This is a genomic window from Streptomyces sp. NPDC007157, assembly GCF_040634235.1.
Classification (GTDB): domain Bacteria; phylum Actinomycetota; class Actinomycetes; order Streptomycetales; family Streptomycetaceae; genus Streptomyces.
This window is the reverse complement of record NZ_JBEYFE010000032.1, coordinates 54,604-112,274: the sequence shown is the minus strand read 5'-3', so window position 1 is coordinate 112,274 and position 57,671 is coordinate 54,604. Positions and strand designations below refer to the sequence as shown.

Here is a 57,671-nt window from a genome sequence, read left to right as displayed (position 1 = left end):
CCCGCCCCATCCCCGACCACTGCGACCCCTGCCCCGAGAACAAGAACCCAGTAAGCCCACCCCGGTCGGCCACCGCACTGACCGCACCCGGCCCACCGTCCGCCAACTCCGCGAGCCCGGCCAGCAGTTCGTCACGGTCCGCGGCCACCACCGCACCGCGATACTCCAGAGCGGCCCGGGTGGTGGCGGTGGCGAACGCCAGGCGGGCGACGGTCAGTTCGGGGTCGGCCGCGACGAACTCGCGCAGTCGTGCGGCCTGGTCGGCCAGACCGGTCGCGTCACGGCCGGAGAGCACCACCGGCACCGGGAGGGAGAGCACCGGCTGCGGGGCCGCCGCAGGCTCCGCGTCCTCCGGCTCGGGGGCTTCTTCCAGGATGACGTGGGCGTTGGTGCCGCTGATGCCGAACGAGGACACCGCGGCGCGGCGCGGTCGTTCCCAGCGTGGCCAGGGCACCGCCTCGGTGGCCAGCGAGAGGAGGCCTGAGGACCAGTCGATGTGCCGGGACGGGGTGTCCGCGTGCAGGGTCCTGGGCACCGTCCCGTGGCGCAGTGCCAGCACGGACTTGATCACCCCGGCCACCCCGGCGGCGGCGAGGGTGTGCCCGATGTTGGATTTCACCGTGCCGAGGAGCAGCGGCCGTTCACGGTCGGTGCCGTAGGCGGCCTGCAGGGCCTGTGCCTCGATGGGGTCGCCCAGGGAGGTGCCGGTACCGTGTGCCTCCACCACGTCGACGTCGGCGGGGGTCAGCCCGGCGGCGTTCAGGGCGGCGCGGATGACGCGCTGCTGCGAGGGGCCGTTGGGCGCGGTGAGCCCGTTGGACGCGCCGTCCTGGTTCACCGCCGAACCGCGCAGCACGGCCAGTACCTGGTGGCCGTTGGCCCGCGCGTCGGAGAGCCGCTCCAGGACCAGCATGCCGACGCCCTCGGCCATGCCCATGCCGTCGGCCGCGGCGGAGAACGCCTTGCAACGGCCGTCGGCGGCCAGCACCCGCTGGCGGCTGAACTCGATGAGCGGTCCTGGTCCGGCCAATACGGTCACGCCGCCGGACAGGGCCAGCGTGGACTCTCCGTTGCGCAGCGACTGCACGGCCAGATGCAGGGTGACCAGGGAGGTCGAGCAGGCCGTGTCGAGGGTGATGGCCGGGCCCTCGACGCCGAGGGTGTAGGAGATCCGGCCGGAGAGCACGCTGGGCACCACGCCGGTGACCAGGTGTCCCTCGACGCTCGCGGGGGCGTGGGCCAGGCCGGTGCCGTACTCCTGGTAGTTCTGGCCGACGAACACTCCGGTGCGGGTGCCGCGCAGTGCGGTGGGGTCGATGCCGGCCCGTTCCAGTGCCTCCCAGGAGGTCTCCAGGAGCAGCCGTTGCTGCGGGTCCATGGCCAGTGCCTCGCGCGGCGAGATCCCGAAGAAGCCCGCGTCGAACGCGCCGGGGTCGTCCAGGAAGCCGCCGCGTCGTACGTAGCTGTGGCCGGAGCGCTCCGGGTCGGGGTCGTAGAGGCCGTCGACGTCCCAGCCGCGGTCGGTGGGCAGTTCGCCGGTGACGTCCCGGCCCTCGGACAGCACCCGCCACAGGTCTTCCGGGGAGCGGACCCCACCGGGGTAGCGGCAGGCCATGCCGACGATTGCGATGGGTTCGGTGCGGGACTCTTCGACGTCCTGCAGGCGGCGGTTGGCCTTGCGCAGGTCGACCATGACCCGGTTCAGGTAGCCGCGCAGCTTCTCTTCCTCGGACATGTGCAACCCCCTTCAGTTCGCGCCGAGTTCGCGGTCGATGAGGTCGTACATCTCCTCGTTCGACATCGGGTCGAAGTCCTCCTCGTGGTTGCCGAAGTCCCTGCCGAACTGCGCGAGCATCGCCCGCAGCCGCAGTTCGACACCGGCTCGGTCGTCGTCGGCGTCCGCCCGGGACAGCCGCTCGGCGAGCCGGTCCAGCTCGGTGAGGAGGGGTGGTTCGGGGGGCGCGAGCCGGGTGCGCAGGTAGGCGGCGACCGCGGCCGGAGTGGGCTGGTCGAAGACGAGGGTGGCCGGCAGCGCCAGACCGGTCGCCTCGCCGAGCCGGTTGCGCAGTTCGATCCCGGTCAGCGAGTCGTATCCCAGGTCGCGGAAGGCGTGGTCGGCGCCGATGGCGGTGGCGCCGGAGTGGCCCAGTACGACGGCCGCCTGCTCGCGTACCAGCCGTAGCAGAGTGCTGCGGCCTTCGGTGTCCGACAGCCCGGCCAGTCGCTGTGCCCAGGGCGATCCTGACGGCTGCGATTCCGGTTCGGAGGGGCCGTCCAGCACGTGCCGGGCCTCGGGGATCTCGGCGAACAGCGGCCTGCTGCGGGCGGAGGCGAACAGCGGCATGAACCTGGTCCAGTCGACGTCGGCGACGGACAGCCCGCTCTCGGCGCGTTCGAGGACGGTGCGCAGCGCGTCCAGCGCCGGTCCGGGAGCGATCAACGGCAGGCCCTGGCGGCGTAGTTGGTCGGCGTCGACCCCGTCGGGGAAGCGGGCGCCGTCCCAGACGCCCCAGGCCACCGAGGTGACCGGCAGACCGGCGGCGCGGGCCTGCTCGGCGAGGGCGTCGAGTTCGGCGTTGGCGGCGGCGTAGGCGCCGTGGTCGCCGCTGCCCCACACCCCGGCGATGGAGGAGTAGAAGACCACGGCGTCCAGTTCGGCCGGGTCGAGCAGTTCGACGAGATGCCGGGCGCCCTGGACCTTGGCGGTGAGGACGTCGGCGTATTCGGCGAGGTCGGTGTCGGGGAGCGCGGCCAGCCGCATCAGCGCGGCGGCGTGCACCACCGTGCGCACCACCTCGCCCTGCTCGCGCAGCCCGGCCAGCAGGGCGGCGACGGCGGCCCGGTCGCCGATGTCACAGGCGCGGGCGGTCAGCCGGACGCCCAGGCCGTCGAGTTCGGCCGTCAGCTCGGCGATCCCCTCGGCATGTGCGCCGCTGCGGCTGACCAGTACCACGTGCCGTACGCCCTGCGCGGCGAGCCAGCGGGCGACCTCCGGGCCGAGCGCGCCGGTGCCGCCGGTCACGAGCGCGGTGTCCCGGGCCTGCCAGTGGCCGGCCGCGCCGCCGTCGAGCGGAGCTCGCACCAACCGCCGTAGCAGCGTGCCGGATCCGCGCACCGCGAGTTGGTCCTCGTCGCCCCGGCCGCCCGCGAGCACCGCGCGCAGCTGCTCCAGCGCGGTCTCGTCGAGTTCGGCGGGCAGGTCGATGAGGCCGCCCCAGAACGCCGGGTGTTCCAGCATCGCCACCCGGCCCAGGCCCCACACCTGCGCCGCACTCGGTTCGCGCAGCGGATCGGCGTCGCCGGTGCTCACCGCGCCGGAGGTCACCAGCCACAGCGGGACCGCCGCGTCCAGATCGCCGAGCGCCTGCACCAGCGCCAGGGTGGCGGCCACCCCGGCGGGCACCACCGGGTGGTCCCGGTGCGAGCGGGGGTCGGCGGCCAGCAGGGACAGCACCCCGCGCGGGGGGTGCTCGGCCAGCGCGCGGCGCAGCCGGTCGGTGAGGCCGGCGCGGCCGGCATGCTCGGTGTCCACGGTGAGGGTCCGCACCGGAAGGCCGCCGGTGAGCGTCTTCAGCCAGTCCGGATCCGCACCCGAGGCGGGCACCAGCGCCAGCCACTCGCCGCCCGGTTCGGTGCGCTCCGGCGGGTCCGCTGGACGCCACTCGACGCGGTAGCGCCAGGTGTCGGAGCGGGGTCCGGCCTGTTCGGCCAGCCAGTACCAGCGGTGCTGGAAGGCGTAGGTGGGCAGGTCGACCCGTCGGGCACCGGTGCCCTCGAACACCTCGGCCAGCCGTACCCCGGCCCCGCGCACCTGCGCCTCGGCCAGCGACTGGGCGAAGCGCGGCCAGCCGCCGTCGTCGCGCCGCAGCGTGGCGAGTACGGCGGCCCGCGCGCCGGCGGCGTCCACCGTCTCCTGCACGCCCGGGGCGACCACCGGATGCGGGCTGATCTCGATGAAGGTGCCGATCCCGGCGTCCAGCGCGGTACGCACCGCGTCGGCGAACCGGACGGTCCGACGGAGGTTGGTGTACCAGTACTCCCCGGTGAGCTCCCGGGTGTCCAGCCGCTGCCCGGTGACCGTGGAGTACAGCGCGGTGCGCGCCGCCCGCGGACTGATCCCGGCGAGCAGTTCGGCCAGGCTGTCCTTGACGGCGGTGACGTGGGTGGAGTGCGAGGCGTAGTCCACCGCGATACGGCGGGCTCGCACCCCGCGCTCCTCGCAGGTCGCCCGTAGCTCGTCCAGGGCGTCCGGGTCGCCGGATACGACGGTGGACGTGGGGCTGTTGACCGCGGCCACGCCCAGCCGGTCGTCGGTGAACAGGGCCCGCACCTCGTCGGCGGGCAGCGCCACCGACATCATGCCGCCCTTGCCGGACAGTTCGGTCAGCGCACGGCTGCGCAGGCACACCACCGCGGCGGCGTCGCCCAGCGAGAGTGCCCCGGCCACGCAGGCGGCGGCGATCTCGCCCTGCGAGTGGCCGATCACCGCCTCCGGTTCCACACCGTACGAGCGCCACAGCGCGGCCAGCGACACGGTGACCGCGAAGGTCACCGGCTGCACCACGTCCACCCGCTCCAGCGTCGGCGCGCCCGGCAGCCCGCGCAGCACGTCCAGTACCGACCAGTCGACGTACGACTCGATCGCGGCGGCGCACTCGGCCAGCCGGGTGGCGAACACCGGTGCGGAGTCGAGCAGATCCAGCGCCATCCCGGCCCACTGCGCGCCCTGCCCGGGGAACACGAACGCCACCCGCCGTGCCGCGTCGGCCGCGGTGCCGCGCACCACGCCCGGGACGTCCCGGCCCTCGGCCAGCGCCCCGAGACGCTCGCCGAGTTGCTCCGGTCCGGCGGCCAGGACGACCGCGCGGTGTTCCAGCGCGGCCCGGCCGGTCACGCTGGACCAGGCGATGTCCCGCACCCGCTCGCCGGGGTGCTCCGCGAGATGCGCCGCCAGCCGTGCGGCCTGCTCCCGCAGCGCCTCCGCGCTCTGCCCGGACACCGCGACCGGCACCAGCCCCGGCTCGGTGTCCGGCCGCGCCCCAGCGGACCCGTCCACCTGCCCGACCCCGGCATCCGCAGCCGCGTCCGCCTCCTCCTCCGCCTGCTCGATGACGACATGCGCGTTGGTGCCGCTGATGCCGAACGAGGAGACCCCGGCCCGGCGCGGCCGTCCGTGCTCCGGCCACGGCCGCGCCTCCGTCAGCAGCCGCACCTCACCGGACGCCCAGTCCACGTGCGGTGAGGGCGCGTCGACGTGCAGGGTGCGGGGCAGCACCCCGTGCCGTATCGCCTGCACCATCTTGATCACGCCGGCCGCTCCGGCCGCGGCCTGCGCATGCCCGATGTTCGACTTGACCGACCCCAGCCACAGCGGATCGCCGGTACGGTCCCGGCCGTAGGTGGCCAGCAGCGCCTGCGCCTCGATCGGGTCGCCCAGCGGCGTCCCGGTGCCGTGGCCCTCGACCGCGTCGACGTCCTGGGCGCGGACTCCGGCGGCGGCCAGCGCGGTGCGGATCACCCTTTCCTGCGAGGGGCCGTTGGGGGCGGTCAGGCCGTTGGAGGCGCCGTCCTGGTTGACGGCCGAGCCGCGCAGCACGGCCAGCACGCGGTGGCCGTTGCGGCGGGCGGCGGAGAGCGGTTCGAGCAGCAGCAGGCCGACGCCCTCGGACCAGCCGGTGCCGTCGGCGGCCCCGGCGTAGGGCTTGCACCGTCCGTCGGCGGCGAGTCCGCGCTGCCGGGAGAACGCGGTGAACGTGGTCGGCTCGGCCATCACCGTCACACCACCGGCCAGGGCAAGCGAGCACTCACCGGAGCGCAGCGCCTGGGCCGCGAGGTGCATGGCCACCAGCGAGGAGGAGCATGCCGTGTCCACGGTGACCGCGGGCCCCTGCAGCCCGAGCGTGTAGGCGACCCGGCCGGAGGCGACGCTGCCGGCGGTGCCGGTGAGCAGGTGCCCCTCGACGCCCTCGGGCAGCTCCCGCAGCGCGGTGGCGTAGTCGTGGTACATCACGCCGGTGAACACGCCGGTCTGGCTGCCGCGTACCGAGGTCGGGTCGATCCCGGCGCGCTCCAGCGCCTCCCAGGCGGTCTCCAGGAGCAGCCGCTGCTGCGGGTCCATGGCGAGGGCCTCGCGCGGCGAGATCCCGAACAGCCCGGCGTCGAACCGGCCCGCGTCGCAGAGGAAGCCGCCGTGCCGGGTGTAGCTGGTGCCCGGGTGGTCCGGGTCGGGGTCGTACAGGCCGGTGACGTCCCAGCCCCGGTCGGTGGGGAACCCGCCGACGGCGTCGACGCCGTCGGCCACCAGGTCCCACAGGTCCTCCGGGGAGGCGACCCCGCCCGGGAAACGGCAGGCCATGCCGATGATCGCGATCGGCTCGTCCGCGGCCACCACCGGGGCGGCGGCGGGCGGGGCGCTCTCGGCGGTGGCGTCGCCGATGACTTCGCCGCGCAGGTATCCGGCGAGTGCGGCGGGGGTGGGGTGGTCGAACACCACGGTCGCGGGCAGCCGTACGCCGGTCGCCCGGCCCAGCCGGTTGCGCAGTTCCACCGCGGTCAGTGAGTCGAAGCCGAAGTCCTTGAACGGCCGGTCCGGTGACAGCCCGCCCGGGTCGGAGTGGCCGAGCACCACCGCCGCCTGGGTGAGCACCAGGTCCTGGAGGACCCGCAGCGGTTCCCCCTCGGCCAGCCGTCGCAGCAGCCCGTCGGCGCCGTCGGCCGGACCCTCCGTGGCCGCGGCGCGACGCACCACCGGCACCAGTGCGCGCAGCACCGGCGACAGCACGCCCTCGGCCGCCCGCTCGCGCAGCGCCACCGGGTCCAGGCGGGCGGCGAGCAGCACCGGGTCGTCCAGCGCGATGGCCGTGTCGAACAGGTCCAGTGCGGTGGCGGAGTCCAGCGGCACCACACCGGCGCGGGCCAGCCGGGCCCGGTCCGTGTCGGCCATGCCCTCGGTCATGCCGCTGCTCTCGGCCCACAGCCCCCAGGCCACCGCGGTCGCGGGCAGCCCGGCCGCCCGGCGCTGGGCGGCCAGCCCGTCCAGCGCGGCGTTGGCCGCCGCGTAGGCGGCCTGCCCCGCGTTGCCCAGCGTCCCCGCCACGGAGGAGAAGAGCACGAACGCCGTGAGTTCCGGGCCGGTCAGCTCGGCCAGGTGGCGCGCCCCGTCCACCTTCGCCCGGAACACCTCGGTCACCCGCTCGGGGGTGAGCGCGGCCAGCACCCCGTCGTCGAGAACGCCGGCGGCGTGCACCACGGCCGTCACCGGGTGCTCGGCCAGCAACGCGGCCACCGCGTCCCGCTCGGCCACATCACATGCCACCATGGCCACCTCGGCGCCCAATTCCCGCAGTTCGGCGCCCAGTTCCGCCATTCCCGGCGCGTCGCCGCCCCGCCGGGAGGCCAGTACCACGCCACGCACCCCGTGCCGCTGCACCAAGTGCCGTGCCACCAAAGCTCCCAGGGTCCCGCTCGCCCCGGTGATCAGCACGACGTCCTCAGCCGTCCAAGGAGCGTCCCCGGCCGTCTCCGTCACCCGCGCCAGCCGGGGTACCAGCAACCGCCCGACACGCAGGGCCAGTTGGGTTTCCCCGGTCGCAGCCGGCCAGGTCAGCGACGCCTCGGACGCGGGGTGGCCGTCCGTGTCGACCAGGACGAAGCGGTCCGGGTTCTCCGTCTGCGCACTGCGCACCAGACCCCACACCGCCGCCGCGTCGGGATCGACCGGCTCGCCCGGTCCGGTGGCGACCGCACCGCGCGTGAGCAGTACCAGCCTGGACGCGGCGAACCGCTCCTCGGCCAGCCAGCGCCGCGTCACCGTCAGGGCGTCGGTCACCCCGGCCACCGCAACGCCCACCACCGCGGGCACCGGCCCGTCCGGGTCCAGGTCCGACAGCCACACCCAGGCCCCGTCCTGCGCCGGGGGCGCCGACGGAACCCAGCCGGTGCGGTACAGGTGATCCCGGCGGCCGACGGCGAGCTGTTCGGCGCTGACCGGGCGGAACGCCAGCGAGTCGATCACCGCGACGGGGTTGTCCTCGGCGTCGGTCACGGTGAGGGAGACGGCTTCGCCGGCCGCGGGACGCAGCCGTACCCGCGCCGCGGTGGCACCGGTCCGGTACAGCCGGACCCCGGTGAAGGCGAACGGCAGCCCGGTGGCGGCCGTGGCGTCGGCCGGGACGGCCGCGTGCAGCGCCGCGTCCAGCAGCGCCGGGTGCAGCCCGTACGCTCCGGCGTCCGCCGACGCCGGTTCGGGCAGGGCGACTTCGGCGAACAGGTCCTCGCCGTGCCGCCACAGTCGGCGCAGGCCCTGGAAGACCGGCCCGTAGCCGTAGCCGAGCCGGGCCAGAGCCGGGTAGCGGTCGGCGAGTTCGACCGGGGTGGCGCCCGCCGGCAGCCAGTCGCCGGTCGCGGGCGGGGAGACCTCCGTCGTGCCGAGCCTGCCGGCGGCGTGGTGCGTCCACTCGGGGCCCTCGCCCGGCCGGGAGTACACGTCCACGGCCCGGCCGCCGTCCTCGCCGGGCGCGCCGAGCACCACCTGTACCCGTACGCCGCCACGCTCGGGCAGCGGCAGGGGCGCGTGCACGGTCAGCTCCTCCAGCACCCGGCAGCCCGCCTCGTCCCCGGCGCGCACGGCCATCTCCACGAAGGCCGTGCCGGGCAGTACGGCGGTGCCGAAGACGGTGTGCTCGGCCAGCCAGGGCTGCCGTTGCCGGGACAGCTCACCGGTCAGCAGCAGTTCACCGGTGGAGGCCACCGGCGCGGCGGCGCCCAGGAGCGGGTGGGCGGTGGCGTCCAGCCCGAGCCCGGCGGGGTCGGTGCCGCCCACCGGGGTGGGCAGCCAGTAGCGCCGGCGTTGGAAGGCGTAGGTGGGCAGCTCCGTCCGGTGGCCCGGGACGCCGAAGGCAGGGGCCCATGCCACGGGGACTCCGCGTACCTGGGCCTCGGCCAGCGACTGCAGGAACCGGCCGGGGCCGCCCTGGTCGCGGCGCAGCGAGCCGACCACCACGGCCGTGCTGCCCGCCGCCTCGACGGTTTCCTGGACGGCCGCGGTCAGGATCGGGTGCGGACTGGTCTCGACGAACACGCGGTGCCCGGTGCGGTCCAGTTCGCGGATCGTCTCCTCGAAGCGGACGGTCTGGCGCAGGTTCCGGTACCAGTACTCGGCGTCCAGGGTTGCCGTGTCGAGCCGTTCGCCGGTCACCGTGGAGTAGAAGGGGACCTTGGCAGCGCGCGGCTCCAGCCCGGCGAGCCGGTCCAGCAGTTCGGTGCGGATGCGCTCCACCTGAGCGGAGTGCGAGGCGTAGTCCACCGCGACCAGCCGGGCCCGCGCGCCTTCGGCGGTCAGTTCGGCTTCGAGTTCCCGGAGGGCTCCGGGTTCCCCGGAGAGGACCACCGCCGCAGGCCCGTTGACCGCGGCGACCGACACCCGCCCGTCCCGGCGCGCCAGCCGCGGCTCCAGTTCGGCGACCGGGAGCGCCACCGACATCATCCCGCCGGCACCGGACAGCGCGCCGAGCGCGGCGCTGCGCAGCGCGCTCACCTTGGCGGCGTCGCGCAGGGACAGGGCCCCCGCCACGCACGCGGCGGCGATCTCCCCCTGCGAATGCCCCACCACCGCGTCCGGCTCCACCCCGAACGACCGCCACAACGCGGCGAGCGACACCATCACCGCAAACGACACCGGCTGCACCACATCCACCCGCTCCAGGGACGGCTGACCCGCCTCACCCCGCAGCACACCCAACAGCGACCAGTCCACGAACTCACCGAGCGCCGAAGCACACTCAGCCACCCGCTCCGCGAACACCGGCGAGGAATCCAGCAGTTCCACCGCCATCCCCGCCCACTGCGCCCCCTGCCCCGGAAACACGAACACCGTCCGGCCGTCGACGTCGGCGACCCCGCGCACCAGGCCGGGCGTCTCCTCGTCGGCGGCGAGGGCGCGTAGCCCTCGTACCAGGTCCGTGCGGTCGGTCGCGGTGCACACGGCGCGGTGCGGGAGCGCGGCCCGGGTGGTGGCGGCCGCGCGGGCGACGTCCGCGAGAGCCGCCCCCGGCTCGCTCTCCAGGTGCGCGGCCAGCCGTGCCGCCTGCGCCCGTAACGCGGCCGCCGTCTGCCCGGACACCACCACCGGTACGGGAGCGGACCGCACCGCTCGATCCGGTGCCGACGCGGGTTCCACCGGCACCACCTCGGGCGCCTGCTCCACGATGACGTGGGCGTTGGTGCCGCTGATCCCGAACGAGGACACCCCGGCCCGGCGCGGCCGGCCGCGCTCCGGCCAGGGCCGCTCCTCCGTCAGCAGCCGTACCTCGCCGAACGCCCAGTCCACGTACGGCGAGGGTTCGTCCACGTGCAGGGTGCGCGGCAGCAGCCCGTGCCGCAGCGCCTGTACGACCTTGATCACACCCGCGACACCGGCGGCGGCCTGCGTGTGCCCGATGTTGGACTTCAGCGAGCCCAGCCAGAGCGGGTCGCCGGTGCGGCCTTGGCCGTAGGTGGCCAGCAGTGCGTGGGCCTCGATCGGGTCGCCCAGGGTGGTGCCGGTGCCGTGCGCCTCCACCAGGTCCACGTCCGCGCCGGACAGTCCTGCGGTGGCCAGCGCGGTGCGGATCACGCCTTCCTGCGCGGGGCCGTTGGGGGCGGTCAGGCCGTTGGAGGCGCCGTCCTGGTTCACCGCTGAGCCGCGCAGTACGGCGAGCACGGGGTGGCCGTTGCGGCGCGCGTCGGACAGCCGTTCCAGGACGAGCTGACCGGCGCCCTCCGCCCAGCCGGTGCCGTCGGCGGCCGCCGCGAACGACTTGCACCGCCCGTCCGCCGCGAGTCCGCGCTGCCGGGAGAACTCCACGAAGATGCCCGGCGTGGGCAACACCGTCACCCCGCCTGCCAGCGCCAGCGAGCACTCCCCCGACCGCAGTGCCTGGGCCGCGAGATGCACCGCCACCAGCGACGAGGAGCAGGCGGTGTCCACGGTGACCGCGGGCCCGCGCAGTCCCAGGCTGTAGGCGACGCGGCCGGAGGCGACGCTGGCGGTGGTGCCGGTCAGCACGTAGCCGTCGAGGCCGTCGGCGCCCTCGTGCATCCGGGGGCCGTAGTCCTGTGCCATCACCCCGGAGAACACTCCGGTCGCGCTGTCCCGCAGGGAGAGCGGGTCGATGCCGGCCCGCTCCAGTGCCTCCCAGGAGGTCTCCAGGAGCAGCCGCTGCTGGGGGTCCATGGCGAGCGCCTCGCGCGGCGAGATACCGAACAGGTCCGCGTCGAACTCGGCGGCCCCGTAGAGGAATCCGCCGGTGCGTGCGTAGCTGCGTCCCGGCCGGTCCGGGTCCGCGTCGAAGAGCCCGTCCAGGTCCCAGCCGCGGTCGGTGGGGAAGCCGCCGATCGCGTCGGTGCCGGCGGCCACCAGGTCCCACAGGTCCTCGGGCGAGCCGACCCCACCGGGGAACCGGCAGGCCATCCCCACGATCGCGATCGGGTCGGTGGCGGGCGCGGGATCCGCGGGCGGCCTCTCGGGCCCGGCGTCCCGCCGTGTCCCGGCGGCCAGTTCGGCGGTCAGGTGCGCGGTGATCCGTTCTGGGGTGGGGTGGTCGAGTACGGCGGTGGCGGGCAGCCGTACCCCGGTCACGTCGGCCAGCCGCTGCCCCAGCTCCACCGTCATCAGCGAGCCGAAGCCCAGGTCCTTGAACGGCCGCCGCATGTCCAGCTGTTCGGCGGAGTCCAGCTCCAGCGCCGCGGCCACCTCGGCGCGTACCAGCGCGCGTACCGCCTGCTCCCGCTCGGCCGCGGGCAGTCCGGCGAGTCCCGAGTCGGGGCGGGCCGGCGTCCCGATCTCCGCCGCGGCCGGTACGGCTGACACGGCGGGTACGACGGGGGTCGCGCCGCCGGTGGCCGTCACCCCGGCGATCCAGTGCCGCCGCCGCTGGAAGGGGTAGGTGGGCAGCGGGATCCGCCGGGCTCCGGAGCCGTCGTAGAACCGCGCCCAGTCCACGGGGACGCCGCGGGTGTGCACCCGGGCCACGGCGGTGAGCAGTGATCGCAGGTCGGGGCGTTCGCCGCCGGCCAGCGCGGAGACGAACGCCACGTCCTCGGGCGCGCTGCCCGGGCCCATGGCGCACAGGGTCCCGTCCGGGCCGAGTTCCAGGAAGGTGCGGGCGCCGTCCGCGCAGGCGGTGGCGATGGCGTCGGCGAACCGTACGGTGCCGCGGGTGTGCCGGGCCCAGAACTCCGGCCAGTCCAGGCCGGTGACGTCCAGTTCGGCGCCGGTCAGCGAGGAGATGACCGGCAGGGTCGGGGTCCGCCAGTCGATGCGGGCCGCGGCCGCGCGCATCCCGTCCAGGATGCCGTCCACCTGCGGCGAGTGGCTGGCGATCGTGACCTGGATGCGGCGGGTGCGCCGGCCCCGCGCGGACCACCGTGCGGCGATCGCCAGGGTGGCGTCCACGTCCCCGGAGAGCACGGTGGCGGTGGGGCTGTTGAGGGCGGCGATCGACACCAGTCGGCCGGTCGCCTCGACGTCCGGCAGCAGCTCCGCCTCGGACGCCTCGACCAGGATCATCGCCCCGCCGGGCGGGATGTCCTGCATCAGCCGGCCGCGGGCGGCGACCAGCGCGCAGGCGTCGGGCAGTGACATCGCCCCGGCGACGTGCAGGGCGGCCAGTTCGCCGAAGGAGTGGCCGAGCACCGCGTCCGGGGTGATCCCCCAGCTCTCCACCAGCCGGTACAGCCCGACCTGGACGGCGAACAACGCGGGCTGGGTGTAGGCCGGTTCGTCCAGCAGGGCGGCGTCCGCCGAGCCCGCCTCGGCGAAGACCACGTCGAGCAGCGGCCGGGGCAGGTGCGGGCGCAGTTCCGCGGCGACGGCGTCCACGGCGGCGGCGAACAGGGGGTGGCGCCGGTAGATCTCCCGGCCCATGCCCGGCCGCTGGTTGCCCTGCCCGGCGAAGAGGAACACGGTCCGTCCCTCGGCGGCCGTGCCGCGCACCACCCGGGCGTTCGCCGTGTCCCCGGCCAGCGCCGTCAGGAGGCCGGGTACTTCGTCGGCGGACTCGGCGACCAGCACCGCCCGCCGCTCCAGCGGACCGCGCGTGGTGGCCAGCGAGTAGGCCAGGTCCACCGGGGATGCCGTCGACTCGCCGACCAGCCCGGCCAGTTCGGCCAGCGCCGCCGGGGCTCGTGCGGTCAGCGGAACCAGTACCGGGCCGTCGTACTCCCCGGCCCCCTCGGTGTCGTGGACCGGTGCCGGGCGGGGAGCGGGCGGCTCGGCGAGGACCAGGTGGCAGTTGGCGCCGCCCATGCCGAACGAGCTCACCCCGGCGAGCAGCGGGCCCCGCGTGGCGGGCCACGGCCCGGTCTCGGTGACCACCCGCAGGCCCAGCTCCGTCAGCGGGATCCGTGGGTTGGCGGTGCGGAAGTTCAGGCTGGGCACCAGTTCCCGGTGCGAGAGGCACAGCACCATCTTGAGCAGTCCGGCGATCCCGGCCGCGCCCTCCAGGTGCCCGATGTTGGTCTTCACCGAGCCGACCAGCAGCGGCCGCCCCCGCTCGCGCCCGGGTCCGGCCACCGCGCCGAGGGCCGCGGCCTCGACGGGGTCGCCCAACGGCGTTCCGGTCCCGTGCAGTTCGACGTAGTCGAGGTCGGCCGGGGACACACCGGCCGTCGCGCAGGCGAGGCGCAGCACGTCCTGCTGGGCCTCCTGGCGGGGGGCGGTGAGCGAGTCGCCGCCGCCGTCGTTGTTGACGGCGCTGCCGCGGATCACCGCGTGCACGGTGTCCCCGTCGGCCAGTGCCGCCGACAGCGGCTTGAGCACCAGGACCGCGCCCCCCTCGCCGCGCACGAACCCGTCGGCCCGTTCGTCGAAGGTGTGGCAGCGCCCGTCCGGTGAGATGGCGCCGAGCGCCTGGGTGACGTCGTAGCCGTCCTGGGTGATGTTCAGGTTGACGCCGCCGGCCAGCGCCGTCGTGCACTCCCCCGCCGCGAGGGCCCGGCAGGCCAGGTGGACGGCGAGCAGTGCGGAGGACTGGGCGCTGTCCACCACCAGGCTGGGGCCGCGCAGCCGCAGGGCGTAGGACACCCGGTTGGCGATCATCGCCCGGTTGCGCCCGGTGGCCGAGTGCGGGCTCAGGCGGGCGCCGCGAAGCGTCGCGTAGTCGTCGTAGGTGGCGCCGACGTACACCCCGGTGCCGCCCTGGTGGCCGCCGTCGCCCGGGATGATCCCGGCGTTCTCGAAGGCCTCCCAGGCCAGTTCGAGGACCAGCCGCTGCTGCGGGTCCAACACGGCCGCCTCGCCCGGGGAGATGCCGAAGAACCCGGCGTCGAAGGAGTCGACCTGGTCGAGGAAGCCCGCCCGTACCGGTTCGCCGGAGGGCAGTACGGGTACCGCCGGGCCGTCCGGGTGGCAGCGCCGTGGACCGGGTTCGCCCAGCGCGTCCCGTCCGTCGTGCAGCAGCCGCCAGAACTCGGCGGGGTCTGCCGCCCCCGGCAGCCGGCACGCCAGGCCGACGACCGCCACCGGTTCCTGGTCGGCGGCGTTGCCCACTCGGTCACCCACGCCGGTCTCCCCCTCCACGTCGTCTCATCGAGGACACGTCTGATCCGCCCGGCAGCTGATGTTCCGGACGTCCACGGTTGCGCTGTGCCACGGGCAGGGCTGAGCGGCCCCTGGGCCGAAGCGGCCCCTTGAACACACCCGGCTGACAACCCCGGCGCGTTCGGCCGGCGGGCATGCCGCAGGGGCGGCCCGGGGCAGCACCGGGCCGATCGGATCGTGGGCGGGGCGCGGACCGGCGTCGGGCGCCGGTCCGCTTCAGGCTGCCGCGGTCACCACGTCGTGACCGTCGTCCCCGGATCCGCCGCGCGGCGGCCGGGGTGAGGGCGTCCGCCGTACGCGGCAGGACGCGGGCCCGCTCAGGCGCGGACGAACTCCACGGGCACTCTCAGGGCCACCGTGTGCTTGCTGTTGTTGGCCCAGGGCACCGGACCGGTCAGCCGTACCTCGGCGACCCGGTCGAGCAGCACGCCGAACAGCGTGCGCAGTTCGATACGGGCGAGGTCGACGGCGAGGCAGCTGTGCGGCCCCTGGCCGAAGGCCACGTGCGGGTTGGGGTTCCGGCGCACGTCGAAGGACATGGCGTCGTCGAACACGCTCTCGTCCCGGTTGGCCGAGGACCACCACAGCGTCACCTTGTCGCCGCGGCCGATCCGTACGCCGTTGAAGGTGAAGTCCTCGGTGGCCGTCCGCCGGTTGTACGGCGTCGGCGTGGACCAGCGCATCATCTCCTCGACCGCGCTGTCCAGCAGCGAGCGGTCGGCGCGCAGCGCCTGCCACTGTTCCGGCCGTTCGGCCAGGGCGAGCAGGCCGACCGCGATCACGTTGCGGGTGGGCTCGCTGCCGGCCAGGGTCAGCAGGTTGACGAACACCTCGCGCTCGTACTCGCGCAGCGGCGGTTCGCCGTGGCCCTCCGGGAGGTCACCGGCGGCGATCACGGACAGGAAGTCCCGGGCCGGCTCGGCGCGCTTGTCGGCGATCAGTTTCACGCCGTACTGGTACATGGCCAGCAGGGAGGCCTGGCTGCGGGAGGAGGCCTCGCCGGACTCACGGTCCTCGTAGCCCATCACGACCTCGGTCCACTCGACGAACTGCGGCCAGTCCGCGCGGGGGATGCCCATCAGCGCGGCCATGACCTCGACCGAGTACCGGCCGGCCACGTCGTTCTGGAAGTCGCAGGAGCCCTGCTTGACGACCTCGTCGATGATCGTCTCGGCGCGTTCGGTGATGGTCGGGGCCAGCGCCTCGAGGACCGGGCCGGTGACCGAGGGGCTGACCAGGTCGCGCAGCAACCGGTGCCGTGGGTCGTCCATCATGTTCAGCATCGCGCCGGAGTAGGTGCCGGCGGGCAGGTCGTCGAGGTGGGTGCCGCCGCCCTCGCGGTCGCCGCCGCCCTGGGAGGACAGCAGCGGATGAGCCGCGGCTTCGACCACGTCGGCGTAGCGGGACAGGACCCAGAAGTTCTCGCCGTCGCGGGTGCGGCCCGGCGGGTGGAGCAGGATCGGTGCTTCCCGGCGGAGCCGGGCGAAGACCTCGTGCGGGAAACCGGCACCGAACCGGTCCTGGTCGCTGAGATCGAACCCGCCGAGAACAGCGGGTAACTCGTCGGCGGAAACCTCGGTGGCGCTTCGCGATAACGGGAGGGCGGGCTGTTCCAATGACATTAGCTCTCCATTTTTTGCACTGACGTATCGAGGAACGTCAAAAGCAACATCAGTGTCACCCGATCGTGGAATTGACGTCAAGCGGCCCTTGAAGAAGTTGGGCTGACGCTGGGATGTCCTTTAGGCAGGACCGCCAAGAAACGTCCCTGGCCAGGGCAGTTGAGGCCGCTCGTCACAACGGGTGCGCTCGAACTGTTGCATGGTGCAGACGTACCGCACGAGCGATGAGAGAACAAACCCCCCAAGGACAATCCGCTGTGCTACGACAAACGGCGTATCGACACCACGATCTGGGTAGGATCCGCGGTTCACTTGAGGCCGCTGAGCATCACACCGCGGATGTAGTGCTTCTGCAGCAGCAGGAAGAGCACCAGGACCGGCAGGGTGCTCAGGACCAGGCCGGCCATGACGATCGGCGTCGTGCGGGTCGGGTCGACGTAGTCCTGCAGGAGCTGGATGCCGACGGGCAGGGTCATCACGTCCGGGTTGGCGGTTGAGACGAGCAGCGCCCAGATGTACTCGTTCCAGGCGTCGACGAACGTCAGCAGTCCGAGGGTGACGAGGACCGGCTTGGTCTGCGGGACGACGATCCGCCACCACACGGTGAACTCGCCGGCCCCGTCGATGCGTGCGGCTTCCAGCACCTCGTCCGGCACGGAGACCATGAACTGGCGCATCAGGAAGATCCCGAAGCTGCTGACGAGGAACGGCATGGCGAGCGCCGCGATGCTGACGGTCAGGCCGGCGCCGCCGCGCCCGAACAGGTCGTTGCCGCCCGCCAGCGGCCAGTGCACCAGGATCAGGAAGTGCGGGACGAGGAAGAGGAACGGCGGGAACATCATCGTCGACAGCACCAGGCGGAAGACGAAGTCCCGGCCGGGGAAGCGGAGTTTGGCGAGCGCGTAGCCGGCGAGCGACGAGGTGACCAGCACCGAACCGCTGATCACGGCCGTGGCGACGACGCTGTTGCGGAAGAGCACCGGCAAGTCCAGCTGGTGGATGGCGGCCCGGTAGTTGGACAGGTCGAACGCCTCGGGCAGGAACCGGTAGGGCAGCCGGCCGGCCTCGTCGGCGCCCTTGAAGGACGTCATCACCATGTCGAGGAACGGCACCACCGTGAGCACGGCGCCGGTGACGACCAGCAGGTACGACAGCCACGGGAACCGTCGGCGCATCACGCGTCCTCCCCCTTGCGCCGGAAGAGCCACAATTGGACCAGGGTGACCGTGAGGACCACCGCGAAGAGCACGAAGGCGGCGGCGCTCGCGGTGCCCCAGTCGCCGTAGGAGAAGGCCTGCCGGTACATCTCAAGGGCGGCCACGTCGGTCGCGTCTCCGGGTCCGCCCTTGGTCATCACGATGATCAGCGCGAACGACTGGAGGCCGGTGAGGAACTGGGTGATGCACACGAACAGCAGGGAGGGCCGCAGCAGGGGCAGCGTGATCCGCCAGAAGACGGTGACGGGCCCGGCGCCGTCGAGCGCGGCGGCCTCGTAGTACGACTGGGGGACGGACTTCAGCCCGGCGGTCAGGACGAGGATCGCCGAGCCGACCGAGGCCCAGGCCTGGACGACGACGACCGCGGGCAGCGCGGTGTCCGGGTCCTGGAGGAAGGCCACCGAGCCGAGCCCGAGGGCGTTGAGGACGCCGTTGACGAGGCCGCCTGGTTCGTACATGTACTTCCAGACGTTCCCGACGGCGACGACGGTCGTGACGATCGGCAGGAAGTACAGGGTCCGCCACAGCCCCTGGAACCGGAGTTTGTCGATGCAGGTGGCGACGAGCACGGAGCCGGCCAGCGCGAGGGCCACGGTGCCGAGGGCGAACAGCAGCGTGTTGGTGAGGACCGGTGTCAGGAACGTCGCCCCGTCCGCGAAGAGGCGGGCGAAGTTCTCCGGTCCGACGGGGTCGATGTCACCGAGGTCGAAGCCCGCCCAGCGGGACATGGACAGCAGCAGCGCGAAGCCGAGCGGCAGGGCGAGGAAGACGGCGTAGAACAGCAGTGTCGGCGCCAGGAAGAGGTAGGCGACGACGGCCTGGCGGCGCTTTTGCCGGTCCCGTCCGCTCCCGCGGACGCCGACGGCGGACGGAAGGCGGGCGGCCCGTTCGGCGGCCTCCGCTGTCAGGGTGGCGTTCACCATGAGCGCGACACCTCCTGGTCGACCTGGCGGCGGGTGGTGCGCAGGGCCTCGTCGACGGACTGCTGACCGGTCCACAGCGCCTCGATGTTCTTGCGCAGCAGCGACTTGGCCTGCTGCGCGCCCGGCCCGTTCGGCTCCGGCACCGCGTAGGCCAGCGCGTCCAGGAACGGCCGCAGGTTCGGGTCGCCGCCGGCGCCGAGCAGGGTCCGCATGTCGTCGGCGCGGCCGGTCAGGGAACCCACCGACACCTGCAGGGCGCTCATCCGGGTGGCACCGCGCACCTTGTCGGTGTTGAGCCAGCGCAGGAACTCCCAGGCCTCACGCGGATGTCCACTGGCGGTGTTGACGCCGAGCATGAAGCCGGTGGAGAGCGTGGCGCGCCGGCCGTCCGCCTCGGGCAGCGGCACGGGCGCCACGCCGACGTCGTGGTAGGCCTCGCCCATCAGGGACTTGAGGTTCGCCGTCCACCAGCCGGCGCTGATCACCATGGCGACCTGCCCGGACGCGAACGCCTTGTAGACGTTGACGCCGGGGTCGCTCGCGCCCTTGGCGACGAGGCGGTGCTGCAGGTCGAGCACGGCCCGGCCGGCCGGCGAGTCGATGGCGGTGCTCCTGCCGTCCGCGGCGACGAACCGTCCGCCGGCGGCGTTGAGCAGCGCGAGGGTCTGGCCAACGGTCGTGGAGTCGTCGTAGGTCGACAGGCCGAACCCCTGGACCAGGGTGTTGCCGTAGCCGTCCCGCCGGGCGGTGCGGTACGCCGTCTCCTCCAACTCCCGCCAGGTGCGCGGGGGTCCGTCGACGCCGGCCGCGCGCAGCAGCCGCTTGTTGTAGTAGAGGGCGTACGTCTGCGTCTCGGTGGGGTATCCGTAGACCCGGCCCGCCACCGACGAGGAGCCGACCGCGGCGGCTCCGTAACCGCGCCTGATCTCCTCGGCGTGCCCGGCCGGGGCCGGCCGCAGGACGCCGGCCCGGACGAGCTGGCCGTTCCACAGGCAGTACGGCTGGAGGATGTCGGCGCCCTGGCCCGCGGCCTGGCGGACCATGAACGTGGTCAGCAGGTCGGTGAACTCCACGGCCTTCGTCGCCACCTTGACCCGGTCGTGGGTGGCGTTCCACTCGTCGACGGGGACCCGCAGGGCCTCTTTCAGCTCGCCGCTCGCATAGTGGGAGAGCAGGGTGAGGACGACCGGCTCCCCGGGCCGCCCGGTGCCCCGGTAGGGCGCGGCACAGCCGGACGCGAGCAGCGCCGAGGGCAGCGCGAGGGCGAGGTGACGGCGGCGCAACCGGCCGGCCGGGGATGTCGGTGTCATCGGGCGGCCGCCTCCCGGCGCAGCACGTGGAACACCCGGGTCGTGGTGAAGCCGGTCTTCCGGTAGAGGTGGCCGGCCGGCGACTGTGCGCCGGTCCACAGGAACCACGCGCAGTGCGCGCGCAGGGCCCGCATCCGTTCCAGGACCAGGTGGAGGAGGACTTCGCCGAGTCCGGTGCCGCGCATCTCCTCCAGCACCCCGATCGGGCCGAACCGCTCGTCCACCGAGTCGAACGCGCCGTGCATCGCCCAGCCGACCATCCGGCCGGCCGGGTCGCGGGCGACGACGATCCGGTCGAGCGGTGTACCCGCGGCCAGACACGCCCGGATCGTGCACGCCCAGTCGGGGCCGAAGCGGCTCCCGGCGAGCGCGAGGAGATCCACCAGGTCGTCGTCGGCCGGGGTCGCGAACCGGTAGCCGCGCCCGGTCAGTTGGTCCAGGCGGCGGGTCACGTCGTCCGGACGGCGGTAGCCGACCAGGCCGCGGTCCATCGCGGCCGCCTCGTACAGCGTGCGAAAGCCCAGGGACTCCAGGAGCCCGGCCGCCTCCGGGTAGGCCTCGGCGTCCAGGCCCGGGAACACGTAGTTCGGGGTGTACGACGAGAAGTCCACCCGGGTACGGCCGTGGCCGTGCAGCCAGTCGAGGGCCTCGGTCAGCAGCCGGCGGCCGAGTCCGTGCCCGCGGGCGTCGGGGGCGACGAAGAAGAACGGGATCCAGCCCTGCTCCGGCTCCAGGTCGGTGCCGGCCATGGGCGTCAGCCGCCGCACCGCGTAGGCGGCGCCGACCACACGGTCGCCGTCGACGGCGACCCGCAGCCCTTCGGGGTCGAAGTTGGGGTCGAGCAGTACCAGGGTGCGGAAGCGGTCCGGGGTGATGGGGTCGGCCGGCACGCTGCGGCGCCAGGCCTCCACCACCAGCGGGCCGTCGCCCGCGCGAAAGCCACGGATCGCGGCCTGGGTCGTCGTCGTGCGGTCGGTCATCGGCGGGATCGTCCTTCCGGGCGGGGCGGCAGGTCCGCGGGGTAGAGCAGCACGTCGTCGCCGGCCCACCGGCCGGGCGGGGCCGGCGGGCCGCACAGCGGCAGCGGGTCGTCGCCCGCGTCGACGGCCCGCCGCAGCCGGTCGGACCCCCACAGCAGGTCGATGAAGTGCCGGTGGCCGGTCCCCTCGGCGCCGCCCTCGGCGGTGTGCCAGGCGAAGTCGTCCGGGTACAGGCGGCGGAGCACGGCGAGCATCGCGACGGCGGTGCGGACGGGTGCGAACGCCACGCGGTCGGTGACGTGCAACTGGACTCCGCGCAGCGGCCGTCCCGCGTGCTTGTGGAAGGCCGGTACATAGCGCAGGTCGCGGAAGTGCACTCCCGGCAGGGCGAGTTCGGCGAGCGCGGGCGCGAACCGCCCGTCGAGGTAGGGGGCGCCGACGATCTCGAAAGGCTGTGTGGTGCCGCGGCCCTCGGAGAGGTCGGTCCCCTCGAAGAGGCAGGTGCCGGGGTAGACGAGGGCGGTGGCGGGTGTCGGGATGTTCGGCGAGGGGGCGATCCAGGGCAGCCCGGTGGCCTCGGCGTCCAGGGAGCGCCGCCAGCCGACGGCTTCGATCACCGTCAACTCGACGGCCCGGCCCGCCCTTTCGGGAACGGCGGAGGCGTTGAAGTGCCGGGCGAGTTCACCGCAGGTGAGGCCGTGCCGGACGGGGATCGGGACGCGCCCGACGAAGCTGGCCCACGCCGGGTCCAGGAGCGGGCCCTCGCTGACGAGTCCGCCGATCGGGTTCGGGCGGTCGGCGACCACGAACCGGACGCCGGTGCGGGCCGCCGAGACCATCAGGTCGAACATGGTCCACGCGTAGGTGTAGAACCGGGCCCCGATGTCCTGGAGGTCGTACACCAGGGCGTCGACGCCACTGTCGATCAGCAGTTTGTCGAGGCGCTCGCCCGCGCACCGGTAGGTGTCGTGCACCGGCAGACCGGTGCCGGGGTCGAACCGGACCGCCTCGGACTCGCCGGCCTGGCCGGTCCCGTGCAGCCCGTGTTCGGGACCGAACAGGGCGGCCAGCGGCGCGCCGGCCGCGAGCAGCGCGGGCGCCACCGGGCGCAGATCGGGGAGGACTCCGGCGTGGTGGGTCACCAGTCCGAACCGGCCGGGCCCGGCGAGGCCGGGCGAGTCGTGCAGGCGCGCGATACCGGTCGTCACCGCGAGACCGTCGTCCGTGCTCATCCCTCGCCCCGTCCGCCGGTGACACCTCTCTCAAGCAATGGTCGGGAATTTACTCTTATGTCCCGCATTTAGCGGCAATGAATCGCCGACGGCTCCCATGCCCGCCCCGTCGCACACGCACGGGTGACCGGCATCGACCAACCGCCTTGACGGTTCCCGCACTTGCCCTCGGGACCCTCGTGCCGCCGACCGGGCCGAAGCGTCACGGCACGTCGACGGAGGTCCCCCGGACGTGGGACGTTTCCGTGTCGTCGGAGCGTCCGGGCGCGGTGACGGTGTGTGATGGCGACGGGCCTCGGTCTCCCCGTCGATGCCGGCGTCGCCCTTTTTCACTGTTCTCACCGCTCACGAAGGACATCACGATGCGCCTCAGCCGTCCGATCGCCGCCGTTCTCGGCGGGCTCGCCCTCGCCGTCATCACCATCGGTCCGGCCGCCGCCGCCGACGGGACGTTCGTCTGGGTCGGACCCAAGGGCAAGGCGTACGCCATCCAGAACCCGCCGGACCGCAAGTGCCTGGACCTGGCACAGGAGGCGCGCGGTCCGCAGAACGCCACGAAGAAGGCGCTGGTCGTCTACAGCAAGCAGAAGTGCAAGGGCACCGCGCTGCGGATCGCCGCCGGGCACTCGGCGGCCAGCAGCGTCCACTTCGCGAGCGTGGTCTTCAACCCCCGCTAGGCGCTTCGCCGCAAGCGGCGTGCCGTCCAGCTCCCGACCGGTGGCGCCGATCACGACACGGTGATCGGCGCCACCGGTCTTTTGTGCGCAGAGGGCACCCGGGACGCGGGGTGCGCGGGCCACCGCCATGACCTGGGCCCGCACCGGTTCGGAGCCCCGCGACCGATGTCACACCGGGAGGACCCACATCACACCGGGACCCCCTTGATCGATCATCGACCGACCGGTTTAGCATATGAGCGCCACCTAGCTCGATCGAGAGTAGATCTGTGACTGTCAACGACGACTCGTTCACCAACTGGAAGAACCGCGAGGAGATCGCGGAGTCGATGATCCCGATCATCGGGAAGCTGCACCGGGAGCGGGACGTGACCGTCCTCCTCCACAGCCGCTCCTTGGTGAACAAGTCGGTGGTCAGCATCCTCAAGACGCACCGGTTCGCCCGCCAGATAGCCGGCGCCGAGCTGTCCGTCACCGAGACGATGCCCTTCCTGCAGGCGCTCACCACGCTCGACCTCGGCCCCTCCCAGATCGACATCGGCATGCTCGCCGCCACCTACAGGGCCGACGACCGCGGCCTGGGTGTCCAGGCGTTCACCGCGGAGGCGGTCGCCGGGGCCACCGGCGCCAACAAGATCGAGCAGCGCGAGCCGCGGGACGTCGTCCTGTACGGCTTCGGCCGCATCGGCCGCCTGGTCGCCCGGCTGCTGATCGAGAAGGCGGGCTCCGGCAACGGACTGCGCCTGCGGGCCATCGTGGTGCGCGGTGCCGGCGGCGAGGACATCGTCAAGCGCGCCTCGCTGCTGCGCCGGGACTCGATCCACGGCCAGTTCCAGGGCACGATCACCGTCGACGAGGAGAACAGCACGATCCTCGCCAACGGCAACGAGATCAAGGTGATCTACGCCGACGACCCCTCCCAGGTCGACTACACGGCGTACGGCATCCGGGACGCCATCCTCATCGACAACACGGGCAAGTGGCGCGACCGCGAGGGCCTGTCCGAGCACCTGCGCCCCGGTATCGAGAAGGTCGTGCTGACCGCGCCGGGCAAGGGCGACGTCCCGAACATCGTGCACGGCGTCAACCACGACACCATCAAGCCCGACGAGCAGATCCTGTCCTGCGCGTCCTGCACCACCAACGCGATCGTGCCGCCGCTCAAGGCGATGGCCGACGAGTACGGGGTGCTGCGCGGGCACGTGGAGACCGTCCACTCGTTCACCAACGACCAGAACCTGCTGGACAACTACCACAAGTCGGAGCGCCGCGGCCGGTCCGCGCCGCTCAACATGGTCATCACCGAGACGGGTGCCGCGTCCGCCGTCGCGAAGGCGCTGCCCGACCTCGAGGCGCGGATCACCGGCAGCTCGATCCGCGTCCCGGTGCCGGACGTGTCGATCGCGATCCTCAACCTCCAGCTGGCCCGCGAGGCGTCCCGCGAGGAGGTCCTGGACTACCTCCGCGAGGTGTCGCTGACCTCGCCGCTGAAGCGCCAGATCGACTTCATCACCGCCCCGGACGCGGTCTCCAGCGACTTCATCGGCTCTCGCCACGCGTCGATCGTCGACGCCGGCGCGCTGAAGGTGGAGGGCGACAACGCGATCCTCTACCTCTGGTACGACAACGAGTTCGGCTACTCCTGCCAGGTGGTCCGGGTCGTCCAGCACGTCTCCGGCGTCGAGTACCCGACGTTCCCGGCGACGGCGGTCTGACACCTCCCCCTCCGAACGGCTCACCTCCCTCGCGCCCGCGAGGGAGGTGAGCCGTTCGGCGTTCCCGTCCCGTGCACCGCCCTTGACGCACCCACGCCCCGATGGCAGCTTTTTATCGATACAAACGACTTCCGAACATCGCTCGAGATATCGACCAACCGGCCTCCCGGACAGGAGTACCCGCGTGCCCACCGCCACCGCGATCATCAACCTCGACATCGCAGGCCCGACCATCAGCCGCCACCTCTACGGCCACTTCGCCGAGCACCTCGGCCGCTGCGTATACGGCGGCTTCTGGGTCGGCGAGGACTCCCCCGTCCCCCACGAGGGCGGTATCCGCCTCGACGTCGTGGACGCGCTGCGCGCCCTGGACATCCCCAACCTCCGCTGGCCCGGCGGCTGTTTCGCCGACGAGTACCACTGGCGGGACGGCGTCGGCCCGCGCGAGCAGCGACCCCGGATGGTCAACACGCACTGGGGCAACGTCGAGGAGAACAACCACTTCGGCACCCACGAGTTCATGGCCCTGTGCGAACTCCTCGGCGCCGAGCCCTACATCAGCGGCAACGTCGGCTCGGGCACCGTCCGTGAGATGAGCGAGTGGGTCGAGTACCTCACTCGGGACGGCGACAGCCCGATGGTGCGGCTGCGCAAGGAGAACGGCCGCGCGGAGCCGTGGAAGGTCAGGTTCTGGGGCATCGGCAACGAGACCTGGGGCTGCGGCGGCAACATGCGCGCCGAGTACTCCGCCGACCTGGCCCGCCAGTACGCCACCTACTGCCGCGACCACGGCGACAACAAGCTCTACCGCATCGCCTCGGGCGCCTCGGACGACGACTACAAGTGGACCGAGACCCTGATGCAGCAGATCAGCTGCTTCGGCTGCGAGGCCACCCCGAAGAACTTCTTCCAGGGCCTGTCCGTGCACTACTACACGCTCTCCGGCCCCTGGGAGGCCAAGGGCAGCGCCACCGACTTCGGCACCGACGACCACTACCGCACGATGCTGTCGGCCCGCCGTATCGACCGCATCCTCACCGGCCACTCCGCGGTGATGGACGTCTACGACCCGGGCCGTACGGTCGGCCTGGTCCTCGACGAGTGGGGCACCTGGTGGGACGTGGAGCCCGGCACCGACCCCGGCTTCCTGTTCCAGCAGAACACCCTGCGGGACGCGCTGGTGGCGAGCACCCACTTCGACATCTTCCACAAGCACGCCGCCCGCCTGCACATGGCCAACATCGCCCAGACCGTCAACGTGCTCCAGGCCATGCTCCTCACCGACGGCGACGCCCTGGTCCTGACCCCTACCTACCACGTCTTCGAGATGAACAAGGGCCACCAGGACGCGACGTCGCTTCCGGTGCACCTGCGCGGCGAGGACACCCGGCGCCGGGTCGGGGACGCCGAACTCGACACCCTCTCCGCCTCCGCCAGCGTCAAGGACGGCACCGTCCTGATCTCGCTGAGCAACCTCGACGCCGAGGAACCCGCCGAGATCACCCTCGACCTGCGCGGCGGCACCCTCGGCGAGCCGACCGCCCGGATCCTCACGGCCGACAGGCTCCAGGCCCACAACTCACCCAAGAGCGCGACAGCCGTCGCTCCGCGGGCGTTCGAGGACCTCACCGCGACCTCTCCCGGCCTGCGGCTCTCCCTCCCGCCGCACTCGTTCGTCACCGTCCAGGCTCCCCTGCACCAGCGCTGACCCCCAGGAGTGCGCACATGACCCGATCCGCACGTCCCCTGCCCGCCCGCCACCTGCGGCCGCCGATGGGCTGGAACAGCTGGGACTGCTACGGCACCACCGTCACCGAGGAAGAGGTCCTCGCCAACGCGGAGTTCATGCGCGAGCACCTGCTGCCGTACGGCTGGGACACCGTCGTCGTGGACATCCAGTGGTACGACCCCACCGCGCGGGCCCACGGCTACAACCCGGACGCCCCGCTCGTCCTCGACGGGTACGGCCGTCAGCTCCCCGCACCGAACAGGTTCCCCTCCGCCGTCGCCGGGGCCGGTTTCGGGCCGCTGGCCGAGCGAGTGCACGGCATGGGTCTGAGGTTCGGGCTGCACATCATGCGAGGGATCCCGCGGCGCGCGGTCGAGGCCGAACTCCCGGTGCTCGGGACGGAGTTCACGGCCGCCGACGTGGCCGACACCGGCTCCGTGTGCCCCTGGAACTCCGACAACCACGGCCTGGACCACGACCACCCCGGCGCCCAGGCCTACTACGACTCCCAGGTCGCCCAGTTCGCCGCGTGGGGCGTCGACTTCGTCAAGGCCGACGACATGCTCTTCCCGTACCACGAGCGGGAGATCGCCGCGTACGCCCGGGCCGTCGAGCGCAGCGGCCGGCCGATCGAACTGAGCCTCTCCCCCGGCACTGACATGTCCCTCGCCCGCCTCGACCACCTGCGGGAACACGCCACCATGTGGCGGGTCTGCGACGACCTGTGGGACCGCTGGGCGGACGTCGAGGCACAGTTCGCGCGGTTGGCCCGCTGGGCTCCCTGGCAGGGCCGACAGGGCTGGGCGGACGCCGACATGCTGCCGCTGGGCCACATCGGGATCCGCGCGGAGCGCGGCGCGGACCGCCAGTCGGCCCTCACCCGCCCCGAGCAGACCAGCCTGCTCACCCTCTGGCTGATCTCCCGCTCCCCGCTGATGATGGGCGGCGACCTGCCCACCAGCCCGCCGGAGACCATCGAACTGCTCACCAACGACGAGGCGCTCGACGTCCTGTGGCACAGCACCGGAAACCGCGAGGTGCTGCGCGAGCGGGACCTGGTGCTGTGGACCGCCGGGGACACCGACGGGCGCACCCGGTACGCGGCGGTGTTCTCGCTGGCGGACCAGGAGCGCCGGTTCGAGGTGCCGCTGGGGTCGATCGGGGCCGAACCCGACGACCGGGTCCGGGAGGTCTGGACCCGTACCGACACCGTCCACGACGGCCGGCTGCTGACCGTCGAAGTGCCCGCCCACGGCGCCGCCCTCTATCGTCTTGCCGAGGACGGCAGGCGGGAGTGAGCGTGGCGACGATCCAGGACGTGGCGAAGGCGGCCGGGGTCTCGGCGATGACCGTCTCCAACGTGATCAACGGCCACCCCAACGTCCGCCCGGCCACCCGGGACCGCGTCCTGGCGGCGATGACGCGGCTCGACTACCGGGTCAACGTCGCCGCCCGCAATCTGCGCAAGGGCCGTACCGGGACGATCTGCCTGGCGGTCCCCGAGATCAACCGCCCGTACTACGGCCGGCTGGCCGCCTCGATCATCGCGGCGGCCGACCGGCACGGACTCGGGGTCGGCATCGAGCAGACCGGCGCCCGCCGGGAGAACGAGCTGGCGGCCCTCTCCCTGTCCCGCAACCGGCTCTACGACGGCCTCATCCTCAGCACCGTGGAGATGGGGCCGGCCGACGTCGAGGCGCTGGAGGTCGACCATCCGGTGGTGCTCCTGGGCGAGCGGATCTTCGGCGGACCGGTCGACCATGTCGCCATGCCGAACGAGGCCGCCTCGGAGGCCGCGACCCGCCATCTCGTCGAGCGGGGCTGCCGGCGGATCGCCCTCGTGTGCGGGCGCCTGGGCAGCGAGGCCGACGTGTCGAGCCTGCGGCACGCCGGATATCTGCGGGCGCTGGCGGCCGCGGGGCTGGCGGCCGGCCCGGAACTGGTGATCACCGCCGAGTCGCTCACCATGCAGGAGGCCGCCCACCGTGTCCGGGAGCGGCTGGCGGACGGCCTCGATGTCGACGGGGTGTTCTGTGTGACGGACACGGTGGCCATGGGCGTGCTGCGCGCGCTCGCCGACGTCGGGCTCCGGGTGCCGGAGCGGGTCAAGGTGATCGGCTTCGACAACGTCGACGAGAGCGCGTACCTCGTCCCCTCCCTGTCGACCGTCGACCCGGACCACGATCTGATGGCCGAACGCGCGGTCGCCCTGCTGGCGGCACGCATCGGCCGGGCCGGGCCCGGTCCGGAGCGGGAGGAGTTCATCGGCCCCTTCCGCCTGGTGGTACGGGAGTCGACGGGCGGCTGATCCACTCGGCCGCCCGCAGCCGGCGCCCGTACCGTGCGCACCGGGTCGCGGCGCGGGGCCCTACGGTGCTCGACGGAGTCTCGGCGCAGGGCCGTTGCGTATTCACTCTCGCGCGCCGCGCCGCCGTACCTTCATCACGAGGGTGCGCGGGCGGACCCTGGGTATGGGGGGGGAGGCGCCACAAGCGTCACGGGGCTCATGCCCTTCACGGCGATCATGACCTCGCTCATGGCCGCCCGCTTCCGACCATGGCTCGATCTGTGCTGCCCGACACGCGATCACGCGTCCGATTTCAGACGAGGTGGCCGAAGACGACCAGGTTCTCCGTGTAGTCCTTCACGTCGTGGTCGTAGTCGCCGGCGCAGGTGATCAGGCGCACCTCCGGGCGACGGGTGTCCGCGTAGACGCGTTCGCTGGGGAAGTCGTCCTTCGCGAAGGTGTCGGCGCTGTCGACCACGAAGTCCGCCTCCGTGCCGTCGGCCCGGAGCACCGAGAAGCCGTCGCCGGGCTCCAGTTCGTCCAGCCGGACGAAGACGGCGGCCGAGACCTTGGTGTCGACGTGCCCGGCGATGATCGCGGTGCCCGCCTCGCCGGGCGCCGGGCCGTCGGAGTACCAGCCGACGAGGTTGGTGTCGGCGGCGGGCGGCGGCTGGAGCTGGCCCGAGGGGGCGAGGGTGAGGGTGGTGAAGGGGGCGTCGACAGCGATCTTCGGGATCAGCAGACGGGTCGGCGCGGACCGGGACAGCGCCTCGCCGGACCGGCGCGCACCGCCCGAGGGGGCGGCGTCCGCGCTCTCGGCCGGCAGGTTGCCCGAGGCGTCGGAGGCCTTGCCGTGTCCGCAGAGCATCGCCACGGCCAGGAGCAGGACGGCCACGCCCCACACGGGCAGCCGTCCGGCGCGCCGGGCGCCGTCCGGGTTCTCGGGATCAGGGGCCGCGGGGGCGGGGCCGTCGGGGTTCGGGCAGGAGGTGCCAGCTGCCATCGGAGGTCACCTTTCTGGGCACGGCAGCGGGAGGGGGGAACGGGGCCGCGGCCGCGTCCATGACGGTCGGCGGCCGCGGCTCCCGTATGCGCAAGCCCGTCAGGACACGGACCCGGCGGTGTTCCTGCGCCGCAGCGCGTAGGCGCCGGCGGCCGCCACACCGAGGACGGCCAGCCCGCCGGTCGTCACTCCTGGCGTGGCGAGGCCGCCGCCACCGGTGTGCATACCGCCGTGCGGCTTCCCACTGTCCTCGTCGTCGCCCCACGAGCCGCCCTGGTCCCGGCCCTCACCGCTCCCCCTGTCACCCTTGCCACCGCTGTCTTCCTTGTCACCGCCGTTCCCCTTGCCACCACTGTCTTCCTTGTCACCGCCGTTCCCCTTGCCACCACTGTCTTCCTTGTCGCCGCTGTCCCCCTTGCCCCCCTGGTCGTCGCCCTTGTCCTTGTAGGTCTCGGGATCGAACTTGCTGTCGTTGCCGCTGTCCGACTCCCATTCGCTGCTCAGCTTCGCCACGGCGAGGACTCCGCCGCCCGTGTGCATACCGCCACGCGGCCCTTCGTGGCTGCTGTCGTCGTTGTGCTCCTTGCTGTAGGAAGAGTCGTCACGGCCTCCGTTGTCCCAGTCCCCCGCGACCGCGGCCTGAGCGCCGGGTGCCGCGAAGGCGAGGGCTGCGGTGGCGGCCGTCGTCGCGAGGATCATGCGGGCAGAACGCATCTCGATGTCCTTCCGCCGTGGCCGGGCAGCGGATACTCCATCGGCTGATACGACCCGGCCCCGACATGAACCACCGTCAGCCAGCGCCGGGCCCGGCACCATCCAGGCCGCCCATCCGTGGTGACGACACGCCCAACACCGCCCGGCTGGGTCAATCCCGACCGGCGACACGGGGCCATTCGGGGGTCTTCAGGGCCACCGTCGGCGTGTCGCCGCCCGACGCGACCGCCGCGGCGTCAGTAGCCGACGTGGAACGTGGCGTCGGCCAGCTCCGTGCTCGTGGACACGGGGTCGATGCGCAGGACGTAGTCGGAGTGGCGGACGTAGCGCGTCGGGTAGTTGTACGACCGGAACGAGGACCAGGAGGAGTCGGCGAGACCGGCCGTCCGGTAGAACGTGGCGTCCTGGGCGAAGGCCGTCGTGCTGTCGTTCTCGTCGAGTTGCAGCTGGAAGTCGTAGTGGCGCAGGTAGCGGGTCGGGTAGTTGACCGATTGGAAGGACACGCCGCCGCTGTCGGCGAGGCCGGGCACCAGCTGCCACATGCCGTCGGTGTAGGGGTCGAAGGCGTACTCGTCGATCCGGCCGACGAAGTTGCTGTGCCGGACGTACCGGGCCGGGTAGTTGTAGGACTTCAGCCGGTTCCAGGTGGGGGTGCCCCACTTGGCGACGAGATTGCCGTACTCGGCCGAGGTGATGGGCTGGATGCCGCAGTGCTTGGAGTTGAGCGGCTGGGTGTAGGTCTTCTGGTCGAGGGCCGTCCAGGTGCCGGCGGACAGGGCGCTGGTCTGCCAGGCGTAGAAGACGCCGTTCGGGGACCAGGTGTCGCCCCACAGGTACCAGGTCGTGCTGGAGGCGAGGGACTTGACCAGGGTCGGGGCCTCGGTGCCGTTGTGCGAGACGGCCGTGCTGAACTCGGTGAAGCTGCCCGGGTCCAGCGAGCCGGAGCGGGCACCGACCAGCGTCGAGTTCTTCTTGAAGTACAGGTAGTTGACGCCGTTCACGCCGACCGCCAGGTCGCCGTCGATGACGTCGTAGCCGGGATCGAAGAAGACCTGGGGGTCGCCGGCGGTCACGAAGTCACCCGTGTAGTTGATCATGATGACGTTGTGGCCGCTGTCGTTGACGGCGGAGTAGATGACGCCGTACTGGCCGCGGCCCGCGTCCCAGAATGCCTCGGGCGCCCAGCTGTGGGTGTCCATGTCGTGCAGCTTCATTCGCCGGTAGCCGGTGAAGCTGCGCAGGTCGGCGGAGTCCCAGACGTGGATGTACTGGCTGACGTACGTCCAGTCGGTGCCATTCAGGTCGGTGGCGAGCACCACGAACGTGCCGTCCTGTTTGCGCAGGACGAACGGGTCGCGCAGGCCGAGGGAGCCCGCGGTGGGGGTCGCGACGGGGTTGTTCTGGTTGAGCGGGGTCCACTGGAGGCCGTCGGTACTGACCGCGAGATGCAGGCCGTAGTTGGCGGCCAGCATGTCAGGGGACTCGGTGAAGTAGCACATCACGTAGGCCGAGTCGGTGGCCGCCCGGGCGGTTCCGGCGCCGACGGCGAGGGTGCCGGTGGCGGCGAGGGGGACGGTCACGGCCGCGCCGAGGAAGTGCCGGCGCGACAGGGGGATGCCGTTCATGTGCGCTCCAGACGAAGGGGGGATGTCCGAGACTTCGAACATGGTTCGGAGAGGCGATCAGAAACTAGAGGGGCGCATGGGGCGCGTCAATCCTTCCGTAACAAGGGAGTTACTCGGATTCCCCTCACTCCACCGGGAGAGTGAGGGTCGCGGGACGCGGTCCTAGGGCCTCTGCTGTGAGGCTCATGTGACCCGGCTGTTCACCGGGGCGCGGGACGGCCGGGGCCGGGCCCTGCGCAGCGTCGTACGGCCGATCTCCGCGCGGAGCTCCTCGGCAGGGACGGGCCGGTGAAGCCAACGACCCTCCCCCGTCCGGACCGGCCGGGTCGTACGGCGGTGCGGCCGCGTCTAGCCTCGATCTGACAGTCCGTCTGACAAGGACCAGGACCCCGTATGCCCTGTCGACTCCCCCGACGCGCGCTCGCTCTCCTGCTCGGTGCCCTGACCGGCGTGCCCGCCGTCGCGGCGCCCGCCCGCGCCGCGGGCGGCGACGGTGTGACGGAGTATCCGATCACCACCACCGCCGACAGCCTGCCCGCCGGGATCGCCGCCGGACCGGACGGGGCGCTGTGGTTCACCCAGTCCGGAGCCGCCCGGATCGGGCGGATCGCGGCGGACGGCACCGTCACCGACCGCCGCACCCCGACCCCGGGCAGTGCGCCCTTCGCCATCACCCCGGGGCCGGACCACGCCCTCTGGTTCACCGAGCAGGCGGCCGGACGCATCGGCCGGATCACCACCTCCGGCACCGTCACCGAGTTCGCCCTGCCCCGGGTGGCGAGCGCACCCGCCGGCATCACCCGCGGGCCCGACGGCGCCCTGTGGTTCACCGAACCGGGGACCAACCGGATCGGCCGGATCACGACCGCGGGCAGGGTCAGCGAGTACCCGGTGCCCACGGCCGCCGCCCTTCCGTACGGCATCGCCGCCGGTGCCGGTGGTGCCCTCTGGTTCACCGAACTGGCCGGCGGCAGGATCGGGCGGATCGAGACCACCGGCCGGATCACCGAGTTCCCGTTGCCGAGCCGCGCCGACTTCCCCGAGGACATCGTCGCCGGCCCCGGCGGGATGTGGTTCACCGCGTCCGGGTCGGACTCCGTCGACCGGATCGACGGCACCGGCCGGGTCACCCGGTACCCGCTGCCCGGAGCGGACGGCGACCCCGGCGGGATCGCCGCGGGGCCGGACGGCCGGGTGTGGTTCACCGACCGGTCCGGCCGCATCGGCCGGGTGGCGGCAAACGGCGGGATCAGCGTCGTATCGGTGCCGGCCGGACCCGACAAGTCGCCCTTCCGGCTCACGACCGGCCCGGACGGCACGGTGTGGTTCACCGAACTGCTGGGCAACGCGATCGGCCGGATCGAGCCGACCTGAGACAAGCCCGGCGGGAGCGGAGCCCGGTCGGAGCGGGCGCTACCAGGTCACCGGCAGCCGGGCGGAGAAGTAGTTGTTGCCCGGAGAGACGCCGATCACGGCGTGCGCACCCTCGTCGTGGATGACGTGGCAGCGGGAGGTGTGGGGCTGAACCTCGAAGACGTCGGCCGTCAGCACGGATGCTGTGGTCAAGGGGTATCCCCTCCGCCGCGCGCCGGTACCGGCGGGGCCCGGTGCCCCTGGTGTGGCGACGCGACGGCCCTCACGCCGGCCGTACCCGTGCGACACGGGTGGTTACCGCCTGGGTTTGGCCGGAACCTGTCGTAGCAATGCTGGAAGTCCGGTGGAAATGCGCGTGCTTTCCGGCCGCGGAGATGGGATTCTCCTCTACGGTCCGATGAGTACCGCAGGGGGAGGTATCACCGCAGTGAACCGTATGCGCACTTCTTTCGGTGTCCTGGCTGCCGCCGGCGTCGTCACCGCTGCCCAACTGGGGCTCGCCACCGGCGCGTCCGCGCAGGCCGGGGCGGCACGGAGCACCGGCTGCCCGGTCGACATCGTCTATCCGAGCCGCTTCTACGTGAACTCCAGCGGCTGGGTCACCAACGGTGGCCTGTACTTCGCGGTGAAGAACACCAGCGCGAGCAAGAGCTTCAAGAAGGTCACGTTCACCGTGACGGACGTGAAGAACATCCGCTTCGGCAGCGCGACGGCCAAGGGCGGCAAGGTCAGCCACAAGACGTCGAAGACGGTGTCGGTGTACACGACGACGCTGAAGAAGAAGACCAGCCTGGGCGTGAAGGTGCAGACGCACCTGCTGAACACCCATACCTACAAGGTGAAGTTCGCCCTGCACGGCACGGGGTGGAACTGCGCCGTCGACCAGGGCACCTGGGGGGCCTGAGCCTGGGCGGGCCCTGGTCGGGTGGCCGTGGTCGACGGCGGCGAGGGTCCTGGCGCGGCGGCCGCCCGGCTCACCGGGCGGCCGGTCTCGGCTGTGCGGGCACGGGCCGGCGGCCTGGCGGAGGTGACGCTCGCCGGCGGGCGGGCGGTGATGGTCAAGCGCGGCGACGGGCCCGGCGCGGTACCGGCCGAGGCGGCCGGGCTTCGCTGGCTGGCCGCCGCCGGGGCGGTCGCGGTACCCGAGGTGCTGGGGCAGGACGAGCGGTGGCTGGTGACCGAGCGGGTCCCCACCGGGCGTCCGGGCCCCGAGGCGGCGACGCGTTTCGGCCACGCCCTCGCCGCTCTGCACGCCGCCGGGGCACCGGCCTTCGGGGCGGCACCACCGGACGGTCCGCGCGACGCCTGGATCGGCCTCGCGCCGATGCGCAACGAGCCGGGCGCCGACTGGCCGCGCTGGTACGCCGAGCACCGCGTACTGCCGTATCTGCGGGCGGCGGTGGACCGTGGGACCCTGCGGCCCGGCGAGGCCGCGGTGGTCGGGCGGGCCTGCGAGCGGCTGCCGGAGTTGGCGGGCCCGCCCGAGCCGCCGGCCCGGCTGCACGGAGATCTGTGGAACGGCAATGTCCTGTGGGGTGCCGACGGCACGGTCCGGCTGATCGACCCGGCCGCGCACGGCGGACACCGCGAGACCGATCTGGCGATGCTCCGGCTCTTCGGCTGCCCGTACCTTGACCTGATTCTGGAGGGGTACCAGGAAGTGGCCCCCCTCGCCGCCGGCTGGGCGGAGCGCGTGGCGGTGCATCAGCTGTTTCCGCTGCTGGTGCATACCGCGCTCTTCGGACGGGGCTACGCCGAACAGACCCTGGAGACATCCCGGACCATCGCGGGCATCTGACGCCGTCACATGCCGTACGGGCATGTGAAATCGGCCACGGGCGGGAACGATTCGCCGCTGATTTCCGGCTGGTTCCTTAACAAGCCCTTAATTAGGACTGAGATTACGCAGAGTAAGGAAACCAACCACGCGTTCGAATCGTATAAGTGCATGGAAGAACGAAACAGGGAGAGACCATGCAACCGTTCGCGCTCAACTACGCACGGCCCGCAGTGCAGTTGGACGTCAGCACTCCGTACGCGTATGACTCCGGACTGCAGTTGAACGTTCTCCTCGATGGCCGGATCGCAGCCACCGATCACGCAACGCTCAGAGCCCTGGGGACCACGACCTCAACCGCGGGCTCCAAGACGCACTTCGACGACTGAGCGCGGACCCCGACGATGACTGTGCTCATCCTGACCAGTGACGAGGACGTGACGGCGGACATGGTGGTCCTCCGGCTGCACGAGGCCGGAGTGCCCGTCGTCCGCCTCGATCCTGCCGATCTGACCAGCGGTGTGGCCCTGTCGGGCGAGTTCGTGCAGGGCGCCAGCCGCGGACATCTGTCCGTGAACGGGCGCCTGGTGAGCATGAACGGCCTGCGCTCCGTCTGGGTGCGCAGGCCGGGAGTGGCGGCCGCCCGGGCCACCCAGCCGTCCACCTGGCTGACCGAGGAGTCCGAACAGGCGTTGTACGGCATGCTGCGGGGGACCGACGCGCGCTGGATGAACCATCCGGACGCGGCCCGCCGGGCCCGCCACAAGCCGTGGCAGCTGCGGCTGGCGCAGCGCAGCGGGCTCGCCGTGCCCGCGACGCTGATCACCACGTTCCCGCAGGCGGCCAGGGAGTTCGCGGAGCGCTTCCCGGACCTGGTGGTGAAGCCGGTGTCGGGCGCGCATCCGCAGGAGCCGCCGCGGGCGGTGCCGACCAGCCGGGTGGCTCCCGACGCCGACTTCTCGGCGGTGGCCTTCGGGCCGACGCTGTTGCAGCGGCGGGTGGCCAAGCGGGCCGACATCCGGCTGACGGTGGTCGGCGAGCGGCTGCTGGCCGCCCGCAAGCCGGTGAGCCCGGACGCGCTACCCGACGACGTGGACGTCCGGTTCGCCCCGTCCGTCTCTCCCTGGCTGGCGGCTGAGGTGCCGCCGCGAGTCGCCGAGACCGTTCACACGTATATGAAGGACGCCGAGCTGGCCTACGGTGCCTTCGACTTCGCGGAGGACGCCGACGGCATCTGGTGGTTCCTGGAGTGCAACCAGTCGGGCCAGTTCGGTTTCGTCGAGATGGACACCGGTCAGCCCATCGCCGAGACCATCGCCAGCTGGCTGGCGCACGGCACGGAGCAGTACCGGCCCTACGTCGACGGCGGGCGGAGCACGACGCCTTGACGGTCTGGGCGAGGATGTGGCACCGGGCACGGAGAGAGGAACGCGAGATGCGCATCGGACTGCTGGGGACCGGCCCCTGGGCACGGGGGGCCTACGCTCCCGCGTTGGCGGGACATGGATCGCTGGACTTCACCGGGGTGTGGGGGCGCCGCCCGGAGGCCGCGGTGGAGCTGGCCGGGGAGTACGGGGTCCGGGCGTACGACGACGTGGACGCACTGTTCGCCGACGTCGACGCGGTGGCCGTGGCACTGCCGCCGGCCGTGCAGGCGGAACTGGCGGTGCGGGCCGCGGCGGCGGGCCGGCATCTGCTGCTGGACAAGCCCCTCGCGCTCGGCGTCGCCGAGGGGCGGGCGGTGGTGGAGGCGGCCGAGCGGGCCGGGGTCGCCTCGGTGGTCTTCTTCACCACCCGCTTCCAGAGCGAACCGGAGGCGTGGATCGGTGAACAGGCCGGCACGGCGGGCTGGTTCACGGCGCGGGCGCAGTGGCTGGGGTCGGTGTTCACCGACGGGAGCCCGTTCGCTGCGTCGCCGTGGCGGCGGGAGAAGGGCGCGCTGTGGGACGTGGGCCCGCACGCCCTGTCCGTGCTGCTGCCGGTCCTGGGCGACGTACGGCGGGTGGCGGCCGCCGTGCACGGCCCCGCGGACACCGTGCACCTCGTCCTCGACCACGCCACGGGGGCGTCGAGCACGGTGACCCTGAGCCTGACGGCTCCCCCGGCGGCGGCCGGGGCCGATGTGGAGCTGCGCGGCGCGGCGGGGGTGACGCTGCTGCCGAGGAGTACGGAAGGAGCGGTCCCCGCCCTGTCCCGGGCCGCCGACGCCCTGGTCACCGCCGCCCGCACAGGCCACCCGCACCCCTGCGACGCCGCGTTCGCCCTCCGGGTCACCGAGATCCTCACGGAGACGGAGGCCCTGCTGGGCAAGGACATCGACTAGCGGCCGCGACGGGGTCGTCGCGCCGCCTCGACCCGGCCCGGTCCCCTGCTGTGCAGCAGGAACCCCCACAGGAATCCGGGGACCGGGCCGTGCGGCGAGAGCACCGCGTCGTCAGCCTGTCATCCGGCGCCGCCCGCGACCGAGGCCCAGAAGTTCACCCGCTCCCGGACGATCGGGTAACCCGCCTTGGCGAAGTGCGCGGCCATCGGGAAGTTGCCCTGGTCGGTGGCGGCGCCGATGGCCTCCGCGCCCTGCTCGGCGAGGAAGCGGGTGCACTCGACGAGCAGGTCGTAGGCGTAGCCGTGCCCGCGCTGTCCGGGCAGGACGCCGATGAACCCGATGCACGGCCCGGACGGATTGCGGGCCGGGATGTGGATGCCGACCGGCTCCCCGTCGGGTGTGCGGGCCACCTGCCACCACTCACGGGGCGAGGGGAACCAGTGGAAGATCTCCAGGTCCTCCTGGGCCGCCAGTTCCACTCCCCCTTTCGCGACGGCCCGGCGGGCGTGGGCGTCGAGCGTCGCGGAGCTGATGCCACGCAGGATGGTGAGGAAGACCGAGTCGTCGGGTTCGGGGGTGAAGACGAGACGGCCGGGCCGCTCGGGCAGGCCGCACTCGGGGGTCCAGCGGTAGTTGTAGCGCTCCACCAGCAGTTCGTAGCCCGCCTTGCGGGCGGCGCCGAAACGGGTCTCGGCGGCTGTGCGCAGTGCGGGGACGTCACGCCAGCCGGCGGGCAGGTCGAGCTCCAGTTCGTCGGCCTGCCAGGGCGCGCTGCGCAGCAGCTCGGCGCCGGCCTCCTCCTCGCCCTCGGCCACGTCGAACCAGTTGACCAGCAGCGGCTCGGTGTCCTCCGGGCCGCCCCACCAGGCGGCACGGGCGACCACCCGGCCGTCGCGCAGGGCGACCCGCTTCCAGTCGGGGCGGTAGCGGGTGCGCCGGTGTGTCTCGCGCAGGCGCAGGGGGTCGGGCAGGGCGTCGAAGAGGGTGGCGGTGCTGTCGTCGAGCGTACGGATGACCGGATCGGTCACGGATTCCTCCGGGAGGTGTGCTGCGAAAGCGCTCCCGGGTCAGCTCTGACCTGTCACGCCCGGACGTCGGGGAGGGAGCGCGGGATGGGTGTGATGGACATCGCACTCGCCTCCTTCCGTCCGGTCTTGGGCGTGCGGATCACACAGTAGGGCCCCCGATCGGGGCACGTCCACGGAAATTCCACCGCCGCATGTGAAGATCCCTGCGCGACCGGTGTCCGGGCACGGGCGTAGCTTAGGGATGTGACTTCGGTGCGCGGCTGGTCGTCGCGTGACTACCGGGACGGGCGTGGCTGGTTGCAGGGTGCACCGCCGCCACGCTGGGTGCGGGTGCTGCCCGTGCTGCTGCTCGCGGTCGTGACGGCGGCGACACTGATCAGTCCCGACGGACACGATTTCGGCTTCCTGCTCGGTGCCATCCCGCCGCTCGCCGTGCTGTCGTACGGCCCGCTGGCGACCGCCGTGCTCAGCTGCCTGGTCGTGGTCCTGCTGAACGTGCCCGCCACCCATCTGAACCATCCCGGCGACACCGACCTGCTCACGGTCACGTTCGTCGCGCTACTGAGCGTGTTCGTGTCCTATGTGCGCAGTCACCGGGACGCCCAGCTGGTCACCGAGCGGGCGGTGGGCGAGGCGGTGCAGCGGGCCGTGCTGCCGCCGCTGCCGAAGCGGGTCGGCGCGGTGGGGTGTACCGGGCTGTACCGGGCCGCACAGCACGGCACGCTGGTCGGCGGGGACTTCTTCGACGTGCGGGACGGGCCCTTCGGCGTGCGGGCGGTGATGGGGGACGTACGCGGGCACGGGCTGGCCGCCGTCTCCACCGTGGTGTCGCTGCTCGGCGCGTTCCGGGAGGCGGTCCTCGACCAGCCGGACCTGGAGTCGGTGGCGGCGCGGATGGACCGCCGGCTGTCGGTGGACTCGGCCGACGTACCGCACGCGGAGCTGTTCGCGACGGCGCTGCTGCTGGAGTTCTCCGCCGACCTGCGGTCGGTGCGGGTGGTGGCCTGCGGTCATCCGGCGCCGGTGCTGCTGCGCGACGGTTTCGCCCAGGAACTGGCCGTCGCGCCGGGGGCACCGGTGGGGCTCGCTCTCGCGGGGGTGGAACCGCCGAAGGAGGTCACGGTCGAGCTGGGACCCGGCGACCGGTTGTTCATCGCCTCGGACGGGGTCTGGGAGGCGCGCGACCGGGCCGGGCGCTTCTACCCGCTCCCGGAGCGGCTGGCCGGGTTCGCCGGTGCGGAGGCGGCCGAGCTCACCGAGCTGGTATGGGCCGACCTGGCCGGGCGCTGCGAGGTGCGGGACGACGCCACCATGCTCGTCCTGGCGCCCGACATCACCTGAGGGCCCGGCCCACGCCCCGGCTCAGCCCACGTCCCACAGGAAGCGGTGGGTGTGGATCCCGAAATACGGGAACGAGCGGACCTCGTGCACGCCCTCGACCGGCCGGACCACGTCGTTGACGAAATCGAGCAGGTCCTTCGGGCCCGGGGTGACCACCTCGGCGAACAGGTCGAAGCCGCCCGAGGTGAACACCGAGTACACCACCTCGGGGTGTGTGGCGAGGGCGTCGGCGACGGCTCGGGGGTCGCCGTCCACGCCGATGCCGAGCAGCGCCATCGCCTGGCCGCCCATGGCCATCGGATCGGTGACGCCGACGACCTGTACGGCCCGGGAGTCCAGCAGCCGCTGCAGCCGCTGCCGGGCCGCGGAGGCGGACAGGCCGACCCGGGGACCGAGGTCGGCGTAGGCGATCCGGCCGTCGGTCTGCAGTTCGCGCAGGATGGCCCGGTCGATGTCGTCCATGTGCACCTGGGCTCCCTTCCTCAGCCGACGAGTTCGAGCAGGGCGGCGCCGAACACCGCGGTGTGGGTGTCGACGTCCTGCTCGGTGGTGTCGGGGCACATCAGGGCCATGTTGTGGAACGGGGTCAGGAGGATGCCCCGGTTGGCGAGGTAGAGGTGCAGGAAGTCCTCCAGCTCGGGGTCGGCGGCGGCCGCGGACTCGGTGCCGGTGCGCGGGGCCGGGGCGGCGAAGCGGTACTCGGTGCGGGCCCCGAGCCGGCTGACCGACCAGGGCAGGTCGTGCGCCTCGACGGCCTGCCGGACGCCGGTCTCGAAGCGTGCGGAGAGCCGCGCCATACGGTCGAACGCCTCGTCGGTGAGGACGTGCTCCAGGGTGGCCCGGGTGGCGGCGACCGAGAGCGCGTTGCCGGCGAGGGTGCCACCGACCCCGCCCATGTCGACCAGGTCCAGGTCGGCACGGGCCAGCAGGCGCTCGGCGAGGTCGGCGGAGAGGCCGTAGGCGCCGGCCGGGATGCCGCCGCCGATGGCCTTGCCGATGGTCAGCAGGTCCGGCTCCAGGTCCCAGGCGGCCGTGCAGCCGCCGGGTCCTGCGGAGAAGGTGTGCGTCTCGTCGTTGATCAGCAGCGTGCCGTACTGCCTGGTCAGCGCGCGCACGCCGGCCAGGTAGCCGGGTTCCGGCAGGACGATGCCGATGTTGGTGAGCGCGGGTTCCATGAGTACGGCGGCCACGTCGCCGTGGGCGAGTTCGCGCTCCAGCTGCGCCAGGTCGTTGAACTCGGCGACCCGGCTGGTCAGGGTGACGTCACAGGGCGCGCCGACGTTTCCGGGGCGGGGCGCTCCCTGGCCGTCGGGGCCCACGACGATGAGGGACTCGTCGACGCTGCCGTGGTAGCTGTAGCTGTTCACCAGGATCTTGGGGCGGCCGGTGACGGCCCGGGCGAGCCGGATCGCCCACCGGTTGGCGTCGGTCGCGGTGAGCGAGAAGCTCCAGCGAGCCAGCCCGAAGCGGCGGGTCAGCTCCGCGCCCACCCACTCCGCGTCCTCCGTCGGCAGCATCGCGGTGGCCCCGCCCAGCTCGGCGAACCTGCGGTGCACCGCCTCCGTCACGACGGCCGGCGAGTGGCCGGCCATCGCGCCGGTGTCGCCGAGGCAGAAGTCGATGTACGTGTGCCCGTCGACGTCGGTGACCCGGGCGCCGCGCGCGGTCGCCAGGTAGCGCGGGAACGCGCCGGCGGTCTTGTTCATCCAGGTCATCGGGACCCGGCCGAAGAGATGGCCGGCGTCGGCATATGCCGCCCGGGAGCGGGGATTTCGCCGCTCGGCCTCGGCGCTCTCCCGGGCCAGCAGGGCGTGCAGTCGGGTGCGGTCCATGGAATACCCCTGGGTCGGGCGCGGCGACGACGGAATGCCGGGAGCCTACGACCGATACTGGTGTGTCATCAAGAGCTGACGCTTGAATCGATTGCCATGACGATTGATTCGAGCGTCGATCTGCCCGGGAGGCCCCACGGGGGCGCCCGCCGCGCCGATCAACAAGCGAACCGACACCCGGCGTTCGAACATTCGCCCCAAAACGCCAGGGTTCGCCACCCCTTCCGCCACGTAGAAATATCTACGAGCATGCATATGCCGGGTTGGCGTGCGAACGCGCCGAGTGCCCGGCGTCGGTCGTTCCCTGCGCCCGAAACAGGTGAGCGGCGGTGATCCCCCGGAGCAGTGCATGACGAACGCGATGTGGATGCAGGGTGTGGAATGGCTCGCGGCGGCCTCGGCGGACCCCCGGGCGTGCAAGTGGGAGTGGGACCACGGGGAGGGCGTCGCACTGCTGGAGGCGGGCCGCTACTGGGACGTGCTGAGCGTCCCGGACCGACTCGGTCTGCTCACGCTGGACCTGCTGTGGCGGCCGTCGCTGCCGGTGCCCGGGCCGACCCTGGCGGACAGCGCCGCGGGCCGGATCGGTTTCTTCCTGCCGCCCGATCCGTCCGGCGGCTGGATCGGCTCGGGTCTTCGCTACGCGACCAAGGGCGCGTGGGTCGCCGTACCGCCGCCGTACCGGCCCGCGCGGTATCTGGAGTGGCTGGTGCCGCCGGACGGCAGCGGCGCGCTGCACGTGCCGGGCACGCTGGAGCCGGCGCTGCAGGAGGCCAACGGCACGCTGGCGGTACTGGCCCCGATGCACGGGGAGTAGCGGGGTCAGCGGCGGGGCGGCGGGACGAACACGACGGCGCGCCGGCTCTCGGGTTCGGCCGGCACGGTACGGCCCTGGTCCCGCCACTCCCGCAGGAGCTGGGCGTAGATCGGCTCGCGGGAGCGGAGGGCGCGTGGCTCCCGGACCGGGCGCCAGGGCGTGGGGGAGGTTCCGTCCATACCGGAGCAACGCGCGGAACGCGCCGGTGGTACGCGCCGTCCGACGCGCTCACCGGGTCGGGTGAGCACAGCCCCCCGATCGGACCCGACCACCAGTCCTACAAGCATTCCGGGGCTCCCCGGTCGACAGGCGCCTTCGGACACTCGCTCGTATCCTGTGAAGTCAGGGTTCCGACGTCCGACCCCACCGCACGTTCCCTCTCACGTGCTTGGAGTCAGCCCATGTCGCACAAGTCGGCCATGCTGCGCGGCGGGGCCGCGATCGCCGTCGTAATGGGAACGCTGACGGTGCCGCTCGCCGGAGGGGCGGCCGCCCCCGCACCCGGCGCGTTCGCCGCCCCCTTCCCCTCCCCCACCCCGGCACCGTCGCCCGTGGGCGGTCCGGACGTCCGTGACATGACTCCGGCCGTGGCCCGCCAACTCGACGCGGCCGTACGGAAGGTCATGCGCGAGGCGAACGTGCCCGGGGTGACCGTCGGCGTGTGGACACCCGGCCGGCCCGACTACGTTCGCTCGTTCGGGGTCGCGAACAAGGAGACCGGGCAGAAGATGTCGTCCGACCTGTACATGCGGATCGGCAGCGAGACCAAGATGTTCACCGTGACGGCCGTGCTGCAACTGGTCGACCAGGGGAGGGTGAGCCTCGACGACCCCATCGGCAAGTACCTCGACGGGGTGCCGAACGGCGACCGGATCACCCTGCGGGACCTGGCCGGGATGCGCAGCGGGCTGTTCAACTACTCCGAGGACGACGGCTTCTTCAAGGCGTTGACCTCGGATCCGCAACGCCCCTTCACCCCGCGGGAGTTGCTCGCCTACTCCTTCAAGCACCCGGTGATGTTCCAGCCGAGGCAGAAGTTCTCCTACTCCAACACCAACCTGATCCTGCTCGGCCTGCTCGTCGAGAAGGAGAGTGGGCAGCGACTCGGCGACTACCTCCGGGAGCACGTCCTCGCTCCGGCGGGAATGAGCCACACGGTGTTCCCGACCGGGAACGAGTTCCCCACCCCGCACGCGCAGGGCTACACCGACCAGACGGCGACCGGAAAGGTCGAGGAGACCGCCGGCTGGGACCCCTCCTGGGCCTGGGCGGCCGGGGCGATGATCTCCGACCTGGACGACCTGCGCACCTGGGCCTGCACTGCGGCCACTGGGGTCTTCCCCGACGGCACGACCATGGTCGGCCCGGCCGTCCAGAAGCAGCGGCTGACGACCCCGTCGACGGGGATCCCGGGCGCCGGGTACGGCCTCGGCATCTTCGACGTCAAGGGCTGGATCGGGCACAACGGCTCGCTGCCGGGCTACGAGGCCCTGACCGTCTGTCTGCCGTCGGCGCGGACGACCGTGGTCGTCCTGCTGAACACCGACATCAGCTACCGGGGGAACATCGAGCCAAGCACCCTGTTCGGTCAGGCGATCACCCGGATCATCTCTCCCGCCCACGTCTTCGACCTGCCGGCGCCGGCCGCCGCCACCCGCTGACGCACCGACCACACGGGACCCAACTCACCTCCTGCGCACGGCATTTCCGACAGTTGACACAGAAGCGAACACTCGCCGAGCAGATTCGAAGCGATGTAACGATTCACCGTGCGGGGCCGGTCGATGACGGTGTGTACTGTGCTGCGAGCGCCACATGGGAGGGCCCTGGGCTCCCCGTGCCCACTGCTGCCCTACTCCCCTGGAAACCGATTCCATGATCGAATTGCCGGAACTGGTGGCCGGCGGTCTCGCCGCCGGAACACTCTCCGCGCTCGCACTCGGCGGCAGCCTGCTGCGGACCCGGCGCCAGAAGGCGGCGCTGCGGGCCGAGGTGACGGAGTTGCGCGCCCGACTGGCAGGCGCCGAGGGCACGTTCATCACCGAGGTCGAGCATCTGGCCGCCCGCCGGATGCCCGCGGCCGCCGCGCAGCTCACGCATCCGCACCTCAAGGTGCCGGGCCCGGCCGGGCAGCAGACGCCCGGGACCCCCACGGGGATCGCGCTGGAGTACGTACTCACCGCGCTGCGCGAGGAGTTGACCGCACAGCGCACCCGCATCGACGCGGCCGCACAGGCCGGCCTGCGGGGCGCCACCCGGGAGATCCAGGCCGCCCTGTACCGCCTGCAGGACGCCCTGCGCGGACTCCAGCAGCGCTACGACGACCCGGAGTTGGCGCAGACGCTGTTCGCGCTGGACCACGAGAACGAGCAGTCGCTGCGGCGGGCGCAGGTGGCCGCGGTGGTGTGCGGTGCCTGGGTGGGACTGGCCCGCGAGGAGTCCCACGTGGTGGACGCCGTCACCGGCGGCCAGGCCCGACTCGCCGGCTACCACCGGGTCACGGTCCACAACCATCTGGAGCCGGGCACCGCCCTGGTGTCCCACGCGGTCGAGCCGGTCGCCATCATCGTCGCCGAACTCCTCGACAACGCGCTGCGCCACTCGGCGCCGGACACCGACGTCGTGGTCAATCTGGAGCACGTCCACCACGGGGTGTGCGTCACGGTCGACGACGCCGGCCTCGGCATGACGCAGGACGAACGGGCCCGCGCCCAGCGGCTGGTGGCCGGCAGCGAACCGATCCTGCTGACCGACCTCGGCGATCCGCCGCGCATGGGCCTGGCCGCGATCGGCCAGCTCACCCGCCAGTTCGACCTGAGCGTCGACGTCTCCACCCCCTCGCCGTACGGCGGGGTGCGCGCGGTGCTGCGGGTCGACAGCCATCTGCTCGGCCGGATCGACCCGGACGTACGGCCGCCGTCGGCCAGCGCGCCGCGCTCGACGCGCGAGCGCGCGGTGGTGCGCCGCGAACCGGCCGCGCACCAGACGCCGTCGGGGCGGCCCACCGTGGACGGGACGCCGTCGGCGGAGCCCCCGGCGCCCCCGGCTCCGGCACCCGCGACTCCCGCACCCCCGGCTCCGGCACCCGCCGCGGCCGTCCCCGGCCCCGAGCACGAACGCGCCCCCGGCCATCAGGAGCCCGGTGACCTGGGCGGTCTGCCGCAGCGGCGGCGCCGTACCCGTCCCGACGCCCCCGGCGTACCGCCGCAGCAGCCGGCCGCCCGGCGGCCCGAGGAGGCGGCCGCCGCGCTCGCGGCCCTCCAGTACGGCACCGCGGCGGCGCGGACCCCGAAGCGGGCCGACGCGCCCGATCCCCAACGGACCGACGACGAAGGAGGAGCGGCCAGATGACCAGCCGCGATGCGGGCGAGACGGCATGGGTGCTGGATCCGATCCTGCAGGTACCGCACGTACTGGCCGCCGTCCTGCTCACCCGGGACGGCCTCGCGACGGGGTACACCGACGCCCTGTCCCAGGCGACCGCCGAGCGGGTGGCCGCGATCACCAGTACCGTGCAGGGCGCCTGCCGGGCCGCGGCCGCCGCGTTCGCGGACCGGGACCGGGCCGAGGTGCGGCAGGTCGTCGTCGAGTCGGACCACGGGTACGTGCTGATCGTGCCCACCGACCACGGCACCTGCGTGGCCGCCTACGGCGACCCGGAGGTGCGGCTGGACCTGCTGGCGCACCGGGTGCACTCGCAGGTGGCCCGGCTCGGCGAGAAGGCGATGGCGGCGGCGCCCAGAGGCTCCGACGGCGGCGCGCCGGCATGACCGGCAGCCGTGGCGGCCGTCCCCTGGTCCCCGCGTATCTCTCGACCGGCGGGGTGGCCCGGCCCAGCCGTCCGCATCTGGAACGGCTGACGGTGCTCAGCCGTGACGGGACACCCCTGCCGGCCGGTCTGCCCGCCGCCGAACAGGCCCTGCTGGAGCTGCTGTCCGGTGGTGCGCTGACCCTGGTGGAGGCGGCGGCGCTGCTGCGGCTACCGGTCTCCGCCGTCCGGGTGCTGGCCGCCGACCTCGTCGACCGGGACCTGGTCCAGGCCCGCGCGCCGATCCCGCCCGCCGAACGGTTCGACCCCGACCTGCTGAAGAGAGTGGCCGATGGCCTCCGCGCCCTCAAGCACCAGTGAGCTGCCCCGCGCGGGCGGCACCCATCTCCCCGACACCGCCCGCGACCTGGTGAAGATCCTGGTCACCGGCCCGTTCGGGGTGGGCAAGACCACCCTGATCGACTCGGTGTCGGAGATCCGCCCGCTGCACACCGAGGAGCACCTCACCGAGGCCTCCGTCCCCGTCGACGAACTCGACGGGGTGCGGGAGAAGGAGACGACGACCGTCGCGATCGACTTCGGGCGGATCAGCCTGGCCGGCGGCATCGTGCTCTACCTGTTCGGGACGCCGGGGCAGCAGCGGTTCCGGACGCTGTGGGACGACATCTCCTACGGGGCGCTGGGCGCCCTGGTCCTGGTGGACAGCCGCCGCATCGACGCCTCCTTCGACGTGCTGGGGCTCGTGGAGGAGGCGGGGCTGCCGTACGCGGTCGCCTTCAACGCGTTTCCCGACGCGCCCAGCCACTACACGCGCGAACAGTTGCGCGCCGCCCTGGACCTGGAGCCGGGCACCCCGATGGTGACCTGTGACGCCCGGGACCCGCACTCCTCGGTCGACGCGCTGCTCGCCCTCGTACAGCATCTGATCGACGACCGGCCGGCGGAGGCCCGATGACCGTGCAGCAGTCCTTCACCGTCTCCGGACCGGTGCGCCTGTGGGAGGACGGCTTCGCCCGGAACCCGCACGGCTACTACGCGGCGCTGCGCGCCCAGGGCCCGGTCGGCTGGGCGGAACTCGCGCCGGGCACGCCCGCGTACGTGATCACCGAGCGGCATGCCGCCCTCGACGTGCTGCGGGACGTGGAGACCTTCTCGCACGACCCGCGGGGCTGGGAGGCCACCGTCCCCGAGGACTCCCCGCTGCTCGGCATGATGCGCTGGCGGCCCAACGCCCTGTTCTCCGACGCCGACGCCCACATCCGCTACCGCACCAGCCTCATCGACGTGTTCGACCTGATCGAGCCACACGATCTGCGCGCGCTGGTGCACCGGGCGGTACGGCTGCTGGTGGACCGTTTCGGGCCGCGCGGCGAGGCCGATCTCGTCACCGACTTCACCCGGCCGCTGATGGCGCTGGTGTTCAACAACCTGTTCGGGCTGCCGGACAGCCAGGGCGACCGGCTCAACGAGGGCCTCCTGAAGATGATGGAGGGCGGCGCGCAGGCGGCCGAGGGCGAGGCGGAGTTCGCCGACTACGTGCTGCGGCTGGTCGCCGCCAAGGTCGCGGAGCGCGGCGAGGACCTGCCGAGCATGCTCCTGGACCATCCGGCCGGGCTGACCCCGGAGGAGGTCACCTGGCAGGTGTTCCTCACCCTCGGCGCGGGATACGAGCCGACCACGAACCTGGTGTCCAACGCGCTGTCCCGGATCCTCGGCAACTCCCTCTACTACTCCACGCTGACCAGCGGCGCCCGCCCGGTCATGGACGCGGTGGTCGAGGTGCTGCACCACGAGACCCCGCTGGCCAACTACGGGATCTACTACGCCCGTCGGCCCGTCTCCTTCCACGGGGCGTGGGTCAGGCCGGCGATCCCGGTGGTCGTCTCGTTCGGTGCCGTGGGGCTGTTCGCCGAGCGGGAGGTCACCGGCGGTCGGCGGCCCGGTGACGCCTCGCACCTGTCGTGGGGCGCGGGCCCGCACGCCTGTCCGGTGCGGCACCACGCGCTGCTCATCGCGACCGAGGCGATCGAGCGGCTCACCCTGTGGCTGCCCGACCTAGACCCGGTGCTGCCCCGCGAGCGGCTCAGCTGGCGGCCCGGCCCGTTCCACCGCTCGCTGACGTCCCTGCCCGTCCGGTTCAGCCCCCGCTCCCCCGACCAGCCTGGAGAGTCGTCGTGACCGTCACCGACCGCATCGCTCTCGACCCGTTCGGCTCCGACATCCCGGCGGAGAGCGCACGGTTACGCGCCCTCGGCCCCGTCGTGCCCGTCGAACTGCCCGGCGGCATACCCGCCTGGGCGCCCACCGGCTACGACGTCCTCAGGGAACTGATCCTCGATCCCCGGGTCAGCAAGGACCCCCGCAAGCACTGGCGGTTGTGGCCGGAGATCGGCGAACACCCCTCCTGGGGCTGGGTGGTCAGCTGGATCGGCGTGGTCAACATGCTCTCCGCCTACGGTCCCGACCACACCCGGCTGCGCAAGCTGGTGGCGCCGAGCTTCACGCACCGGCGCACCGAGGTGATGCTGCCGCGCGTCGCGGCCATCGCCGGGGAGTTGCTCGACGCGGTGGCGGCCGCGGGCGCCGACGGCTCGGTGGTGGACCTCCGTGCGGAGCTGGCGCATCCGCTGCCCATGCGGATGATCTGCGAACTGTTCGGGGTGCCCGACGAGATGCGGGCGGACACCGGCGAGCTGATCGCGGCCATCATGGACACCTCCGACCCGAGCCCTGAGCACGCCCTGTTCGTGCAGGAGCGCATCGGCACGGTCCTCGGCGGGCTGATCGCGTACAAGGCCACCCACCCCGGCGACGACATGACCACGGAGCTGATCCGGGTCCGCGACGAGGACGGCGACCGGCTCAGCGACGAGGAACTGCTGTACACGCTGCTGCTGGTGATCGGCGCCGGGTTCGAGACCACGGTCAACCTGATCGGCAACGCGGTGGTGGCGCTGCTGACCCATCCGGTGCAGCTGGCGGCGGTACGCGCCGGGACGGTCGGCTGGGACGCGGTGATCGACGAGACGCTGCGGGTTCATCCGTCGATCGCCGCGCTGCCGCTGCGGTTCGCGGTGACCGACCTGAAGGTGGCAGACGTCACCGTTCCGGCCGGGGACGCGATCATCACGACGTACGCGGCGGCGGGCCTGGACCCGGAGCGCTACGGGGCGGACGCGGACGTGTTCGACGCGGCGCGCGGGGCCGACGACCATCTCTCGTTCGGCGTCGGAGTGCATCGCTGCATCGGGGCGCCGCTGGCCCGGGCGGAGGCGCTCGCCGCGTTGCCCGCCCTGTTCGACCGCTTCCCTGGACTGCGTCTGGCGGTCGGGGCGGAGGAGCTGCGGCAGGTGCCGTCGTTCATCGCCTTCGGCTGGCAGGAGATCCCGGTACGGCTCGGGGCGTGAGTCCCGGGGCGTGATCCGGGGTCGCGGGGGCTGCGACCGGTCCCCCGTTCCGGTCGTGCCCCCGCGGAAGGTGAACCTACGTGCGGATCCGGCCGTTGGGTACCGCGTCGGTGCCCGATCGGGCACCCGGAGGACTCACCCGTGCACAGGTGAGTCCGGTTGGCCCGGATTCGCCCGGAGCACGGCGGGGGCGGTGAGGTCCCCGAGGGCGAGGTGGGCCAGGACGACCTCGTACAGGTCGGTGCCGGCGGCCAGCAGCTGACGCTCCAGGACGGGTTCGGCGCCCCGGACGTGTTCGCGGACGGTCTGGGCGTGCACCCCCAGGTCCTGGGCGGCGCGTTCGGCGTTGCCGCCGGCGGCGATCCAGGCGCGCAGGGTGCCGCGCAGATCACGGCCGTCCCGGGTCAGCCGGTCCAGCAGGTCGTGCGCCCAGGCGCGCAGCCCGGGCCCGGCCAGCAGGTCCCCGAGCCGCGAGCCGCACGCCTGCGGTGCCATGGCGCCGAGGTCCTCCGTCCGGGCCGCCTGGGTGTTCAGGGCCAGATGGGCGGTGGCGCGTACGGCGAGGTCGGAGAAGTCGGCGCCCAGCAGGGCCTCGACGCGGTCCATGCGGGCGCGGACGGTGTTGCGGCTGACGCCGAGGATCTTGGCCGCGTTGACGGCGGTGAACTCCAGGCCGAGGCGGGTGGTGGCGAGGAGTTCCGCGCGGGTGTGGTGGGGCAGGGTGTCGAGCGGCCGGAGCACGGCGGCGGACCAGGCGTGCAGCTCGGCGGGGTCCATCAGCCGTTCCGGATGGGTGCGTTCGGCGTAGACGGCGGCCTGGTCGGGTCGGAAGTGGGCGACGGCGAGGGCGCTGATGGCCTGGCCGTAGGCGGTGGCGGTGCGGGCGAGGCTCTGCCGGACGCTGCCGCCGAGGAAGGTGCCGGGGCGGCCGTCGACGAGCGAGCGCAGCCACTGACCCGCCCTGGGCGCGGGGCTGACGACGATGACATGTCCGTCGACCGCGGGACAGCGCACGACCAGGGCCTGGCCACGGGTGAGGTCGACGCAGTCCTCGGCGAGCCCGTCGCGTTCCGCGGGGTGCCCCTCGACGACGTACACGCAGGCGCTGTCGGTGTCGAGGAGGCCGGGCCACAGGCCGGCGGCGACCCGGCGGGCGGAGACGGTGTCCTCGACCATCAGCAGTTGCAGGATGGCCAGGCGCAGGTCGGCGGTGGCCCGCCGGAGCCGGCGCCCGGCGGCCGTCGACTCGCGCTCGCGCAGCAGGAGTTCGACGACGCCGGCGGTGCGGGTGACGATCTCGGCGGCACGCCGGTCGAAGGGGACGGCGCGGGCCACGGCGAGCAGCGAGGTGGCCGCCGAGCGCGGGTCGGGGGCGCGGACGGAGACCAGGCGCAGGTGGCGGTCGCCGTCCTGGACGGCGGCCGCGGAGATCCGGCCGGCGACCACCTCGGCGACGAGGCTGTCGTCGAGGGGCAGCCGCTCCCCGGCGAGCAGGGTGCCGTCGGCGTCCTGCAGGCAGACCGTGGCCTGCACCGCGCGGGCGAGCCAGGTGACCACCCGGCGCGGGTCGCGGGCGCCGGGGCGCAGATGGTCGAGGAGTTGCACGGCCCAGATGTCGCCCTGAGGTGTCGAGGGGTGCGGGCCCTCGCCTGCCCGGCCTGCCATCTCGCCCTGCTCCTCGTCCGTAGCGTTGACCTCGGCCTCTGGACGTTACCCGATGAACCTGGGCAGGTCCCGACCGCCCGGTACGACTCCGCCGGCGGCCCTCGGGGGAAGGGCCGCCGGCGAAGAGCGCCTCACCCGGGGCCGGGGGGAGGGCCCTCGGGCGGCTGAGTATGCGCGTTCCCCGGATTCCGGCGGGCATGCACACGAATTTTCGGCGGCCCCGACTCGGCGGTTCGTGGGCCACCGATGACCGCGACCAGCGGCGCGGCGGCCCGGGTCCGGCCCCGTCCCGCCGCGTCCGCGCGACCCTCCGGTCCGGTACGGCATAAGCTCGTCGGATGGCGAAGTACTTCGACGTGCACCCCGACAACCCGCAGCCGCGCAGCATCTCCCAGATCGCCGACGCAGTGCGCTCGGGGTCACTCATCGCATACCCGACCGACTCCTGTTACGCGCTGGGCTGCCAGCTCGGCAGCCGGGACGGCATCGACCGGATCCGCGGCATCCGGCACCTGGACGACCGGCACCACTTCACGCTGATGTGCCGCGACTTCGCCCAGCTCGGCCAGTTCGTACGCGTCGACAACGACGTGTTCCGGGCCGTGAAGGCGTCGACCCCCGGCAGCTACACCTTCATCCTCCCGGCGACCCGGGAGGTGCCGCGCAAGCTGCTGCACCCGAAGAAGAAGACCGTCGGGGTGCGCATCCCCGACCATGTGGTCACCCAGGCGCTGCTGGCGGAGCTGGGCGAGCCACTGCTGTCCAGCACCCTGCTGCTGCCGGACGAGAAGGAGCCGCTGACCCAGGGCTGGGAAATCAAGGACCGGCTCGACCACCAGGTGGACGCGGTGGTCGACTCCGGGGACTGCGGCACGGAGCCGACCACGGTCATCGACTTCTCCGAAGGCGAGGCGGTGGTCGTCCGCCGGGGCGCGGGAGACGTCTCGCGCTTCGAGTGACGACGGGGTCCCCGGGCAACGGCCCTCTCACCTTCGCGTGCCACCATGATCGTGACATGCCGCGCCGGGCCTCCCCCGACCCGACGCCGACTCCACAGAGAGGCACTGCGCCATGACCGCCGTACAGGGAACCGACGTGGACATCACCACCGAGGACGGTGTAGCCGACGCCTACCTGGCCCACCCGGCCGACGGCCTCCCCCACCCGGGTGTGCTGTTCTACCAGGACGCCTACGGCATCCGGCCGCACCTGAAGTCGATGGCGGACCGGCTCGCGGGCGCGGGCTACACGGTGCTGCTCCCGAACGTCTTCTACCGCACCGGCCGGACCCCGGTCCTCGAACTGCCCGAGTTCATCGACCCGGCCGCGGACCCGACCATCTGGCAGCGGATCGGCCCGATCATGCAGGCGCTGACGCCCGAGTTCAGCGACCGGGACTCGGCCGCCTACCTGGACTGGTTCGCCGAGAGCCCGCTGGTGGCCGACGGGCCGGTGGCGATCACCGGCTACTGCATGGGCGCCCGGCTGGCCGTGCGGACCGCCGCCGCGTTCCCCGACCGGGTCGCGGCCGCGGGCGGCTTCCACGGCGGCCGGCTGGTCACCGAGGACGCGGACAGCCCCCACCTGCTGGCCGACCGGATCACGGCGGAGCTGTACTTCGGCTTCGCGGACCAGGACCAGTCGATGACCGAGGAGCAGATCCGCACCTTCGAGGAGGCGCTCACCGCCGCCGGGGTCCGCAACACCTGCGAGATCTACCCGGGCGCCGAGCACGGTTACACCCAGGCCGACACCCCGGCGTACTCCGCCGAGGCCGCCGAGCGCCACTGGGACGCGCTGCTGGGTCTGCTGAAGCGCACCTTCTGAGCTGAGCGGAGCGGTACATCGGGGGCCCGTCGTCGTTCGGCGGGCCCCCCATTTCTGTCCCACTCATTGACATGCACTCGCCCCACCGCCAGTCTGAGAGCGCTCTCAAACTGGTACGGACCAATGTCCGTACGACCCCGACCCCACACGGAGGTGGAGAGTGCGCACAGGACTCGCACGCCGGACCCTGCCCCTGGCGGCCGCGGCGGCACTGATCGGCGGGGCCCTCACCCTGGGCACCCCGCACCCGGCCGACGCCGCGATACCGGACACCATCCCCCTGAAGATCACCAACAACTCCGGCCGCGGCGACCAGGTGTACGTCTACGACCTCGGCACCCAGCTCTCCACCGGCCGGCAGGGCTGGGCCGACGCGAACGGCACCTTCCACGCCTGGCCGGCCGGCGGCACCCCGCCGACCCCCGCACCGGACGCCTCGATCACGGGCCCGGCGGCGGGACAGTCGTCGACGATCCGGATCCCGAAGTTCTCCGGCCGGATCTACTTCTCCTACGGCCAGAAGCTCGACTTCAGACTGACCACCGGCGGCCTCGTGCAGCCCGCCGTGCAGAACCCGAGCGACCCCAACCGCAACATCCTCTTCAACTGGTCCGAGTACACGCTCAACGACTCGGGTCTGTGGATCAACAGCACCCAGGTGGACATGTTCTCGGCCCCGTACGCGGTCGGGGTGCAGCGCGCCGACGGCAGCACGGCCAGCACCGGGCATCTCAAGTCGGGCGGCTACAACGGGTTCTTCAGCGCCCTGCGCGGGCAGCCCGGCGGCTGGGCGAACCTGATCCAGACCCGCTCCGACGGCACCGTGCTCCGCGCGCTCTCCCCGCTGTACGGCGTGGAGACCGGGGCGCTGCCGTCGACCGTCATGGACGACTACGTCAACCGGGTCTGGTCCAAGTACTCGACGTCGACCCTGACCGTCACGCCGTTCGCCGACCAGCCGAACACCAAGTACTTCGGCCGGGTCTCGGGGAACCTCATGAACTTCACCAACTCCGCCGGAGCGGTGGTGACGAGCTTCCAGAAGCCGGACGCGAACAGCATCTTCGGCTGCCACAACCTGCTCGACGCACCCAACGACCAGGTACGCGGACCGATTTCGCGCACACTCTGCGCGGGCTTCAACCGGTCGACGCTGCTGACCAGTGCGAACCAGCCGGACAACATCCCGGCCGACTTCTACCTGGACACGGTCACCAACCACTACGCGCGCAAGATCCACGCCCAGATGGCCGACGGCAAGGCGTACGCCTTCGCCTTCGACGACGTCGGCAACCAGGAGTCGCTGGTCAACGACGGCAACCCGCAGCAGGCGTACCTCACGCTGGACCCGCTGAGCTGACCCAGCCGAGCGTCCCGCACCCGGAGTCCGGGTGCGGGACGCTCACCTTTCCGTACGTCAGCCGGTCGTCACGGCGGTGTCGTCGACGACGAAGCTGGTCTGCAGCGAGGAGTCCTCGACACCGGTGAACTTCAGGGTCACGGTGCTGCCCGCGAAGGAACCGAGGCTGAAGGACTTCTGCACGTACCCGGAGGCCGCGTTGAGGTTGGAGTACGTGGCCAGGGTGGTGGAACCGGCGGCGACCGTCAGCTTGTCGTACTGCGTGCTGCTGGTGGTCTCGGCGGTGTCGATGTGCAGGTAGAACGTGAACGTGGTGTTGGTGCAGCCGCTCGGGATCGTCACCGACTGGGAGAGCGTGTCGGTGTGGGTCGAGCCGTAGCCGTCCAGCCAGGCCTTGTACGAGCCCGCGTGTGCCGCCTGGTCGGTGTCGTTGGTGATGACCCCGCTGGTGGCGGTCCAGGTGGTGTTGCCGGACTCGAAGCCCGCGTTGCCGAGGAGCTGCGTGGCGGTGCAACTCCCGCCGCCCCCGCTGGAACTGACGGTCCAGGTGAAGGAGGCGGTGCCGGTGGCGCCCGTGGAGTCGGTCACCGTGACGGTCGTGCTGTAGGTGCCCGCCGTCGTCGGGGTGCCGGAGATGACGCCGGTGGAGCTGTTGATCGACAGGCCGGTCGGCAGTCCGCTCGCCGCGTAGGTCAGCGAGCCGCTGTTGGTGCTGCTCGCCGAGACCTGCAGGCTGACCGCGGTGCCCACGGTCGAGGACTGGCTGCCCGGGTTGGTGACCGTCACCCCCGAGGTCGGCGGGGTGACGTGGCTGCCGACGTTGATACCCGCGAAGGCGTTGGCTACACCCGCGTACTGGGCGGAGCTCGCGCCGTACAGAGCCGTCGCGGCGTTGAGCGCGGCGGTCCGGGCGGCCGCGTAGTTGGTGCTGGACGTCATGTACGTCGTCAGCGCCTTGTACCAGATCTGCAGGGCCGCGGCCCGGCCGATGCCGGCGACGGCGACGCCGTCGGAGGTCGTGCTGTTGTAGGTGACGCCGTTGATGGTCTTGGTGCCGCTGCCCTCGGAGAGCAGGTAGAACATGTGGTTCGCGGGGCCGGAGGAGTAGTGCACGTCGAGGTTGCCGACGCCGGAGTACCAGCTGTCCGCGGATCCGCCGTCCTTGCTCGGCTTGTCCATGTAGCGCAGCGGGGTGCCGTCGCCGTTGATGTCGATCTTCTCGCCGATGAGGTAGTCACCGACGTCGGAGGAGTTGTTGGCGTAGAACTCCACGCCGGTGCCGAAGATGTCCGAGGTCGCCTCGTTCAACCCGCCGGACTCACCGGTGTAGTTGAGGCCCGCGGTGTTGGAGGTGACGCCGTGGCTCATCTCGTGGCCGGCCACGTCCAGCGAGGTGAGGGCGTGGGTGTTGCCCGAGCCGTCGCCGTAGGTCATGCAGAAGCAGGAGTCGTCCCAGAAGGCGTTGACGTAGCCGCTGCTGTAGTGGACCCGGGAGTACGCGGCGACGCCGTCGTTCTTGATGCCGCTGCGCCCGAAGGTGTTCTTGTAGAAGTCCCAGGTCTCCTGGGCGCCGTAGGCGGCGTCGGCGCCGGCGGTCTGGGTGTTGGAGCCGGCTCCGGTGCCCCAGACGTCGTCGGCGTCGGTCATCAGGGTGCCGGTGCCCGACGTGCCGTTGTTGAGGCTGTACGTCTTGTGGCCGCCGCGCGTGGTGTCGTACAGCTGGTACGTCGAACCCGACAGGGTCGTGTTCAGCGTCACCGTGCCGCTGTACTGGGTGTTGCCGGTACCGGACTTGACCGCCTGGTAGCGGTACAGCTCGGCGCCGGTCGTGGCGTCCGTGACGACGTGCAGCCGGCTGGGGGTGCCGTCGTCCTGGAAGCCGCCGACCACGGTCTCCCACGCGAGCTTCGGGGTGCCGTTGCCGGCCCAGATCACCTTGCGGGCGCTGTCGGCGGCGGGCTTCTCGGCGTCGAGGGCCTTGGCGGTCTTCAGCGCCTTGGCCTGGGCGGCCGACTTGGTGAAGGCCGCCGTGGTGGAGGCGACCTTGATGGTGCGCTTGTTGTTGAAGGTGGTGCTGACCGTACCGGCCGCCAGCGCGGCGGGCGGGGTGTGCACGACCAGGTCGCCGCCGAGGACCGGCAGGCCGGCGTAGGTGCGTTCGTAACGGGTGTGCACGGTGCCGTCGTTGTCCTTGACGACGTCCTTGACGACCAGTTTCTCCTTGGCGCCGAGGCCGATGGTGCGGGCGGTCGCGGCAGTCCGCTGCTGGGCGCTCTTGATCAGCGCGGTGTGCTGGGCGGGGCTGAGCTTGGCCTCCAGGCCGCCGGTGCGAAGGGGGCTGGGGTGGGGGGCGGCGGGCTTGGCGTTCGCCGGGACCGACTGGATGCCGACGGCGAACAACGCCACGGTGGAGACCAGGGCGGCTCCGACCGTGGCGCGTCTGTGGGGAAGACGTCTCACTCGTACTCCTCCTGCTGCGGCCGCCGGGTCGCGGCCGATGACAGACCGGGCAGACGGGGGTGTGCTGTCCGGGACGAGCTGAGCTGTGCGGGGCCCGGGATCGGGGGACCGGGATACGGGGTCCGTGATCCGTGGACACGCCATGGAGAAAGCGTGTGCTGAGCGAGGATTCCAGCCTTGACCCGCGCATGTCATTCAAGTCGAGGTCAATCGAGGGTTTTCCCTATGCCACGTGGGGCGGTTGAGGCGGAGCAGGGCTCACGACGACGGCGCGCGCACCATGAAGACGTCCACCGGATCCTCGGTCTCGACGGTGAACCCGTGCCGCTCGTACAGCCGTTGGGCCGCGCTGCCGCGCAGGACGTTCAACCGGACGCGGACGCCGTCACGGTCGCACCGCGCCAGCAGCTCGCGCAGCACGCCCGAACCGATGCCGACGCCCTGGGCCTCCGGGGCCAGATAGAAGTGTTCCAGCCGGTGGGCGTCGCCGGCCGGCCGCAGCGCGACACAGCCGGCGAAGACGCCGCCCACCTCGATCACCCAGGTGTGGGCCGCGTCGAACCCGTCCCGCAGCCGCTGCCGGACGCGCCACGGGTCGTACCGCCCGAGCCGCTCCAGATCGGCCCGCAGCACGACGGCGCGCAGTTCGGCCACCGCCTCGACGTCCGCCGACGACGCCGGCCGCATCTCCCACTCCCCCATGACCGGCCAGGCTACCCAGTGGTCCGGTGCTCCTTCTCGACACCCTGCACCTACGTAGCGCGCTCGACGTGTGACGGCGAAACACCCCGCCCCCGGCCCGAGTCGCGACCGGTTTGGTGATTCATCCCGTTTATCCTGATTCACCTCCCACCCCACGGAAAGGGCTCCCCATGCGGGTCTTCATCGTCGGCACAGGCAACATGGCGGGCGGTATCGCCACCCGGGCGCTGGCGGGCGGGCACACGGTCCGGCTGGTCGGCACCGATCCGGCGAAGGCCGCCAACCTCGCCGACGCTCTGGGCGAGCGACTGGCCGGTGCCGATGTGGCGCCCGCCGTGCCGGACGCGGTCGGGTCGGCGGACGTGGTGGTGCTGGCC

Annotated in this window: 43 protein-coding genes (2 of these 43 only partly in view); 24 read left to right on the top strand and 19 right to left on the bottom strand. The window is 72.5% G+C overall.

Translation table 11 applies throughout. The features are described 5' to 3' along the window. The 8 genes from ABZ642_RS39800 to ABZ642_RS39765 all read right to left on the bottom strand — a co-directional run. The coding region annotated (locus tag ABZ642_RS39800; protein ID WP_360494321.1) for a type I polyketide synthase crosses the window boundary (this coding region is incomplete at its 3' end): on the bottom strand, positions 1-1,735 show 1,735 of its 7,241 nt. The annotated region extends 5,506 nt beyond the left edge of the window. Positions 1,736-1,747: 12 nt separating this feature from the next. Then, positions 1,748-14,539 carry a type I polyketide synthase gene (locus ABZ642_RS39795; RefSeq protein ID WP_360494318.1) on the bottom strand — a complete coding sequence of 4,264 codons (12,792 nt, stop codon included), beginning with the start codon at positions 14,537-14,539 and terminating at the stop codon, positions 1,748-1,750. A 356-nt stretch (positions 14,540-14,895) separates the two neighbouring features. Beyond that, positions 14,896-16,200: a cytochrome P450 gene (locus ABZ642_RS39790; RefSeq protein WP_360494315.1), complete on the bottom strand. Its 1,305-nt coding sequence runs from the start codon at positions 16,198-16,200 to the stop codon at positions 14,896-14,898. A 308-nt stretch (positions 16,201-16,508) separates the two neighbouring features. Next, positions 16,509-17,375 carry a carbohydrate ABC transporter permease gene (locus ABZ642_RS39785; RefSeq protein WP_360494312.1) on the bottom strand — a complete coding sequence of 289 codons (867 nt, stop codon included), beginning with the start codon at positions 17,373-17,375 and terminating at the stop codon, positions 16,509-16,511. Continuing rightward, positions 17,375-18,340 (bottom strand): sugar ABC transporter permease, encoded by a 966-nt coding sequence (locus tag ABZ642_RS39780; protein ID WP_360494309.1) that lies wholly within the window; start codon positions 18,338-18,340, stop codon positions 17,375-17,377. The genes ABZ642_RS39785 and ABZ642_RS39780 overlap by 1 nt, the downstream gene beginning before the upstream one ends. Next, on the bottom strand, positions 18,334-19,650 hold the full coding sequence (locus tag ABZ642_RS39775) for an ABC transporter substrate-binding protein (protein ID WP_360494306.1): 1,317 nt from the start codon (positions 19,648-19,650) through the stop codon (positions 18,334-18,336). The genes ABZ642_RS39780 and ABZ642_RS39775 overlap by 7 nt, the downstream gene beginning before the upstream one ends. Further along, positions 19,647-20,630, bottom strand: a complete 984-nt coding sequence (locus ABZ642_RS39770) for a GNAT family N-acetyltransferase (protein WP_360494303.1) — start codon at positions 20,628-20,630, stop codon at positions 19,647-19,649. The genes ABZ642_RS39775 and ABZ642_RS39770 overlap by 4 nt, the downstream gene beginning before the upstream one ends. After that, a complete protein-coding gene (locus ABZ642_RS39765; RefSeq protein ID WP_360494300.1) occupies positions 20,627-21,862 on the bottom strand; it encodes a DUF1343 domain-containing protein in 1,236 nt (411 codons plus the stop codon). Before ABZ642_RS39765 ends, ABZ642_RS39770 begins: the two co-directional genes overlap by 4 nt. Before the next feature lie 362 nt (positions 21,863-22,224). Here ABZ642_RS39765 and ABZ642_RS39760 point away from each other — a divergent pair, with 362 nt between their 5' ends. From ABZ642_RS39760 to ABZ642_RS39740, 5 genes are all read left to right on the top strand, one after another. Continuing rightward, positions 22,225-22,539, top strand: a complete 315-nt coding sequence (locus tag ABZ642_RS39760) for a hypothetical protein (protein ID WP_360494297.1) — start codon at positions 22,225-22,227, stop codon at positions 22,537-22,539. 269 nt (positions 22,540-22,808) lie between these two features. Continuing rightward, the gene (locus ABZ642_RS39755) at positions 22,809-24,254 is read left to right on the top strand and encodes a glyceraldehyde-3-phosphate dehydrogenase (protein WP_360494294.1); all 1,446 of its coding nucleotides are present in this window, start codon (positions 22,809-22,811) and stop codon (positions 24,252-24,254) included. A 184-nt stretch (positions 24,255-24,438) separates the two neighbouring features. Then, positions 24,439-25,962, top strand: coding sequence for an alpha-L-arabinofuranosidase C-terminal domain-containing protein (locus tag ABZ642_RS39750; RefSeq protein ID WP_360494291.1), 1,524 nt, complete (start codon positions 24,439-24,441; stop codon positions 25,960-25,962). Between the two features lie 17 nt (positions 25,963-25,979). Further along, positions 25,980-27,281, top strand: a complete 1,302-nt coding sequence (locus tag ABZ642_RS39745) for a glycoside hydrolase family 27 protein (RefSeq protein ID WP_360494288.1) — start codon at positions 25,980-25,982, stop codon at positions 27,279-27,281. Positions 27,282-27,283: 2 nt separating this feature from the next. Further along, entirely contained in the window at positions 27,284-28,291 is a 1,008-nt protein-coding gene (locus ABZ642_RS39740) for a LacI family DNA-binding transcriptional regulator (protein WP_360494285.1), read from the top strand. A 292-nt stretch (positions 28,292-28,583) separates the two neighbouring features. On the opposite strand, the gene ABZ642_RS39735 is transcribed toward ABZ642_RS39740, so the two are convergent. The 3 genes from ABZ642_RS39735 to ABZ642_RS39725 form a co-directional block, all read right to left on the bottom strand. After that, the gene (locus ABZ642_RS39735; protein ID WP_360494282.1) at positions 28,584-29,273 is read right to left on the bottom strand and encodes a class F sortase; all 690 of its coding nucleotides are present in this window, start codon (positions 29,271-29,273) and stop codon (positions 28,584-28,586) included. Positions 29,274-29,372: 99 nt separating this feature from the next. Then, a complete protein-coding gene (locus ABZ642_RS39730; protein ID WP_360494279.1) occupies positions 29,373-29,987 on the bottom strand; it encodes a hypothetical protein in 615 nt (204 codons plus the stop codon). A gap of 236 nt (positions 29,988-30,223) precedes the next feature. Then, the gene (locus tag ABZ642_RS39725) at positions 30,224-31,612 is read right to left on the bottom strand and encodes a glycoside hydrolase family 43 protein (RefSeq protein WP_360494276.1); all 1,389 of its coding nucleotides are present in this window, start codon (positions 31,610-31,612) and stop codon (positions 30,224-30,226) included. 393 nt (positions 31,613-32,005) lie between these two features. Between ABZ642_RS39725 and ABZ642_RS39720 the strand changes: the two genes are divergently transcribed. Next, complete coding sequence (locus ABZ642_RS39720) at positions 32,006-32,986, top strand: hypothetical protein (RefSeq protein ID WP_360494273.1); 981 nt, start codon at positions 32,006-32,008, stop codon at positions 32,984-32,986. A gap of 39 nt (positions 32,987-33,025) precedes the next feature. Here the strand turns inward: ABZ642_RS39720 and ABZ642_RS39715 are convergent, their stop codons facing one another. Then, positions 33,026-33,178 (bottom strand): tRNA-dependent cyclodipeptide synthase, encoded by a 153-nt coding sequence (locus tag ABZ642_RS39715; RefSeq protein WP_360494270.1) that lies wholly within the window; start codon positions 33,176-33,178, stop codon positions 33,026-33,028. 244 nt (positions 33,179-33,422) lie between these two features. Between ABZ642_RS39715 and ABZ642_RS39710 the strand changes: the two genes are divergently transcribed. The 5 genes from ABZ642_RS39710 to ABZ642_RS39690 all read left to right on the top strand — a co-directional run bounded on the left by ABZ642_RS39710 (position 33,423) and on the right by ABZ642_RS39690 (position 37,086). Continuing rightward, positions 33,423-33,890: a hypothetical protein gene (locus ABZ642_RS39710; protein WP_360494267.1), complete on the top strand. Its 468-nt coding sequence runs from the start codon at positions 33,423-33,425 to the stop codon at positions 33,888-33,890. A gap of 27 nt (positions 33,891-33,917) precedes the next feature. Further along, positions 33,918-34,784 (top strand): fructosamine kinase family protein, encoded by an 867-nt coding sequence (locus tag ABZ642_RS39705; RefSeq protein ID WP_360494339.1) that lies wholly within the window; start codon positions 33,918-33,920, stop codon positions 34,782-34,784. Between the two features lie 176 nt (positions 34,785-34,960). Further along, positions 34,961-35,152: a putative ATP-grasp-modified RiPP gene (gene tgmA / locus ABZ642_RS39700; protein WP_360494263.1), complete on the top strand. Its 192-nt coding sequence runs from the start codon at positions 34,961-34,963 to the stop codon at positions 35,150-35,152. Between the two features lie 15 nt (positions 35,153-35,167). Next, complete coding sequence (tgmB, locus tag ABZ642_RS39695; protein ID WP_360494260.1) at positions 35,168-36,151, top strand: ATP-grasp ribosomal peptide maturase; 984 nt, start codon at positions 35,168-35,170, stop codon at positions 36,149-36,151. 47 nt (positions 36,152-36,198) lie between these two features. Continuing rightward, positions 36,199-37,086 (top strand): Gfo/Idh/MocA family oxidoreductase, encoded by an 888-nt coding sequence (locus ABZ642_RS39690; RefSeq protein ID WP_360494257.1) that lies wholly within the window; start codon positions 36,199-36,201, stop codon positions 37,084-37,086. Positions 37,087-37,205: 119 nt separating this feature from the next. Here the strand turns inward: ABZ642_RS39690 and ABZ642_RS39685 are convergent, their stop codons facing one another. Continuing rightward, positions 37,206-38,114 (bottom strand): GNAT family N-acetyltransferase, encoded by a 909-nt coding sequence (locus tag ABZ642_RS39685; RefSeq protein WP_360494254.1) that lies wholly within the window; start codon positions 38,112-38,114, stop codon positions 37,206-37,208. Positions 38,115-38,357: 243 nt separating this feature from the next. Between ABZ642_RS39685 and ABZ642_RS39680 the strand changes: the two genes are divergently transcribed. Next, positions 38,358-39,455, top strand: a complete 1,098-nt coding sequence (locus tag ABZ642_RS39680; RefSeq protein WP_360494251.1) for a PP2C family protein-serine/threonine phosphatase — start codon at positions 38,358-38,360, stop codon at positions 39,453-39,455. 21 nt (positions 39,456-39,476) lie between these two features. On the opposite strand, the gene ABZ642_RS39675 is transcribed toward ABZ642_RS39680, so the two are convergent. Next, complete coding sequence (locus ABZ642_RS39675) at positions 39,477-39,917, bottom strand: Lrp/AsnC family transcriptional regulator (RefSeq protein ID WP_360494248.1); 441 nt, start codon at positions 39,915-39,917, stop codon at positions 39,477-39,479. A gap of 20 nt (positions 39,918-39,937) precedes the next feature. Next, the gene (locus ABZ642_RS39670; protein ID WP_360494245.1) at positions 39,938-41,287 is read right to left on the bottom strand and encodes a transaminase; all 1,350 of its coding nucleotides are present in this window, start codon (positions 41,285-41,287) and stop codon (positions 39,938-39,940) included. 349 nt (positions 41,288-41,636) lie between these two features. On the opposite strand from ABZ642_RS39670, the gene ABZ642_RS39665 reads away from it, so the two are divergent. Further along, positions 41,637-42,104 carry a hypothetical protein gene (locus tag ABZ642_RS39665; protein WP_360494242.1) on the top strand — a complete coding sequence of 156 codons (468 nt, stop codon included), beginning with the start codon at positions 41,637-41,639 and terminating at the stop codon, positions 42,102-42,104. A 5-nt stretch (positions 42,105-42,109) separates the two neighbouring features. Here ABZ642_RS39665 and ABZ642_RS39660 read toward each other — a convergent pair whose 3' ends face one another. Further along, positions 42,110-42,283: a hypothetical protein gene (locus ABZ642_RS39660; protein ID WP_360494239.1), complete on the bottom strand. Its 174-nt coding sequence runs from the start codon at positions 42,281-42,283 to the stop codon at positions 42,110-42,112. Between the two features lie 222 nt (positions 42,284-42,505). On the opposite strand from ABZ642_RS39660, the gene ABZ642_RS39655 reads away from it, so the two are divergent. The 7 genes from ABZ642_RS39655 (at position 42,506) to ABZ642_RS39625 (ending at position 49,280) form a co-directional block, all read left to right on the top strand. Continuing rightward, complete coding sequence (locus ABZ642_RS39655) at positions 42,506-43,765, top strand: serine hydrolase domain-containing protein (RefSeq protein WP_360494236.1); 1,260 nt, start codon at positions 42,506-42,508, stop codon at positions 43,763-43,765. Positions 43,766-43,979: 214 nt separating this feature from the next. Continuing rightward, positions 43,980-45,455, top strand: a complete 1,476-nt coding sequence (locus ABZ642_RS39650) for an ATP-binding protein (protein ID WP_360494233.1) — start codon at positions 43,980-43,982, stop codon at positions 45,453-45,455. Further along, the gene (locus ABZ642_RS39645; RefSeq protein WP_360494230.1) at positions 45,452-45,874 is read left to right on the top strand and encodes a roadblock/LC7 domain-containing protein; all 423 of its coding nucleotides are present in this window, start codon (positions 45,452-45,454) and stop codon (positions 45,872-45,874) included. The genes ABZ642_RS39650 and ABZ642_RS39645 overlap by 4 nt, the downstream gene beginning before the upstream one ends. After that, entirely contained in the window at positions 45,871-46,233 is a 363-nt protein-coding gene (locus ABZ642_RS39640) for a DUF742 domain-containing protein (protein ID WP_360494227.1), read from the top strand. The genes ABZ642_RS39645 and ABZ642_RS39640 overlap by 4 nt, the downstream gene beginning before the upstream one ends. Next, entirely contained in the window at positions 46,205-46,828 is a 624-nt protein-coding gene (locus tag ABZ642_RS39635; RefSeq protein WP_360494224.1) for an ATP/GTP-binding protein, read from the top strand. The genes ABZ642_RS39640 and ABZ642_RS39635 overlap by 29 nt, the downstream gene beginning before the upstream one ends. After that, a complete protein-coding gene (locus ABZ642_RS39630; RefSeq protein ID WP_360494221.1) occupies positions 46,825-48,051 on the top strand; it encodes a cytochrome P450 in 1,227 nt (408 codons plus the stop codon). Before ABZ642_RS39635 ends, ABZ642_RS39630 begins: the two co-directional genes overlap by 4 nt. Continuing rightward, a complete protein-coding gene (locus ABZ642_RS39625; RefSeq protein WP_360494218.1) occupies positions 48,048-49,280 on the top strand; it encodes a cytochrome P450 in 1,233 nt (410 codons plus the stop codon). Before ABZ642_RS39630 ends, ABZ642_RS39625 begins: the two co-directional genes overlap by 4 nt. A 135-nt stretch (positions 49,281-49,415) precedes the next feature. Here the strand turns inward: ABZ642_RS39625 and ABZ642_RS39620 are convergent, their stop codons facing one another. After that, positions 49,416-50,945, bottom strand: coding sequence for a helix-turn-helix domain-containing protein (locus ABZ642_RS39620; RefSeq protein WP_360494215.1), 1,530 nt, complete (start codon positions 50,943-50,945; stop codon positions 49,416-49,418). Between the two features lie 338 nt (positions 50,946-51,283). Here ABZ642_RS39620 and ABZ642_RS39615 point away from each other — a divergent pair, with 338 nt between their 5' ends. From ABZ642_RS39615 to ABZ642_RS39605, 3 genes are all read left to right on the top strand, one after another. Then, the gene (locus ABZ642_RS39615) at positions 51,284-51,904 is read left to right on the top strand and encodes an L-threonylcarbamoyladenylate synthase (RefSeq protein WP_360494212.1); all 621 of its coding nucleotides are present in this window, start codon (positions 51,284-51,286) and stop codon (positions 51,902-51,904) included. A 112-nt stretch (positions 51,905-52,016) separates the two neighbouring features. Then, positions 52,017-52,772 (top strand): dienelactone hydrolase family protein, encoded by a 756-nt coding sequence (locus tag ABZ642_RS39610; protein ID WP_360494209.1) that lies wholly within the window; start codon positions 52,017-52,019, stop codon positions 52,770-52,772. A gap of 211 nt (positions 52,773-52,983) precedes the next feature. Then, entirely contained in the window at positions 52,984-54,132 is a 1,149-nt protein-coding gene (locus ABZ642_RS39605; protein ID WP_360494336.1) for a glycoside hydrolase family 64 protein, read from the top strand. Between the two features lie 57 nt (positions 54,133-54,189). On the opposite strand, the gene ABZ642_RS39600 is transcribed toward ABZ642_RS39605, so the two are convergent. Next, positions 54,190-56,592: a M4 family metallopeptidase gene (locus ABZ642_RS39600; protein WP_360494206.1), complete on the bottom strand. Its 2,403-nt coding sequence runs from the start codon at positions 56,590-56,592 to the stop codon at positions 54,190-54,192. Between the two features lie 258 nt (positions 56,593-56,850). Next, complete coding sequence (locus tag ABZ642_RS39595; RefSeq protein ID WP_360494203.1) at positions 56,851-57,294, bottom strand: GNAT family N-acetyltransferase; 444 nt, start codon at positions 57,292-57,294, stop codon at positions 56,851-56,853. 170 nt (positions 57,295-57,464) lie between these two features. On the opposite strand from ABZ642_RS39595, the gene ABZ642_RS39590 reads away from it, so the two are divergent. Then, positions 57,465-57,671, top strand: partial view of an NADPH-dependent F420 reductase gene (locus tag ABZ642_RS39590; RefSeq protein ID WP_360494200.1) — the 5' portion only. Its footprint extends 444 nt past the window's final position; 207 of the gene's 651 nt are visible here — the first part of the coding sequence; it begins with the start codon at positions 57,465-57,467; its stop codon lies off the right edge, out of view.

Excerpts from the sequence above, each read along its gene's own strand:
- ABZ642_RS39645 (WP_360494230.1), top strand. The coding sequence starts at position 45,452 with ATGACCAGCCGCGATGCGGGCGAGACGGCATGGGTGCTGGATCCGATC.
- ABZ642_RS39710 (WP_360494267.1), top strand. The coding sequence starts at position 33,423 with ATGCGCACTTCTTTCGGTGTCCTGGCTGCCGCCGGCGTCGTCACCGCT.
- ABZ642_RS39790 (WP_360494315.1), bottom strand. The coding sequence starts at position 16,200 with ATGTCATTGGAACAGCCCGCCCTCCCGTTATCGCGAAGCGCCACCGAG.
- tgmA (WP_360494263.1), top strand. The coding sequence starts at position 34,961 with ATGCAACCGTTCGCGCTCAACTACGCACGGCCCGCAGTGCAGTTGGAC.
- ABZ642_RS39620 (WP_360494215.1), bottom strand. The coding sequence starts at position 50,945 with ATGGCAGGCCGGGCAGGCGAGGGCCCGCACCCCTCGACACCTCAGGGC.
- tgmB (WP_360494260.1), top strand. The coding sequence starts at position 35,168 with ATGACTGTGCTCATCCTGACCAGTGACGAGGACGTGACGGCGGACATG.
- ABZ642_RS39650 (WP_360494233.1), top strand. The coding sequence starts at position 43,980 with ATGATCGAATTGCCGGAACTGGTGGCCGGCGGTCTCGCCGCCGGAACA.
- ABZ642_RS39775 (WP_360494306.1), bottom strand. The coding sequence starts at position 19,650 with ATGACACCGACATCCCCGGCCGGCCGGTTGCGCCGCCGTCACCTCGCC.
- ABZ642_RS39640 (WP_360494227.1), top strand. The coding sequence starts at position 45,871 with ATGACCGGCAGCCGTGGCGGCCGTCCCCTGGTCCCCGCGTATCTCTCG.
- ABZ642_RS39785 (WP_360494312.1), bottom strand. The coding sequence starts at position 17,375 with ATGCGCCGACGGTTCCCGTGGCTGTCGTACCTGCTGGTCGTCACCGGC.
- ABZ642_RS39765 (WP_360494300.1), bottom strand. The coding sequence starts at position 21,862 with ATGAGCACGGACGACGGTCTCGCGGTGACGACCGGTATCGCGCGCCTG.
- ABZ642_RS39660 (WP_360494239.1), bottom strand. The coding sequence starts at position 42,283 with ATGGACGGAACCTCCCCCACGCCCTGGCGCCCGGTCCGGGAGCCACGC.
- ABZ642_RS39770 (WP_360494303.1), bottom strand. The coding sequence starts at position 20,630 with ATGACCGACCGCACGACGACGACCCAGGCCGCGATCCGTGGCTTTCGC.
- ABZ642_RS39615 (WP_360494212.1), top strand. The coding sequence starts at position 51,284 with ATGGCGAAGTACTTCGACGTGCACCCCGACAACCCGCAGCCGCGCAGC.
- ABZ642_RS39630 (WP_360494221.1), top strand. The coding sequence starts at position 46,825 with ATGACCGTGCAGCAGTCCTTCACCGTCTCCGGACCGGTGCGCCTGTGG.
- ABZ642_RS39675 (WP_360494248.1), bottom strand. The coding sequence starts at position 39,917 with ATGGACGACATCGACCGGGCCATCCTGCGCGAACTGCAGACCGACGGC.
- ABZ642_RS39725 (WP_360494276.1), bottom strand. The coding sequence starts at position 31,612 with ATGAACGGCATCCCCCTGTCGCGCCGGCACTTCCTCGGCGCGGCCGTG.
- ABZ642_RS39730 (WP_360494279.1), bottom strand. The coding sequence starts at position 29,987 with ATGCGTTCTGCCCGCATGATCCTCGCGACGACGGCCGCCACCGCAGCC.
- ABZ642_RS39670 (WP_360494245.1), bottom strand. The coding sequence starts at position 41,287 with ATGGACCGCACCCGACTGCACGCCCTGCTGGCCCGGGAGAGCGCCGAG.
- ABZ642_RS39635 (WP_360494224.1), top strand. The coding sequence starts at position 46,205 with ATGGCCTCCGCGCCCTCAAGCACCAGTGAGCTGCCCCGCGCGGGCGGC.
- ABZ642_RS39665 (WP_360494242.1), top strand. The coding sequence starts at position 41,637 with ATGACGAACGCGATGTGGATGCAGGGTGTGGAATGGCTCGCGGCGGCC.
- ABZ642_RS39720 (WP_360494273.1), top strand. The coding sequence starts at position 32,006 with ATGCCCTGTCGACTCCCCCGACGCGCGCTCGCTCTCCTGCTCGGTGCC.
- ABZ642_RS39690 (WP_360494257.1), top strand. The coding sequence starts at position 36,199 with ATGCGCATCGGACTGCTGGGGACCGGCCCCTGGGCACGGGGGGCCTAC.
- ABZ642_RS39595 (WP_360494203.1), bottom strand. The coding sequence starts at position 57,294 with ATGGGGGAGTGGGAGATGCGGCCGGCGTCGTCGGCGGACGTCGAGGCG.
- ABZ642_RS39735 (WP_360494282.1), bottom strand. The coding sequence starts at position 29,273 with ATGGCAGCTGGCACCTCCTGCCCGAACCCCGACGGCCCCGCCCCCGCG.
- ABZ642_RS39760 (WP_360494297.1), top strand. The coding sequence starts at position 22,225 with ATGCGCCTCAGCCGTCCGATCGCCGCCGTTCTCGGCGGGCTCGCCCTC.
- ABZ642_RS39610 (WP_360494209.1), top strand. The coding sequence starts at position 52,017 with ATGACCGCCGTACAGGGAACCGACGTGGACATCACCACCGAGGACGGT.
- ABZ642_RS39780 (WP_360494309.1), bottom strand. The coding sequence starts at position 18,340 with ATGGTGAACGCCACCCTGACAGCGGAGGCCGCCGAACGGGCCGCCCGC.
- ABZ642_RS39655 (WP_360494236.1), top strand. The coding sequence starts at position 42,506 with ATGTCGCACAAGTCGGCCATGCTGCGCGGCGGGGCCGCGATCGCCGTC.
- ABZ642_RS39745 (WP_360494288.1), top strand. The coding sequence starts at position 25,980 with ATGACCCGATCCGCACGTCCCCTGCCCGCCCGCCACCTGCGGCCGCCG.